Annotated in this window: 49 protein-coding genes, 2 tRNA genes and 3 pseudogenes (2 of these 54 cut by a window edge); 17 read left to right on the top strand and 37 right to left on the bottom strand. The window is 38.3% G+C overall.

Going from position 1 to position 57,671, the window contains the following annotated elements; all coding sequences use genetic code 11:
• From K4Z77_RS01860 to gyrA, 3 genes are all read right to left on the bottom strand, one after another.
• On the bottom strand, window positions 1-240 hold the 5' portion of the coding sequence (locus tag K4Z77_RS01860) for a formate/nitrite transporter family protein (protein ID WP_224218263.1). 558 nt of this gene lie to the left of the window's left edge; 240 of the gene's 798 nt are visible here — the first part of the coding sequence; the start codon lies at window positions 238-240; its stop codon lies beyond the left edge, outside the window.
• 139 nt (window positions 241-379) lie between these two features.
• On the bottom strand, window positions 380-1,123 hold the full coding sequence (gene srtA / locus K4Z77_RS01855) for a sortase SrtA (protein WP_101781991.1): 744 nt from the start codon (window positions 1,121-1,123) through the stop codon (window positions 380-382).
• The gene (gene gyrA / locus K4Z77_RS01850) at window positions 1,123-3,591 is read right to left on the bottom strand and encodes a DNA gyrase subunit A (RefSeq protein ID WP_224218262.1); all 2,469 of its coding nucleotides are present in this window, start codon (window positions 3,589-3,591) and stop codon (window positions 1,123-1,125) included. Before gyrA ends, srtA begins: the two co-directional genes overlap by 1 nt.
• 194 nt (window positions 3,592-3,785) lie before the next feature.
• Between gyrA and K4Z77_RS01845 the strand changes: the two genes are divergently transcribed.
• Window positions 3,786-4,772 carry an L-lactate dehydrogenase gene (locus K4Z77_RS01845; protein WP_000204726.1) on the top strand — a complete coding sequence of 329 codons (987 nt, stop codon included), beginning with the start codon at window positions 3,786-3,788 and terminating at the stop codon, window positions 4,770-4,772.
• 392 nt (window positions 4,773-5,164) lie between these two features.
• Here K4Z77_RS01845 and pyk read toward each other — a convergent pair whose 3' ends face one another.
• The 3 genes from pyk to K4Z77_RS01830 form a co-directional block, all read right to left on the bottom strand.
• The gene (pyk, locus tag K4Z77_RS01840; protein ID WP_224218261.1) at window positions 5,165-6,670 is read right to left on the bottom strand and encodes a pyruvate kinase; all 1,506 of its coding nucleotides are present in this window, start codon (window positions 6,668-6,670) and stop codon (window positions 5,165-5,167) included.
• A 58-nt stretch (window positions 6,671-6,728) separates the two neighbouring features.
• Window positions 6,729-7,736 (bottom strand): 6-phosphofructokinase, encoded by a 1,008-nt coding sequence (gene pfkA, locus K4Z77_RS01835; RefSeq protein ID WP_000820862.1) that lies wholly within the window; start codon window positions 7,734-7,736, stop codon window positions 6,729-6,731.
• A gap of 81 nt (window positions 7,737-7,817) precedes the next feature.
• On the bottom strand, window positions 7,818-10,919 hold the full coding sequence (locus K4Z77_RS01830) for a DNA polymerase III subunit alpha (protein WP_224218260.1): 3,102 nt from the start codon (window positions 10,917-10,919) through the stop codon (window positions 7,818-7,820).
• Window positions 10,920-11,298: 379 nt separating this feature from the next.
• Between K4Z77_RS01830 and K4Z77_RS01825 the strand changes: the two genes are divergently transcribed.
• Together K4Z77_RS01825 and K4Z77_RS01820 are read left to right on the top strand one after the other, a co-directional pair.
• The gene (locus K4Z77_RS01825; RefSeq protein ID WP_224218259.1) at window positions 11,299-13,572 is read left to right on the top strand and encodes a Xaa-Pro dipeptidyl-peptidase; all 2,274 of its coding nucleotides are present in this window, start codon (window positions 11,299-11,301) and stop codon (window positions 13,570-13,572) included.
• Between the two features lie 536 nt (window positions 13,573-14,108).
• The gene (locus K4Z77_RS01820) at window positions 14,109-14,579 is read left to right on the top strand and encodes an arginine repressor (RefSeq protein ID WP_001043030.1); all 471 of its coding nucleotides are present in this window, start codon (window positions 14,109-14,111) and stop codon (window positions 14,577-14,579) included.
• Between the two features lie 541 nt (window positions 14,580-15,120).
• Here K4Z77_RS01820 and K4Z77_RS01815 read toward each other — a convergent pair.
• The 4 genes from K4Z77_RS01815 to K4Z77_RS01800 form a co-directional block, all read right to left on the bottom strand.
• Window positions 15,121-17,424, bottom strand: a complete 2,304-nt coding sequence (locus tag K4Z77_RS01815) for a DNA translocase FtsK (protein ID WP_343236526.1) — start codon at window positions 17,422-17,424, stop codon at window positions 15,121-15,123.
• 85 nt (window positions 17,425-17,509) lie between these two features.
• Complete coding sequence (locus K4Z77_RS01810) at window positions 17,510-19,462, bottom strand: PTS fructose transporter subunit IIABC (protein ID WP_224218257.1); 1,953 nt, start codon at window positions 19,460-19,462, stop codon at window positions 17,510-17,512.
• Window positions 19,459-20,370, bottom strand: coding sequence for a 1-phosphofructokinase (gene pfkB / locus K4Z77_RS01805; protein WP_224218256.1), 912 nt, complete (start codon window positions 20,368-20,370; stop codon window positions 19,459-19,461). Before pfkB ends, K4Z77_RS01810 begins: the two co-directional genes overlap by 4 nt.
• Complete coding sequence (locus K4Z77_RS01800; protein ID WP_224218255.1) at window positions 20,367-21,107, bottom strand: DeoR/GlpR family DNA-binding transcription regulator; 741 nt, start codon at window positions 21,105-21,107, stop codon at window positions 20,367-20,369. Before K4Z77_RS01800 ends, pfkB begins: the two co-directional genes overlap by 4 nt.
• 161 nt (window positions 21,108-21,268) lie before the next feature.
• Here K4Z77_RS01800 and K4Z77_RS01795 point away from each other — a divergent pair.
• A tRNA-Ser gene (locus K4Z77_RS01795) sits at window positions 21,269-21,356 on the top strand.
• A gap of 607 nt (window positions 21,357-21,963) precedes the next feature.
• On the opposite strand, the gene pdxT is transcribed toward K4Z77_RS01795, so the two are convergent.
• From pdxT to nox, 3 genes are all read right to left on the bottom strand, one after another.
• Window positions 21,964-22,551, bottom strand: a complete 588-nt coding sequence (pdxT, locus tag K4Z77_RS01790; protein ID WP_224218254.1) for a pyridoxal 5'-phosphate synthase glutaminase subunit PdxT — start codon at window positions 22,549-22,551, stop codon at window positions 21,964-21,966.
• Window positions 22,552-23,427, bottom strand: coding sequence for a pyridoxal 5'-phosphate synthase lyase subunit PdxS (gene pdxS, locus K4Z77_RS01785; RefSeq protein ID WP_000138517.1), 876 nt, complete (start codon window positions 23,425-23,427; stop codon window positions 22,552-22,554).
• A 151-nt stretch (window positions 23,428-23,578) separates the two neighbouring features.
• On the bottom strand, window positions 23,579-24,958 hold the full coding sequence (nox, locus tag K4Z77_RS01780; protein ID WP_224218253.1) for a H2O-forming NADH oxidase: 1,380 nt from the start codon (window positions 24,956-24,958) through the stop codon (window positions 23,579-23,581).
• A 307-nt stretch (window positions 24,959-25,265) separates the two neighbouring features.
• Here nox and K4Z77_RS01775 point away from each other — a divergent pair, with 307 nt between their 5' ends.
• The 4 genes and pseudogenes from K4Z77_RS01775 to K4Z77_RS01760 form a co-directional block, all read left to right on the top strand.
• Entirely contained in the window at window positions 25,266-26,189 is a 924-nt protein-coding gene (locus K4Z77_RS01775) for an FAD:protein FMN transferase (protein ID WP_224218252.1), read from the top strand.
• 59 nt (window positions 26,190-26,248) lie between these two features.
• Window positions 26,249-26,854 (top strand): NADPH-dependent FMN reductase, encoded by a 606-nt coding sequence (locus K4Z77_RS01770; RefSeq protein ID WP_033677008.1) that lies wholly within the window; start codon window positions 26,249-26,251, stop codon window positions 26,852-26,854.
• Between the two features lie 18 nt (window positions 26,855-26,872).
• Complete coding sequence (locus K4Z77_RS01765) at window positions 26,873-28,111, top strand: NAD(P)H-dependent oxidoreductase (protein WP_224218251.1); 1,239 nt, start codon at window positions 26,873-26,875, stop codon at window positions 28,109-28,111.
• A gap of 49 nt (window positions 28,112-28,160) precedes the next feature.
• Window positions 28,161-28,403, top strand: a pseudogene (locus K4Z77_RS01760) (uracil permease); the annotation flags it as partial.
• 96 nt (window positions 28,404-28,499) lie between these two features.
• Here the strand turns inward: K4Z77_RS01760 and ffh are convergent.
• The 7 genes from ffh to K4Z77_RS01725 all read right to left on the bottom strand — a co-directional run bounded on the left by ffh (window position 28,500) and on the right by K4Z77_RS01725 (window position 37,981).
• A complete protein-coding gene (gene ffh, locus K4Z77_RS01755) occupies window positions 28,500-30,071 on the bottom strand; it encodes a signal recognition particle protein (RefSeq protein WP_224218250.1) in 1,572 nt (523 codons plus the stop codon).
• A gap of 11 nt (window positions 30,072-30,082) precedes the next feature.
• On the bottom strand, window positions 30,083-30,415 hold the full coding sequence (locus K4Z77_RS01750; RefSeq protein ID WP_000402066.1) for a putative DNA-binding protein: 333 nt from the start codon (window positions 30,413-30,415) through the stop codon (window positions 30,083-30,085).
• A 151-nt stretch (window positions 30,416-30,566) separates the two neighbouring features.
• Window positions 30,567-32,147: an AAA family ATPase gene (locus K4Z77_RS01745; protein WP_224218249.1), complete on the bottom strand. Its 1,581-nt coding sequence runs from the start codon at window positions 32,145-32,147 to the stop codon at window positions 30,567-30,569.
• Window positions 32,148-32,197: 50 nt separating this feature from the next.
• A complete protein-coding gene (locus tag K4Z77_RS01740; RefSeq protein WP_224218248.1) occupies window positions 32,198-33,154 on the bottom strand; it encodes a hypothetical protein in 957 nt (318 codons plus the stop codon).
• Window positions 33,155-33,222: 68 nt separating this feature from the next.
• Window positions 33,223-35,235, bottom strand: coding sequence for an AlwI family type II restriction endonuclease (locus K4Z77_RS01735; protein WP_224218247.1), 2,013 nt, complete (start codon window positions 35,233-35,235; stop codon window positions 33,223-33,225).
• Window positions 35,232-37,382, bottom strand: coding sequence for a Dam family site-specific DNA-(adenine-N6)-methyltransferase (locus K4Z77_RS01730; protein WP_224218246.1), 2,151 nt, complete (start codon window positions 37,380-37,382; stop codon window positions 35,232-35,234). Before K4Z77_RS01730 ends, K4Z77_RS01735 begins: the two co-directional genes overlap by 4 nt.
• 221 nt (window positions 37,383-37,603) lie before the next feature.
• Window positions 37,604-37,981, bottom strand: coding sequence for a YwiB family protein (locus K4Z77_RS01725; protein WP_224218245.1), 378 nt, complete (start codon window positions 37,979-37,981; stop codon window positions 37,604-37,606).
• Between the two features lie 128 nt (window positions 37,982-38,109).
• Here K4Z77_RS01725 and K4Z77_RS01720 point away from each other — a divergent pair, with 128 nt between their 5' ends.
• Both K4Z77_RS01720 and yidA read left to right on the top strand, forming a co-directional pair.
• A complete protein-coding gene (locus K4Z77_RS01720; RefSeq protein ID WP_224218266.1) occupies window positions 38,110-39,357 on the top strand; it encodes an HD domain-containing protein in 1,248 nt (415 codons plus the stop codon).
• Between the two features lie 12 nt (window positions 39,358-39,369).
• Window positions 39,370-40,176, top strand: a complete 807-nt coding sequence (gene yidA, locus K4Z77_RS01715) for a sugar-phosphatase (protein ID WP_224218244.1) — start codon at window positions 39,370-39,372, stop codon at window positions 40,174-40,176.
• Between the two features lie 125 nt (window positions 40,177-40,301).
• Here the strand turns inward: yidA and K4Z77_RS01710 are convergent, their stop codons facing one another.
• The 8 genes from K4Z77_RS01710 to K4Z77_RS01675 all read right to left on the bottom strand — a co-directional run bounded on the left by K4Z77_RS01710 (window position 40,302) and on the right by K4Z77_RS01675 (window position 44,665).
• Window positions 40,302-40,628 carry a hypothetical protein gene (locus tag K4Z77_RS01710; RefSeq protein WP_060805728.1) on the bottom strand — a complete coding sequence of 109 codons (327 nt, stop codon included), beginning with the start codon at window positions 40,626-40,628 and terminating at the stop codon, window positions 40,302-40,304.
• A gap of 530 nt (window positions 40,629-41,158) precedes the next feature.
• Entirely contained in the window at window positions 41,159-42,391 is a 1,233-nt protein-coding gene (locus K4Z77_RS01705; RefSeq protein ID WP_060805727.1) for a hypothetical protein, read from the bottom strand.
• A 174-nt stretch (window positions 42,392-42,565) separates the two neighbouring features.
• Window positions 42,566-42,637, bottom strand: a tRNA-Arg gene (locus K4Z77_RS01700).
• A 42-nt stretch (window positions 42,638-42,679) separates the two neighbouring features.
• Window positions 42,680-43,027, bottom strand: a complete 348-nt coding sequence (rplS, locus tag K4Z77_RS01695; protein ID WP_001068669.1) for a 50S ribosomal protein L19 — start codon at window positions 43,025-43,027, stop codon at window positions 42,680-42,682.
• Between the two features lie 118 nt (window positions 43,028-43,145).
• Window positions 43,146-43,475: a fluoride efflux transporter CrcB gene (gene crcB / locus K4Z77_RS01690; RefSeq protein ID WP_224218242.1), complete on the bottom strand. Its 330-nt coding sequence runs from the start codon at window positions 43,473-43,475 to the stop codon at window positions 43,146-43,148.
• Complete coding sequence (gene crcB, locus K4Z77_RS01685) at window positions 43,469-43,843, bottom strand: fluoride efflux transporter CrcB (RefSeq protein WP_224218241.1); 375 nt, start codon at window positions 43,841-43,843, stop codon at window positions 43,469-43,471. The genes crcB (K4Z77_RS01690) and crcB (K4Z77_RS01685) overlap by 7 nt, the downstream gene beginning before the upstream one ends.
• Window positions 43,840-44,106 carry a chorismate mutase gene (locus K4Z77_RS01680; RefSeq protein ID WP_224218240.1) on the bottom strand — a complete coding sequence of 89 codons (267 nt, stop codon included), beginning with the start codon at window positions 44,104-44,106 and terminating at the stop codon, window positions 43,840-43,842. Before K4Z77_RS01680 ends, crcB (K4Z77_RS01685) begins: the two co-directional genes overlap by 4 nt.
• A 115-nt stretch (window positions 44,107-44,221) precedes the next feature.
• On the bottom strand, window positions 44,222-44,665 hold the full coding sequence (locus K4Z77_RS01675; RefSeq protein ID WP_001162128.1) for a flavodoxin: 444 nt from the start codon (window positions 44,663-44,665) through the stop codon (window positions 44,222-44,224).
• Window positions 44,666-44,768: 103 nt separating this feature from the next.
• On the opposite strand from K4Z77_RS01675, the gene K4Z77_RS01670 reads away from it, so the two are divergent.
• The 4 genes from K4Z77_RS01670 (at window position 44,769) to K4Z77_RS01655 (ending at window position 46,866) form a co-directional block, all read left to right on the top strand.
• Window positions 44,769-45,704: a DHH family phosphoesterase gene (locus K4Z77_RS01670; RefSeq protein WP_224218239.1), complete on the top strand. Its 936-nt coding sequence runs from the start codon at window positions 44,769-44,771 to the stop codon at window positions 45,702-45,704.
• A gap of 95 nt (window positions 45,705-45,799) precedes the next feature.
• A complete protein-coding gene (locus K4Z77_RS01665) occupies window positions 45,800-46,042 on the top strand; it encodes a type B 50S ribosomal protein L31 (RefSeq protein ID WP_000710764.1) in 243 nt (80 codons plus the stop codon).
• Window positions 46,043-46,232: 190 nt separating this feature from the next.
• Window positions 46,233-46,517: a type II toxin-antitoxin system RelB/ParD family antitoxin gene (gene relB, locus K4Z77_RS01660; RefSeq protein WP_000213594.1), complete on the top strand. Its 285-nt coding sequence runs from the start codon at window positions 46,233-46,235 to the stop codon at window positions 46,515-46,517.
• Window positions 46,507-46,866 (top strand): type II toxin-antitoxin system RelE/ParE family toxin, encoded by a 360-nt coding sequence (locus tag K4Z77_RS01655; protein WP_224218238.1) that lies wholly within the window; start codon window positions 46,507-46,509, stop codon window positions 46,864-46,866. The genes relB and K4Z77_RS01655 overlap by 11 nt, the downstream gene beginning before the upstream one ends.
• A 140-nt stretch (window positions 46,867-47,006) precedes the next feature.
• Here the strand turns inward: K4Z77_RS01655 and K4Z77_RS09720 are convergent.
• A pseudogene (locus K4Z77_RS09720) lies at window positions 47,007-47,210 on the bottom strand (iron uptake system protein EfeO); the annotation flags it as partial.
• A 185-nt stretch (window positions 47,211-47,395) separates the two neighbouring features.
• Here K4Z77_RS09720 and K4Z77_RS01645 point away from each other — a divergent pair.
• Both K4Z77_RS01645 and K4Z77_RS09770 read left to right on the top strand, forming a co-directional pair.
• A complete protein-coding gene (locus K4Z77_RS01645) occupies window positions 47,396-47,695 on the top strand; it encodes a YbaB/EbfC family nucleoid-associated protein (protein WP_000981526.1) in 300 nt (99 codons plus the stop codon).
• Between the two features lie 504 nt (window positions 47,696-48,199).
• Window positions 48,200-48,449 (top strand): annotated as a pseudogene (locus K4Z77_RS09770) (ISL3 family transposase); the annotation flags it as partial.
• Window positions 48,450-48,513: 64 nt separating this feature from the next.
• Here the strand turns inward: K4Z77_RS09770 and K4Z77_RS01635 are convergent.
• From K4Z77_RS01635 to K4Z77_RS01610, 6 genes are all read right to left on the bottom strand, one after another.
• Window positions 48,514-49,323, bottom strand: coding sequence for an MBL fold metallo-hydrolase (locus K4Z77_RS01635; protein ID WP_224218237.1), 810 nt, complete (start codon window positions 49,321-49,323; stop codon window positions 48,514-48,516).
• 1 nt (window position 49,324) lies between these two features.
• On the bottom strand, window positions 49,325-50,674 hold the full coding sequence (gene vicK, locus K4Z77_RS01630; protein ID WP_224218236.1) for a cell wall metabolism sensor histidine kinase VicK: 1,350 nt from the start codon (window positions 50,672-50,674) through the stop codon (window positions 49,325-49,327).
• Entirely contained in the window at window positions 50,667-51,374 is a 708-nt protein-coding gene (gene yycF / locus K4Z77_RS01625) for a response regulator YycF (protein ID WP_224218235.1), read from the bottom strand. The genes vicK and yycF overlap by 8 nt, the downstream gene beginning before the upstream one ends.
• A 55-nt stretch (window positions 51,375-51,429) precedes the next feature.
• Window positions 51,430-52,605: an A/G-specific adenine glycosylase gene (gene mutY / locus K4Z77_RS01620; RefSeq protein ID WP_224218234.1), complete on the bottom strand. Its 1,176-nt coding sequence runs from the start codon at window positions 52,603-52,605 to the stop codon at window positions 51,430-51,432.
• A 539-nt stretch (window positions 52,606-53,144) separates the two neighbouring features.
• A complete protein-coding gene (locus K4Z77_RS01615; RefSeq protein ID WP_001284642.1) occupies window positions 53,145-53,420 on the bottom strand; it encodes an HU family DNA-binding protein in 276 nt (91 codons plus the stop codon).
• 107 nt (window positions 53,421-53,527) lie between these two features.
• Window positions 53,528-54,367, bottom strand: coding sequence for a DegV family protein (locus K4Z77_RS01610; protein WP_061088054.1), 840 nt, complete (start codon window positions 54,365-54,367; stop codon window positions 53,528-53,530).
• 141 nt (window positions 54,368-54,508) lie between these two features.
• On the opposite strand from K4Z77_RS01610, the gene K4Z77_RS01605 reads away from it, so the two are divergent.
• Entirely contained in the window at window positions 54,509-55,357 is an 849-nt protein-coding gene (locus K4Z77_RS01605; RefSeq protein ID WP_224218233.1) for a YitT family protein, read from the top strand.
• Window positions 55,358-55,444: 87 nt separating this feature from the next.
• On the opposite strand, the gene K4Z77_RS01600 is transcribed toward K4Z77_RS01605, so the two are convergent.
• Window positions 55,445-56,362, bottom strand: a complete 918-nt coding sequence (locus K4Z77_RS01600) for a bifunctional riboflavin kinase/FAD synthetase (RefSeq protein WP_000587439.1) — start codon at window positions 56,360-56,362, stop codon at window positions 55,445-55,447.
• Window positions 56,363-56,664: 302 nt separating this feature from the next.
• Window positions 56,665-57,671: the final stretch of a carbamoyl-phosphate synthase large subunit gene (gene carB, locus K4Z77_RS01595; RefSeq protein WP_224218232.1), read on the bottom strand. 2,170 nt of this gene lie beyond the right edge of the window; the window shows 1,007 of its 3,177 coding nt (coding positions 2,171-3,177); its start codon lies beyond the right edge, outside the window; the stop codon is at window positions 56,665-56,667.

The raw sequence follows: 57,671 nt of genomic DNA, 5'->3' as shown, positions 1-57,671 counted from the left end.
ATTCAAGAAAACAATGTAGGCCAAGCCCCAAGCGAAAACGAATGGGAAGAGGAATCGTCCACTACCTGGCGCAATTTTATTAATCAAATTAGCCCCAACTGCACCAGCAGCTGTACTGAAGGTTAAAAATGCACCTGCGAACATAGAACGAATCGCATACTTAAATTTGCTTTGACTATAAAGACTTTCTTTCTTCTTGCAAGCAAATTCAATCTTTGAGATAAATTCTGAAGAAACCATAATAAACTCCTAAAAATTTTTTACATGATAATTATATCACAAACGTTAAAATTAAGGAAGCGTTTTCTGTATTTCATAAAAGTTTATTCTTATGAAAAGCTTAAAAAATCAGTGAAATCCAGGATTTCACTGATTTGTATTAATAAAATTGTTTATATGGTTGATTGAAAGCTGTTAGGATTTCATCAGATGTTTGTGAATATTCTTTTGTTTCTTTCAAATCGCCTTTTACAATAATACGTTCTGTAGCAGCAAGGTCTTCACAGGTTACTAATGTAATCTCATTTACCCCATCTCTATCATCAACTTCATCAACACGATCCGGTGTAACACGTTTGATTTCACGTATTTCATAAGTATAAACTTTATTTTTATCGGTTAGATAAATCTTCATACCATTTTTAGCGTTATCTAAAGGAGAAAATAACATTTTATTAGCATTATTGACACCAAAAATATGATGACTAGCTAGACTATAATTTCCTTCCCCCATCACTTGATCGCGTTTCATTGTGCCAGCACCATAGAAGAGATTGACATTATCAAGACCTTTAAAAATTGGCAGATTCATTTCTAATTCAGGGACTGCAATTCCGCCGATAACTGGTAATTTTTGAGCATCCCATTGAGAAGCTAGAACCGCTTCAGAAGAGATAGCTTTGACAGAATCAAAATCAAAATTTCCTTCTGTATCCTGATTTTCTTCTATTTTTTCTTTTGATACCTGACTAACTTGGTACTTATTGGTATTCCAAACTATAAAAATATCACGAATTTTAGCATTAAAAATCAAAGCAATTGATAGTAGTATCAGAAATCCTGCCAGGATATTTGTCAGCAGATTTTTTCGTTTGTTTTTCTTTTTATTATTTTTTTGAGACATTATGCTTCACCTTCTGTTTCGTTTTCTGTCCCAACTTCTTCTTTTTCTGCCGCTGCAACCGTTGTAAAGGTCACAATTTTAGCATCTTGATCCAGACGCATTACTTTAACTCCCATAGTTGAGCGTCCTGTTTGTGAAATATTGGCAACATTGGTTCGAATCATGACACCAGTATCAGTGATAATCATCAAGTCTTCATCACCTTTCACAGTCAAGAGACCTGATAGAGGACCATTTTTCTCAGCCACATTAGCCGTCTTCATTCCTTTACCACCACGACCTTTTGTTGGATATTCAGTCGCGACTGTACGCTTACCATATCCTTTTTCTGTGATGATAAGAACCTCGTCCTGGTCTGTAATCACACTAGCACCAACAACTGTGTCTCCCTCACGGAGATTCACACCTTTCACACCTGTGGCGATACGACTCATGCCGCGAACGGCTGATTGATTAAAGCGAACTGCATAACCAAACTTGGTACCAATGATAATATCCGTATCTTCTTCTGTTAGTAATACATTAATTAGCTCATCTTCATCTTTGAGGGTCAAAGCCTTGAGACCATTCTGACGAATGTTAGCAAATTCCTTAACGCTTGTTCTCTTCACAATACCATGACGGGTTGTAAAGAAGAGATAAGCATCATCACTGCGTTCAGACTCAACATTGATAATCGTCTGAATACTTTCGCCTTCATCCAATTTCAAGAGATTAACTACTGGTAGTCCTTTGGCCGTCCGACCATACTCAGGAATTTCATATCCTTTCAGGCGATAGACGCGTCCTTTATTTGTGAAGAAGAGCAGGTGATCATGGGTGCTAGTCGACACTAACTCACGAACAAAATCGTCATCCTTAACACCTGTACCTTGAACACCGCGGCCACCACGTTTTTGAGCAGTAAATTCAGCTTGGTCCAGACGTTTGATGTATCCCTTATTAGAAAGCGTAATCAAGACATCCGATTCTTCAATCAAATCCTCATCTTCAAGACTCAATACTTCACCGACCATCAACTCTGTACGACGTTGGTCGCCAAACTTACGCTTAACTTCATCCAATTCTTCTTTGATGATTTGAGAAACACGTTCTGGTTTAGCAAGAATATCCGCCAAATCTGCAATCAAAGCCAAGAGATCATCATACTCAGACTGAATCTTATCGCGTTCCAAACCTGTCAAACGACGAAGACGCATGTCTAGGATAGCCTGACTTTGACGTTCAGAAAGCTTAAACTTGCTCATCAACTCAGCTTGCGCTTCCGCATCCGTTTCACTAGCACGGATAATACGAATCACTTCATCAATGTGATCCAGAGCGATTAAAAGACCTTCTAAGATGTGCGCACGCGCTTCTGCTTTTTCCTTGTCAAAACGAGTACGGCGAACAACCACTTCTTTTTGGTGCTCGATATAAGCATCCAAAATTTGACGAAGGGACAAAATTTTTGGCACACCATTTTGAATCGCCAACATGTTGAAACCAAAGTTGGTTTGCATCTGGGTCATCTTGAAGAGGTTGTTAAGGATAACGTTGGCAGACGCGTCGCGTTTAACCTCGATTACAAAGCGAACGCCTTCGCGGTTGGACTCATCACGTACGGCTGTAATGCCCTCAATTCGTTTTTCCTGAACCAAGCGAACAATATGCTCATGTACCTTGGTTTTATTAACCATATAAGGGAATTCCGTTACAACAATACGCTCACGACCCGTCTTAGTGGTTTCAATCTCTGTACGAGAACGAAGGACAATGGAACCTTTACCGGTCTCATAAGCTTTGTGGATCCCTGATTTCCCCATGACAAGAGCACCAGTTGGAAAATCTGGACCAGGCAAGACTTCCATCAAGTCCTTAGTCGTCACTTCAGGATTGTCCATAACCAACTTCACTGCATCAATGGTTTCACCCAAGTTGTGAGGGGGAATATTGGTTGCCATCCCAACGGCGATACCCGTTGCTCCATTGACCAAAAGGTTTGGAAAACGAGCTGGCAAGACCAAGGGTTCACGCTCATTGGCATCGTAGTTGTCTACGAAATCAACCGTGTTTTTATTGATATCACGAAGCATTTCTAGAGCAATCTTGCTCATACGTGCCTCAGTGTAACGCTGCGCGGCAGCACCGTCCCCATCCATGGAACCAAAGTTTCCATGCCCATCAACGAGCATGTAACGGTAGCTCCACCACTGGGCCATACGAACCATAGCCTCATAAATAGACAAGTCTCCGTGAGGGTGGTATTTACCCATGACATCCCCTGTGATACGGGCTGATTTTTTATGAGGTTTGTCTGGAGTAACACCTAGTTCATTCATTCCGTAAAGAATACGGCGGTGAACAGGTTTTAAACCATCTCGAACATCAGGAAGAGCCCGCGCTACGATAACACTCATGGCGTAATCGATAAAGCTAGTCTTCATCTCCTTTGTCAGATTGACATTCACTAAATTTCTATCCTGCATTCATAAATGCCTCATTTCACTATTAGTAATTAGATATATTATACCATAATTTGTCCTTCATTTCAGCCTTTGAAAATCGCTAAAACGTTTACATTGATAACCGAATAGAATATTCGTGACAAAGCTTTTTAAAAGTGATAGAATTAAAATAACTGGGGAAATCCCTGAATAAAATTAAGGAGATGTTTAGAACAATGACTTCAACTAAACAACACAAAAAAGTTATCCTTGTCGGAGATGGTGCTGTAGGTTCATCTTACGCTTTTGCACTTGTTAACCAAGGAATTGCACAAGAGCTTGGAATTATCGAAATTCCACAATTGCATGAAAAAGCTGTTGGTGACGCGCTTGACCTTAGTCACGCCCTTGCCTTCACTTCACCTAAAAAAATCTATGCAGCTCAATACTCTGACTGTGCAGACGCTGACCTTGTTGTGATCACTGCAGGTGCGCCTCAAAAACCAGGTGAAACTCGTCTTGACCTTGTAGGTAAAAACCTTGCTATCAACAAATCAATCGTAACTCAAGTTGTTGAATCAGGTTTCAAAGGTATCTTCCTTGTTGCTGCTAACCCAGTTGACGTTTTGACTTACTCAACTTGGAAATTCTCTGGATTCCCTAAAGAACGCGTTATCGGTTCAGGTACTTCACTTGACTCAGCTCGTTTCCGTCAAGCACTTGCTGAAAAATTGGATGTAGATGCTCGTTCAGTTCACGCTTACATCATGGGTGAACACGGTGACTCTGAGTTCGCTGTTTGGTCACACGCAAACATCGCTGGTGTAAACCTTGAAGAATTCCTTAAAGACACTCAAAATGTTCAAGAAGCTGAATTGATTGAATTGTTCGAAGGTGTTCGTGATGCAGCCTACACAATCATCAACAAAAAAGGTGCAACATACTACGGTATTGCAGTAGCCCTTGCTCGTATCACTAAAGCAATCCTTGACGATGAAAACGCAGTACTTCCACTTTCAGTATTCCAAGAAGGTCAATACGGAGTTGAGAACGTCTTTATCGGTCAACCAGCTGTTGTTGGTGCACATGGTATCGTTCGTCCAGTAAATATCCCATTGAACGACGCAGAAACTCAAAAAATGCAAGCATCTGCTAAAGAATTGCAAGCTATCATTGACGAAGCATGGAAAAACCCAGAATTCCAAGCTGCTTCAAAAAACTAATTTAACTATAGACAACTCCTTGAATCATCAGGGAGTTGTTTTTTTCTGTATTATAGTAGGTTGAAATAAGATATGAACAAATTAATTTCTAGAAATGTTTTAGCAGCCACGGCGTACTATTCTAGCTTCAATACACTATAAAAGCTAAACATTTTATGAAATTTTCGTTCAAAAAACAACATCCTTTTAAAAGCTATCATGTCATAGCTTGGGCATGAAGACAAAAAGACTACCAATCAGATTTATACTCACATCACAAAAGGTATGGAACAAGCAACGATTTACTCTTTAGCTACAGTTGCATTAAATCAAAAGTAAAAACTTTGCCCACATACAAAAAGAGCCCATCATACAGGCTAGAAAGCTTGATATAATAGGCTTTTTTATTTTAATTAACGTACTGTACGGATACGCATTGTATTTGTACGAACAGCTTCTCCAAGTGGTACACCAGCTACGATAACGATATCGTCACCAGATTCTACGAGACCTGCTTCAACTGCTTTACGTTCAGCAATTTCGAACATATCGTCAGTTGAAGATGGAGCATCTGTCAACATTGGGATAACACCCCAGTTCAACATCAATCCACGTTCTGTCAATTCATCAAATGTCAATGCCAAGATATCAGCGTTTGGACGATATTTAGAGATTAAACGTGCAGTGTGACCTGTCTTAGTAAGAGTTACAACCAATTTAATATCCATTGAGTTAGTAGCATCTTTAACAGCTGAAGCCATTACTTCTGTCTTAGAATTACGTTCAAATGAATCTGAGTTCAAACGTCCGTATTCGCTAAGAAGAGTTTGAGCATTCTTATCAATTGTAGCCATTGTAGTTACTGACTCAAGAGGGTATTTACCATTTGCAGACTCACCTGAAAGCATTGTAGCGTCAGTACCATCGATAACAGCGTTGAATACGTCTGATACTTCTGAACGAGTTGCACGTGGTTTTTCAGTCATTGTTTCAAGCATGTTTGTTGCAGTGATAACAACTTTACCTGCAGCGTTCACTTTTGTAATGATCATTTTTTGGTAAACTGGAACCATTTCGAATGGTACTTCGATACCCATGTCACCACGAGCGATCATGATACCATCAGCAGCTTCGATGATTTCATCCAAGTTATCGATACCCTGTTGGTTTTCGATTTTAGCGAACAATTGAACGTGTCCGTTTCCAGTTTCTTCACAGATTGCACGAACTTCGTTCACATCTTTTGCAGTACGTACGAATGAAATCGCGATGAAGTTGATACCTTGTTCAAGACCGAAACGGATATCGTCGTTATCGCGTTCAGCAAGAGCTGGGAAAGGAATTTTAGTGTTAGGGATGTTCACACCTTTTTGTTTAGCGATGATACCATCGTTTTCAACTTCAACTTCAAATTCACGAGTTGCGTCATCTTTAGCAATAACACGAAGACCAAGTTTACCATCGTCAACCAACACTTGACGACCAACTTCAACATCATCATAGATATCAAGAGCACCAGCAACGTTCAACGCAATCACTTCACGAGTTGATTTGATTCCTTGTTTAGTTGCAACACGGATTTTTTCACCAGTTTTGTATGAATACTCTTTAGCTTCACCTTCGAACAATTCTGTACGGATTTCTGGTCCTTTTGTATCAAGAAGGAAACCAACTTTTTTACCTGCAAGTTTTTCAGCAAGTTTAACAGTTGCCATACGCTCACCTTGTTCTTGGTGGTCACCGTGTGAGAAGTTGAAACGGAATGTGTTAGCACCAGCTTCAATCAATTTAGCAATGTTTTTAGCTGAAGCTTCAACATCAAGTTTTTCACCCCAGTATCCGTCCTCACCGAATTTTTTACCACCACGGATTTCTACCGCAGGACCCAAAGTTGCAACGATTTTTACACGTTTGTTCATGATTTTTGTGACTCCTTTATATATATGACCTTTTTGGTCTTATTAACTAAATTGTAAATTATGACAAGCTCTTATTCAAGCTAGATAGCTCAATGTCGGCTTTGTGTGGGTTGTTAACCACAATCTTACCTTCTGCAGTAAGGCTAAACAATGCTCCTTCTTCTGCCGTACCAAGAATTGGATTTTCAACCATTTTTTCGTTACGGATACCAACCGCAACACCACCGATACCTTCTTTAAGAAGTTTAACAGCATGCGCACCCATACGTGACGCCAATACACGGTCACGCGCAGTTGGAGAACCACCACGTTGAATATGTCCAAGTTCTGTCACACGAAGGTCGCTTGTATCCCCAGCTTCTTTTAGTTTTTTACCAAATTCAGCTGCTGACATCACACCTTCTGCCAAGACGATGATATTGTGTTTTTTACCACACTCATAACCACATTTAATGCTTTCTACAATATCTTCAATCTTGAATCCTTCTTCAGGAATGATGATTTCATCAGCACCAGTTGCAATACCAGCCCAAAGAGCGATATCACCAGCGTTACGTCCCATAACTTCAATAACAAAAGTACGACGGTGACTTGATGATGTATCACGAATCTTATCGATAGCATCCATAGCAGTTGTAACCGCTGTGTCAAAACCGATTGTAAAGTCAGTACCAACGATATCGTTATCGATTGTACCTGGAAGACCGATAGCTGGGAAGCCATGTTCAGTCAAACGCATAGCGCCGTGGTAAGATCCGTCACCACCGATAACAACTACACCTTCAATCCCGTGTTTTTTCAATTGCTCAATCCCTTTAAGTTGCCCTTCAAGTTGAGCGAACTCTGGATAGCGAGCTGAGTGAAGGAAAGTACCACCACGAGAAATGATGTCTCCTACTGAAGCTGCATCTAGGGGATGAATTTCACCAGCAACCATACCAGCATATCCATCATAGATACCAAAAACTTCCATTCCTTCTGAAATTGCTTGACGAACAACTGCGCGGATAGCAGCGTTCATACCAGGGGCGTCTCCACCACTAGTCAAAACAGCAATACGTTTCATATTGGTTATGCTCCTTTTTCTTTTAACATTCTTATTGATTATACCACATTTGATTTTAAAATTCTTCTATTTTCCGTATTTTTAGCGATAAATCGTTTTCATAACCATTTCATTCAATTTCGCTTCTAATTCATTGGATTTAGCTACAAAATGATGGGGAGAAACGATTGTTTTCTGTTCCTCTTCATACCTGATGATGACTGGGATTGAACCTTTATATTGGTCTAAAATACGTGAAATTTCTTGATCCGATTCATGATTTTTTACCTGTATCCAAAAGCGTTCAGCAACTGCTTCTCTTATTTCTTGTGCAATCATTTGCAGACGGCCATCACGTGACTGGATTTTTCCTTTTATATAGTAGAAGGCTCCCTCTTTTATTTCCTGCCCAACCTGACGATATAAGTCTGAAAAGAGAGTGACATCCAATTTTTTCTTACTGTCATCTACCTGTAAAAATGCCATGTTTTCGCCCTTTTTGGTACGAATTACTTTTATCTTCTGAACTTCAACCAAAATAATAGCGTAGCTATTTTCTGACAAATCCCCAATTGGGGTAATCGGGTAAATAGCCTTACTTGCGATAGTTTGTAGAGGATGTTTGCTGACGCCTATCCCTAAAAGCTCTTGTTCCATATAGAATTTTTCTTGATCTGTCCAATCTTCCGATTCCTGCCAACTATAAATAGTATCTCCAAACAAACTTCCTAACTCTTTTACAAATTCAAATAGATTAACTAAATTATTAAATACTTTTTGACGATTTTTTTCAAATGAATCGAAAAGACCAACTTTTACCAAAGGTTCCAGCAAAGGAAGTTTCAAATAATTCTCAGGTAGTTTAGCTAAAAAATCTTCGATGTTAGAATAGGGTCGATGTTCGATAATCCAAAGCGCCAAATCTTTGCTGAGCCCCTTAATCGATTTCAAACCTAGATAGATAGACTTGTTGGCAATTTTATCGTGATAGGGAATAGTATTGATAGACAACGGTGCTACTTCAAAGCCTGCTTCAAGTGCATCTATTAAGTAATCACTGTTGGCAGAATTCAACATGACCTGATAAAAAATAGCTGGATAATGTGTTTTGAAATAAGCCAACTGGAAGGCCAAGGCTGAGTAGGCATAGGCGTGAGATCGGTTAAACCCATAACCTGCAAACTTCTCCATGACATCAAAGACCTGCTCTGCCTTTTCCGCAGTATGGTCAGCTTCTAATGCCCCTTGAATAAAAGAAGCCCTCATCTCATGCATGGCAGAGGCATCCTTTTTCCCCATAGCTCGGCGCAAAATATCGGCTTTCCCAAGACTAAATCCAGCAAAACGCTGAGCAACCTGCATAACCTGCTCCTGATAAAGCATAATGCCGTAGGTTGGAGCCAAAATATCCTCCAGTACTGGATCCAGAACCGTCACTTCTTCCTGGCCATGCTTTCTTGCCACAAAATTATTGATATAATCACTAGCTCCTGGTCGATTTAGTGAAGTAGTCGCTACGACATCTTCAAAGCAGACTGGTTGAACACGTTTAAGCAGGCGAATAGCACCAGGTTGTTCAAATTGAAAGATACCTTTTGTATTCCCAGAAGCAAATAAAGCTAACGTTTCTTTGTCTTCCAAATCGATTTCTTCTATTTTCAGATGAATCCCTTCTGTTTCAGCAAGCAATTCTTGCATCTTCTGGACAAAGGTCAAATTTCGTAGTCCCAGAAAGTCCATCTTTAAAAGTCCACTTGCTTCAACTCCATGAGCATCATACTGAGTCAGTGGAATTTCATCTCCATGCTTTAGAGGAATGTAGTCAGTCAAATCTTGGTCACTGATCACAACACCAGCCGCATGGACAGAGGTTTGTCTTGGATAGCCCTCTATCTTGCAAGCAATGTCAAAGGCTTTTTGGTATTCTAACTTACTATTGATTTGCTGACGAAACTGGAGGTTACCCTCATAAGCCGACTTGAGATTGTCACGAAAACTGATTTTCTTGGTAATTGCAGATAATTCATACTCTGGTACACCATAGCGTTTCAAAACATCTCGCAAGGCCTGCTTTGCTCCAAAGGTTGAAAAAGTAACGATTTGTGCAGCATGTTTACTACCATATTTATTGCCAACATATCTGATAAAATCTGGACGATAAATATCAGGAATATCGATATCAATATCAGGCATAGTATAGCGTTCACGATTGAGAAAGCGTTCAAAAATCAGATTTTTCTCTACTGGGTCAATCCCTGTGATATCTAAGGCATAGGAAACCAAGCTACCAACTGCAGAACCCCGTCCCATACCCATATAATAGCCATTCGAACGTCCAAAACGCAGCAAATCCCAGACAACCAAGAAATAATCGTCAAAGCCCATATCATGAATAACAGCCAATTCTTGGTCTAGACGGCCTTGATATTCTTTACCAGTTAACCCCTTCTGAGCAAGCCCCAATTCAGCACGTTCTCTCAATTCTTCCACTGCTGGTCTAGCTGGATTAAAACGAGGTAATTTTAAACTAGTATCCAAGTCATAATAAATACCTGAAATTAGCTTTTCTAAGTTTTCCAAGGCTTGAGGAAAACGTTCTTGGAATAGTTTCTCTAAAGAACTTGCTGATATAAGGACATCTTGTCGTGAGCGCAAGGGAACTTCTCTAAGTGGTAGATTTTCTTTAATCGCTGTTAAGACTTGCAGAACTTCTCTATCCCTGCTTTCAAAAGCATTGACCCGATAAAGTGGCAAAATAGGACGATAAAATTCGCTGGCCAGTGTTTCTGGGTAAACCCCTATATAGTAATCACAGCCTAGATTTAGTGATTCAAGCTCTTCAAAATAAGGCACAATTACCGCGATATCCTCCAGGTACTGAGATAAAACTGACCAATTTTTCTCCCCCTGCATCTTGGCTGTTGAAAGTTTCATCAACTGCTGATAGCCCACACTAGATAGAGCTAAAAAGCGCAGATTCACTTCCTGAGCATCCACAAATACAGTCATTTCAAGCCCTAGCAAAGGATGAATGCCATATTTTTTTGTAACCTCTAGAAAGTCAAAAGCACCATAAAGATTATCAATATCCATCATAGCCAGATGAGTGTAGCCGAATTCTTTAGCTGCTCTCACATACTTTTCAATCGAAATGACGCTCTCCATAAAACTATAGACTGTTTTTGTATCTAGTTGTGCGATCAATTTACACTTCTCCTCTATCCTTCTCACTATATTATACCATTTTCAAAAAGAGAAAGACAAAAGCAATGACTCCTATCTCTATTTTATCCTTAAAGTAAAATTTTTTGAATGAAAAAAGCAAAAATACATTTAAAGAATCAAATGATCCGGTAATTTTTTTACTTTTTTATCCCAAGAAGTGAATATATCTTTTAAAACAGAAAGATACATCCAGTTAATCTATTTACTATTATAACTTGTTTTGAACTATAGAGTTGTACCTGTTTTTCATATAAATAATATTCATTATTCTTTAATTAATTTCTTTCTCACTTAATGATTCCCTTTCTCCTATTTTTTTGATATAATAACCTTAATTATTATTTTACAAGGAGGTTTTATGCGCTTTAATCAATTCAGCTATTTATCACTTCCAAGAGATACTATTTTATATGAATTAAAAAAGTATGGATTTGATTTTCCATCTGAGTCAACAAATAAAAAGATGTTGGAATCTTTTCTAAGTCGTTTCTTTTTCACTTATCAAGACACCAACTACCCACTTTCCATCCTAGCAGCTGATAAAAAAACAGACCTGCTAACATTTTTTCAATCAGAAGATGAACTGACAGCAGATATTTTTTATACTGTTGCTTTTCAACTTTTAGGCTTTTCTTATTTGGTTGACTTCGAAGACAGTGAAGCTTTTCGTAAAGAGACTGGATTTCCTATTGTATACGGTGACTTGATTGAAAATCTCTATCAGTTACTCAATACTCGCACCAAAAAGGGAAATACTCTTATCGACCAACTTGTTAGTGATGGTCTTATTCCGGAGGATAACGACTACCACTACTTTAACGGCAAGAGTTTGGCAACTTTTTCTAGCCATGATGTCATTCGTGAAGTCGTTTACGTTGAGTCTCGTGTCGATACTGACCAAAAAGGGCTACCAGACCTAGTCAAGGTCAGCATTATTCGTCCACGTTATGAGGGGCAAATCCCTGCCATCATGACAGCCAGTCCTTATCATCAGGGAACCAATGACAAGGCTAGTGACAAGGCTCTCTACAAGATGGAGGGCGATCTTGAGGTTAAACCTGCTCATAAGATCGAATTAGAGGAACCTCAACTAAATCTCGTCCAACCTCAAGGCCAAGCTGAGCTTGTGTCAGAAGCTGAGGAAAAGCTAAGCCACATCAACTCTAGCTATACACTCAACGACTACTTCCTCCCACGAGGCTTTGCCAATCTCTATGTTTCAGGTGTTGGTACTAAAGACTCTACTGGTTTCATGACTAATGGCGACTACCAACAAATTGAGGCTTATAAAGATGTCATCAATTGGCTTAATGGCCGTTGCCGTGCCTTTACCGACCATACGCGCCAGCGTCAAGTCAAAGCTGACTGGTCAAATGGAAAAGTAGCCACAACTGGACTTTCTTATCTAGGTACCATGTCCAATGGTCTGGCGACTACAGGTGTCGATGGTTTAGAAGTCATCATTGCCGAGGCTGGCATTTCCTCATGGTACAACTACTACCGTGAAAACGGTCTGGTGACTAGCCCAGGTGGCTATCCAGGTGAGGACTTTGACTCCCTTGCTGAGTTAACCTATTCTCGTAATCTCTTGGCTGGCGACTATATCCGTGGCAATGAAGCTCACCAAGCTGACTTAGAAAAAGTAAAAGAGCAACTGGATCGCAAGACTGGCGACTACAATCAGTTTTGGCATGACCGCAACTATCTGCTCAATGCTGACAAAGTAAAGGCAGAGGTTGTCTTTACCCATGGTTCTCAGGATTGGAATGTCAAACCACTTCATGTTTACCAGATGTTCCATGCTCTACCTACTCATATAAACAAGCACCTCTTTTTCCATAATGGTGCCCATGTGTACATGAACAACTGGCAGTCCATTGACTTCCGTGAGTCCATGAATGCTTTGTTGACTAAGAAATTACTGGGACAGGAAACGGATTACCAACTTCCTACTGTTATCTGGCAGAACAATACCGCTCCTCAGACTTGGTTATCTCTTGGTAACTTTGGTGAGCAAGAAAACTTTGAAACCTTCTCACTCGGTCAAGAAGAACAGGTCATTCAAAACCAGTACTCAAATAAGGATTTTGAGCGTTATGGTAAGACATACCAAACCTTCAATACGGAACTCTATCAAGGGAAAGCCAATCAAATTACTATTGACCTTCCTGTGACCAAAGATCTCCACCTGAACGGTCGCGCTCAGCTCAATCTTCGTATCAAATCCAATACAAACAAGGGGCTCTTATCTGCCCAACTGCTAGAATTTGGGCAAAAGAAATACCTACAACCTTATCCAGCTGTTTTAAGTGCTAGAACCATTGACAACGGACGCTACCACATGTTGGAAAATCTCTGTGAATTACCATTTAGACCAGATGCACAACGAGTCGTGACAAAAGGTTACCTCAATTTACAAAATAGAAATGATTTACTGTTAGTAGAGGATATTACTGCAGATGAATGGATGGATGTTCAATTTGAACTACAACCTACTATTTACAAGTTAAAAGAAGGAGATACTCTTCGTTTGGTCCTCTATACGACTGACTTTGAAATCACAATCCGTGACAATACCGACTACCACTTGACTGTCGATCTTGAACAGTCTACTCTTATCATACCTTGTTAAAAGGTATAATATATCAGACTTTCGATATGGAAGAATTCCAAGAACAAGGTCACTCCAAGACCCATTGACCTTCCTATAATCCATGATTTCCATTTGAACAGTCAAACTAAATATAAACTTCGTATCAAATTCAATCCCAAGATGGACTTAGGATAAGTCTACAGATGGAGTTAGGAGAGAAGCTACTCCCCCCTAACCAACATGTGTAACCCTCTAAACTACACGATACCACACTACATGTTGGACAATCTCTGTGAATTGCCATTTAGTGTAAATTCACAACAAGCCGTGACAAAAGGATACCCTAATTTAATGATTTACTGTTAGTAGAGAACAACGATGTAGATGAACAAATAAATTTCTCATTCATCTGCATCCAACTAGTGACAAGTTAAACGCAGGAGATTCTCTCCGTATCGTTCTAAATTACTACTGACTTTCAAATCTTCATAAGTGACAATACCGCTTACCACCCGGCTGACGATTTTGATCAGTCCACACTTACAATACCTTACTAAAAAAGGAGTTAAATTATTATGAATAAATCTGAACACCGACACCAACTCATACGAGCTCTTGTAACGAAAAACAAGATTCATACTCAAGCTGAGCTACAAGCTCTTCTTGCTGATAATGATATTCAAGTTACACAAGCTACACTTTCGAGGGATATTAAAAGTATGAACCTCTCAAAAGTACGAGAAGAAGATAACTCTTACTATGTGCTCAATACAGGCTCTATCTCAAAATGGGAAAAACGTCTTGAGCTCTACATGGAAGATGCCCTTGTCTTGATGCGCCCAGTTCAACATCAAGTTCTACTAAAAACCCTTCCTGGACTGGCTCAATCATTTGGTTCTATCATTGATGCTTTGAGTTTCCCTGACGCTATCGCTACCCTCTGTGGTGATGATGTCTGCCTTGTCATCTGTGAAGATGTAGAGGCAGCCCAACATTGCTTTGAAGAGCTAAAACGGTTCGCCCCACCATTTTTCTTTGGTGAATAAACAGAAACTGAACTCAAAAACTGCAGAACTCTCAAAATTTTAAACAGTAGTGAATTGATGTCAGCTAACATCTATCGAATACAATAGCTGATTCCTGCTGAAAAGTAAGCTATGCAGTTTTATACTCTTCGAAAATCAAATTCAAACCACGTCAGCGTCACCTTACCGTACTCAAGTACAGCCTGCGGCTAGCTTCCTAGTTTGCTCTTTGATTTTCATTGAGTTTTAATAAAACAAAAAAGAGAAATCTATCTCATACATGAGTACAAAAGCTCCCCTTATAGTTTCTAGTGAAAAACAAATATTCACTAGAAACTATAGGGGGAGTCTGCATATATCTAAAAGAAATTCTAAACCTGTTTCAGCTTGATATAGTGTTTAAATAAAATGTGAACAAATTTATTAGGGAATTCAAATCAATTTCATGCTTTAAAAGTCGTTTCGTACTATTTTAGATTCAATTAATTATACATCATAGATAATCCGCTTCAAAAATCTCTTCAAATCACGTCAGGTTCACATTTCCATATAAGAGAGAAATTTATTGTTGTAAAACTTTTCTTGGCTTGGTACCTTCAGCTGGACCAATGACACCTGCCATCTCAAGCTCTTCCATGAGACGGGTCGCACGGTTAAATCCAACTGATAAACGTCGCTGAATCATAGATGCGCTAGCTTTCTGGGTCTCAATAACTAGAGCCTTGGCTTCTTCAAAAAGCGGATCTCCACCAGATTCACCATCTGAAAATTCTCCGTCATTTTCAGAAACTTCTCCCGGATCAAAACTCTCATCGTAGTCCGCATCAGCCTGAGCCTTGATGAAGTTTACGATGCGTTCAACATCATCATCCGAAATAAAGGAGCCTTGGAGACGAACTGGATGATTTTCATCGATTGGTTTAAAGAGCATATCTCCACGTCCAAGCAGTTTCTCAGCTCCATTTTCATCTAAAATAGTACGGGAGTCTGTCCCTGATGAAACCGCGAAAGCGACACGAGAAGGAACATTGGCCTTAATCAACCCAGAGATGACATCAACGGATGGACGCTGGGTTGCAAGAATCATGTGGATACCTGCAGCACGCGCCTTCTGTCCAAGGCGAATGATAGCATCTTCCACTTCCTTGCTGGCTACCATCATAAGATCCGCCAACTCATCCACAATCACGACAATAAGCGGTAGGGGAACCTGCTTGTACTCAGACTGGGCATTGAACTCTTCTACCTTGGCATTAAAGCCTGCAATATTACGGACTCCTACCTTGGCAAAGAGTTCATAACGATTTTCCATTTCATCCACAACCTTTTGCAAAGCCTTGCTGGCCTTGCGTGGATTGGTCACAACTGGAATCAAGAGATGAGGAATGTCATTGTAAACAGACAACTCAACCATCTTGGGATCGACCATCATAAACTTAACTTGGTCTGGTCTCGCTTTCATGAGAATGCTGGCGATAATGCCGTTAACGGCGACCGACTTCCCTGAACCCGTTGAACCTGCAACTAGCAAGTGGGGCATTTTGGAAAGATCAAAAGCCCTTGCGGTGCCATTAACCGCCTTTCCTAGAGGAATTTCCAAGAGATTTTCTGCTTTTGTTTGAGATTGTTCCCATAGTTCGCGGAAGGACACAGTCGCAATCTCAGAGTTAGGTACCTCAATTCCCACTAAAGATTTCCCTGGGATAGGTGCTTCGATTCGGACATCCTTAGCAGCCAAGGCTAGAGCGAGGTCATCTGCTAGATTGGAAATGCGGTTAACCCTTACACCTACTGCTGGCTTAACTTCATACTTGGTCACTGATGGCCCAATTTCGGCTCGTTCAACCGTTACCTTGATACCAAAGCTAGCAAAGGTTTCTTCTAGGATTTTGATATTTTCCCGAACGATTTTCTTCTCTTTAGACTGGTCTTTGGGTTTATCTGGGGCAAAGAGTTGTAAACTTGGAAGTTTATATTCAAGGGCTTCCTTGGCTGAAAAATCAACCTGTACATCTTCATCATCAGAGCCATCTTCTTGTTCAGGGAATTCAAGCTCTGGTTGAGGCAGGATGATTTCTGGTTCCACCCAGTCTTCTTCTGGAAAAGGTGGAGCGTCAAGTACAACATCTGCTGTCAGAATTTCACCCGTTTCCATATCAATAGGAGGCAAATCGAGTAAGGCTTTTTCAGCCTCTTCTTGTTCTAATCTAGCCTCTTCCTCAGCCTTTTGACGAGCTTTTTCTTCTTGTTTGACAAAGCGTTCTTCTTTTCGACGCTCATGACCTTCCCGCCATTTGGCAAATCCTCTACTGAAAAATTCAGCAATATCGTAAACAGACCAAGGACTGACTAGGAGGGCACCCACTAAAATCAAGATAGAACCAATAAAGTAAGTGCTGATATTTGAAAAGAGAAAGGCGGTTGGAATATAAAGAGCGACACCAATCAAGCCCCCTCCAGCAAAACTGGTCGTTCGAAAACCAGTCAGATCCGTCACAACCTGAGCCATGGTACCTTTTAATACCGACTTATCCAAACCATATTTCCAAACCAAGTAGGCCTCAAAAATCAAGAGCAAACCTGCAAATATGGTGAAAAATCCAGATAGGAGCCCTTCCTGTTTTCGTATCCACTTGAAAAAGAAGAGGTAGAGCAGGATACCAACTATTGCCAGATAAGCTAGGCTACCCACCAGCAAGCGAATTAAATTGTAAAGGGTTATACCTGCAGCCCCTAATTTAAAGGCTGCGAAAATCAATAAAAGTGCGATTCCCAACGAAATCAACATTCGTTGAATCGCTTCTTTTCTTTCGAGTTCTGCTTTAGACGGTCTCCGTCTTGTTTTACTTGTATTCTTGTTTGCCATTCTTCTATTATACCATATTTCACAGGCATTTCGGAAAGAGAAAAAGACTGCACCAAACGGTCCAATCTTTTCATTTTTCTATTTTTTATGCTTGTGGTTTGCGTAGGTAACCATAGACCACACCACTTACGATTGCTCCTACCAAGACAGAAACGAGGTAAAGGAGAGCATTTGAAGTAAGGGCGATAACGAAGATTCCTCCGTGTGGCGCCATGAGTTTGATACCAGTAAGACCAACGAGGCCACCTGCTACTGCTGAACCAAGGATGAAACTTGGGATCGCACGAGCTGGGTCAGCGGCACCAAATGGAATTGCTCCCTCAGTGATAAATGACAAGCCCATGATGATGTTTGTTAAACCAGAGTTGCGTTCTTCCTTAGTAAATTTATCTTTGAAAAGAAGAGTTGCGACAAAGATTGCAAGTGGTGGCACCATTCCTCCAGCCATAACTGCTGCCATGGCTACAGAACCACCTGAAGAAACAGTTGCTGCAAGCGTACCTGTACCAAATACATAGGCAGCTTTGTTAACTGGTCCACCCATGTCAACAGCCATCATTCCACCAAGGACGATACCAAGAAGGACAGCTGAACCTCCTCCAAGACCGCCTAGGAAGTCATTCATAGCAGTGTTGATTGCTGCCATTGGGATGTTAACAGCTAGCATAACAAATCCAGTCAAGATTGTTCCAAGAAATGGCAAGAGAAGAATTGATTTAGCACCTTCAAGTGAACGTGGAACTTTAACGTATTTCTTGATAGCAAGAACCAAAGCACCTGCGATAAATCCACCTACAAGGGCACCTAGGAAACCAGATGAGACACCTGCAAGAGTTGAAGTTGCTTCACCACCTGCGGCATAAGGGATTTTACCAAAGGCAAAACCTTCTTTGGCAATAGCACCAGCCACGAAACCTGCTACCAAACCTGGTTTTTCAGCGATAGAGTAGGCAACATAACCTGCAAAGACTGGAAGCATCAAGCCAAAGGCTGCACCACCAATTTTCATGAACATAGAAGCTAGCTCATGGTAAGAACCAAGACTTCCAAGGTTTTCATTTGGAACACCCAAAGCACCATCAATCAAGAAAGCAAGGGCAATCATGATACCACCACCAATAACGAATGGTAACATTTGAGATACACCACTCATCAAGTGTTTGTAGAAGGCACCACCAAGGCTTTGTTTTTCGTTAGAGGCTGTTGCATCTTTTGCTCCATTAGCAGCACGGTAGACTTCAGCATCTCCAGAAAGAGCCAAGTTAATCAATTCTTCTGTCTTACGGATACCGTCAGCAACTGGACGATTGATCAATGGTTTGCCATCGAAACGATCCATTTCAACAGCCTTGTCTGCTGCGATGATAACAGCTTTAGCCTTACGAATGTCTTCCGCAGTTAGTTGGTTACCAACACCACTAGCACCGTTGGTTTCGACCTTAATTCCAACACCCATTTCAGTAGCCACTTTTTGAAGAGCTTCTTGGGCCATGTAAGTGTGGGCAATACCTGTTGTACAAGCTGTAACAGCTACAACAAAGTCACCAGATTCATTGACAGGTGCTTGAACTGGCTCCTCAGCTTTTTCTGAAGCTTGGTCAAAAAGTTCGATTATTTGATCAGCTGATGTTGCTTGACGAAGTTTGTCAGCAAATCCGTCTTTCATCAAGTATTGAGACAATTCTGCCAAAGCTGCTAAGTGAGTGTCATTGGCACCTTCTGGAGCTGCAATCATGAAGAATAGATCAGTTGCTTGTCCACCCAAACTCTCATAGTCAACACCCTTATTTGACTTGGCAAATAGAACTGTCGCTTCTTTGACAGCAGCATTTTTGCTGTGAGGCATTGCGATTCCGTCACCCAAACCAGTAGAAGTGAGAGCTTCACGCGCCAAAATTCCTTCTTTAAATGTTTCAAAATCTGTTACATAACCGTGGTCTATCAAACTTTTAATCATCTCTTCAATGACAGCTGTTTTTTCAGTTGCCTGCAAATCCAGCAACATAACATCTTTTCTCAATAGGTCTTGAATTTTCATCGTTTTTCTACCTCAACTTTTTCATATGTTTCTTTAATAAATTCTGCTGTTGCCAAGTCATCTGAGAATGTCGTTGCTGTTCCACAAGCAACTCCCCATTTGAAGGCTTCTACTGCATCTTTTGATTTGACAAATTCACCGGTAAATCCAGCAACCATAGAGTCACCAGCACCAACTGAATTTTTGACTGTTCCCTTGATAGGTTTTGCGAAGTAAGCTCCCTCAGATGTGACAAGAAGGGCACCGTCACCAGCCATAGAGATAATGACGTTTTGAGCTCCTTTAGCCAGTAACTGACGAGCGTATTTCTCAATTTTCTCTAAACTTTCGAGTTTAACCCCAAAAATCGCTCCAAGCTCGTGATTATTTGGTTTGACCAAGAGTGGCTGATAGTCCAAACTATCAATCAAGGTCTGTCCTTCAAAGTCACAAACCACTTGCGCACCAGTCTGGCGTGTCAAGGCAATCAAATCCTTGTAGATGACGTTGCCTAGATTTTTAGCACTTGAACCAGCAAATACAACTGTATCTTCTGCAGTCAAACTAGATAAAATAGCTTTCAATTCTTCTAGCTGATCCGGTTCAACAGTTGGGCCCGTTCCGTTGATTTCTGTTTCTTGGTCCGCTTTAATCTTGACATTGATACGAGTATCTTCTGCCACTTGGACAAAACGCGTCTCGATTTCTTCCTCTGCCAAAGTATCTGTGATAAATTTACCAGTAAAACCTCCGATAAATCCAGTTGCTGTATTGGGAATATCCAAACGTTTCAAGACACGACTGACATTGATTCCTTTCCCACCAGCAAACTTATCATCACTGTCCATACGATTGACACTACCGACTTGAACTTGGTCCAAGCGCACGATATAGTCAATGGATGGATTGAGTGTGACTGTATAAATCATACTTCTATTACCTCCGTTTTCTCCTTAATAGCCTGCAAGAGCTCATGCCCTTGACTTGTGATAACAATAGCACGTTTGAGTGGTGCTACCTTGGCAAAGCAAGTTTGTCCAATCTTAGACGAATCCACCAAGACATAGGTCTGTTTGGCATTCTCTAAAATAGCACGCTTCACAGCTCCCTCCTCCATATCAGGAGTCGTATAATAGCCATCGTCCACACCATTCATCCCGATAAAGGCACGGTCAAAGTGCAATTGGTTAATCTGGTTAAGAGCAACGCCCCCGATGCTAGCATCTGTTGCCATCTTGACACTTCCTCCAACCATGACAGTTGGAATCTGATTTTCAACCAACTGAGCGGCATGGTGAATCGAATTGGTCACGACTGTGACATTTTTATTAACCAATTCATGAATCAAAAAGGCTGTCGTTGTTCCAGCATCGATAAAGATGACATCTTGTTCCTTGATGAGAGAGGCTGCTTTCTGAGCAAGTAACTTCTTCTCTTGAAGGTTTTTGACAGATTTTTCTTGAATGGTTTCTTCTTCCTGCAAGGAATGGGGCAATTCTGCTCCACCATGCACGCGACGAAGCTTGTTTTCTGCTTCCAATTCATCCAAGTCTCTTCGAACCGTTGATTCTGAGGTCTCTAACAAACTAACTAATTTTTCTAGAGAAACTACATGATGTTGATTTAACTCCTCTAAAATCAGTTGCTTCCGCTCTGTTTTTAACACTGAATCACCTCCTGTTATCGTTTACACTATTCATTCTATCATACTTTATTTCAAAGTCAAGCATTTTTTATCATTTTCTTTCAAATTCTATCATTTTTCTTATTTTCAGAATTTTTATTGCAAGATAAGTATCTTTATGGTAGACTATTTGAGTAAGTATTGGAAGATTACTCAAGAGGCTTAAGAGGCCGTGTTGGAAACGCGGTAGGCGTGTAATAGCGTGCGTGGGTTCGAATCCCATGTCTTCCGTAGAGAATTACCAGAAGCTGGGCAAAACTCAATTTCAGTAGAAAATGAAGTAAATCTTCCCACAAAAAAATGCATAGTATCAAGTTTTTTCAACACCTGATATTATGCGTTTTTTTGATTTTAAAGACTTTTCCCCAGCCTCGTTTTTTGCTATTTTCGAAGTGATCTTTTTGACCAGTCCTATACATCATTTTTATACTCAACGAAAATCAAAGAGCAAAATAGGAAGCTAACCGCAGGTTGCTCAAGGTACAGCTTTGAGGTTGTAGATGAAACTGACGAAGTCAGCTCAAAACACAGTTTTGAGGTTGTGGATAGAACTGACGAAGTCAGTAACCATACCTACGGCAAGGTGAAGCTGACGTGGTTTGAAGAGATTTTCGAAGAGTATTAAGGAGTATAGAATAGTATTTTAACTCCATCCTCTAAAGTGCTTTCAATAAAAGATACTTGAACACCATATTCAGCATATAAGCTGTATGCGCTAAGTCAAAACAATCATTCTTTTCTAATTTATCGTAAATAAATCTAACATCACAGAATACTGTCAGATGACTTAAAAAATGATTCTTTGGAAAAAGCGAATCGAAACTTGATTTATCACTTTTTATTCCACTATCTTTTTGTCACACATATTTATAAAGTACTTGTGCAAGCGCACATCATCAGTCAATTCTGGATGAAAAGAAGTTACCAACATATTTTTTTCTTGGGCTGCAACGATTTGATCGTCAACTCTTGCTAGAATTTCTACACCTTCTCCAACACTGCTGATAATTGGACCACGGATAAAGGTCATTGGAATACTACCAACTCCCTTACATTCTGCTTCCGTATAGAAACTTCCTAATTGGCGCCCATAGGCATTTCGCTCGACCACCATATTCATAGTTCCAAGATGACTCTCGTCCTGAGAAGTAATTTCCTTAGCCAGCAAAATTAAGCCTGCACAGGTTCCAAAGGCTGGTAAACCAGATAGAATGGCTTCTCGAATGGGAATCAGCATGTTCTGATCACGTAAGAGCTTGCCCATGGTTGTAGACTCACCACCAGGCAAAATCAAACCCGACAAGTCACTCTGAGATTTCTGAAAATCCTCTAAATTTCTGATTTCAACACTCTCGACACCTAATTGATCCAGCACTTTTGCATGTTCTGCAAAGGCACCTTGCAAGGCCAATATTCCGATTTTCATCTATTTTCCTCGCTCTGCCATGAGAATTTGGATTTCATTTTCATTGATACCAACCATGGCTTCTCCTAAATCTTCAGAGATTTGAGCTAGGATTTGAGGATTTCGGAAGTTAGTCACAGCCTTAACAATGGCGCTCGCTCGTTTAACAGGATCTCCTGACTTGAAAATACCTGAACCGACAAAGACCCCCTCTGCCCCTAATTGCATCATCAGCGCTGCATCTGCTGGCGTTGCAACTCCTCCAGCAGCGAAGTTTACAACTGGCAATTTCCCATGTTCATGAACGTATTGAACCAATTCTACAGGGACTTGCAAGTCCTTAGCAGCAACATAAAGTTCGTCCTCACGTAGATTTTGAATGCGGCGAATTTCCTGATTCATCATACGCATATGGCGAACAGCTTGGACAATATCTCCTGTACCTGGTTCTCCTTTTGTACGAATCATAGAAGCACCTTCAGCGATACGACGCAAGGCTTCACCCAAGTCCTTAGCTCCACAGACAAAAGGAACTTGGAATTCTTTCTTGTCCACATGGAAACGGTCATCAGCTGGAGATAGAACTTCACTCTCATCGATATAATCAATTTCAATAGCCTCTAAAATTTGAGCTTCAACAAAATGCCCGATTCTGACCTTGGCCATTACTGGAATACTAACTGCTTCTTGGATTTCCTTAATCATCTTTGGATCACTCATACGGGAAACTCCACCAGCTGCACGAATATCAGCTGGAATCCGCTCCAAGGCCATAACAGCTGCCGCACCAGCAGCCTCTGCAATACGAGCCTGTTCAGGGTTCTGAACGTCCATGATAACTCCGCCCTTAAGCATCTGTGCCAAGTTTTTATTTAGTTCATAACGATTTTCAGTCATTTCTTTTTCCTCATCATTTGTATTGGTAGCTACCATTTCATTTTAAGTTAGATTAGAATGAATCACAAGATAAAAAAAACGTAATTGTATGGGGACAGATTATCTAAAAAACTATCTGACCTCAACTTAAGGCCAGATAGCTCATTCATTTTTATTTTTCAGCTGTAAGTGCAGCCATTGTGATGTAGTTGTATGGTTTGTTGAAGTGTGGCAAGAAGAAGAGGTCTGTCAATGCCAATTTATCAATTGTTACATGTTCTTGGATAGCAAGTGAGAACATGTGAATTCCCATGCTGATTGCAGAATCGTGTGAAACCATTTGGGCACCAAGAATTTCACGGCTATCTTTGTCAAAGACAATCTTAATCGCAACTTCATGGTTATCATGTTTCATGAATTCTGGTTTTTGAAGATCGTTAAAGCCTGTTTCAGTTGCATTGTAACCAGCAGCTTTCGCTTTTTCAAGAGTCAAACCAGTTGAAACCATGTGAAGACCGTAGATAGAGATACCGTTTGAACCTTGAACACCGATTCCTTCCAATTCATGTCCACATGCGTTATATGCACCAACGATACCAGTACGAACAGCGTTTGAAGCAAGAGCGATGTAGCTAGTGTCTTTACGAGCGTTGTCATAAACAGTCGCACAGTCACCTACTGCGTAAACGCCTGGGATAGATGTTTCTTGTTTCTTGTCTACAAGGAAGGCACCGTTGCGGAAGAGTTCAATCTTACCATCAGCAAGGGCTGTGTTTGGACGGAAACCAACTGCAAGGATAACCATGTCCACATCGAAAGTTTCTTTATCCGTAATCAAGCGTTCAACTTTACCGTCACCTTCGATTGCTTTAACAGTTTGACCAAGAGCCAAGCGGATATTGTGGTCTTCCAAATTCTTCGCCATCATTTGTGTGAAGTCTTTGTCATAGTAACCATTCAAGACAGTATCAACGATGTCGACAAGGACAACTTCTTTTCCAAGACGTTCAAAGGCTTCAGCCAGTTCAACACCGATGTAACCACCACCAACAACAGCGATACGGTCGAGGTGTTGGCTCTTGTCAGCCAATTTGTGAATCACTTCTTCAGCGTTTTGGTACAATTTCACGAATTGTACGTTTTCAAGAGTTGCTTTAAATTCGCGGTTTCCTTTAACAATTTCAACACCTTCGATTGGTGGCAAGATTGGTGTAGAACCTGTAGCGAAAATCAATTTTTCGTATGATTCTTTGTGCTCTTTTCCTTCAACTTCTGCTGTAACTACTTTATTATCATAGTCGATTGAAAGAACAGGTGAGTTCATGTAAACTTTGGCACCTTTAGCTTCCAATTTTTCTTTATCAGAATAGAACAAGCCTTCAGCACCGTCAATTTGTTCCCCAATCCAGAGAGCCATTCCACATCCTAGGAAAGAGATGTTAGAGTTTTGGTCAAATACAACGATTTCGTTCTCATTCCCAAAATTATCCAACATAGTATTAATACATGCTGTACCAGCGTGGTTAGCACCAACTACAACGATTTTACTCATAGAAAAATTCCTACCTTCAATTTTAAATTTACTCTTCTAGTATAACATTTACTGTTAGCGTTTACAAGAGTTTAGCTAATTTTCCCGATTTTTTTGTAAAAAAATGTAAATAATCTGTATTTTATCAGCCTTTCTTACAATTACTCTTTATTTTCTGAGCATATTTCTTGACAAGTTTACAAATTTTATTTGTGAAAACGCTGACTTTATGGTATGCTAGTATCATGGAAAGAAAATGTAAGGGGTTCATTTTTCATAAATTTACTATATTTCAACCTTCTTTTCATAAGAGAAAGGAGTTGGTAACTTGCCTCTTAGTTCACATTCTGAACGCCTAATGGGAACCACTATCACTATTTCATTAGTGGATGAGCGAGCAGATAGCTTGCTCCAAAAATCCTTTGATTTACTCAGAGAGCTCGAATACCGCTTCAATGCCAATAGCCAAGAATCTGAGTTGATGGAAATCAATTATCAAGCTGGAATAGCTCCTGTCAAAGTTCATCCAGACCTGTTTGAACTGATTTCACTTGGTTTAGAGCATAGCCTAGCGCCCTCTAGCCATCTCAACATCAGTATTGGTCCCTTAATTCAAACCTGGCGCATCGGTTTTTCGGATGCCAAGGTCGCACAACCTCAAAAAATTGAATCGGTACTTCCTTTAATCAATCCTCATTATATCGAGTTAGATTCTTCTACTTCCACTGTATTCTTGAAACAGAAAGGAATGAAGATCGATCTTGGTTGTTTAGCCAAGGGTTATAGTGCAGATAAAGTTGCCCAATTTCTGAGAGAAGAGGGAGTGACATCTGCCTTGATTAATCTGGGAGGGAATATCCTGACCATTGGAAAAAATCAGGCAAGAGGAAATCAGCCTTGGCAAATCGGGATTCAAGACCCAGCCAATCCTCGGGGAAATCACTTAATGACCATCCCCGTTGTCAATCAATCTGTCGTAACTTCAGGCATTTATGAACGTCACCTGACAGTCGATGGAAAAGATTACCATCATATTTTTGACAGCCAAACAGGATATCCTGTTGAAACGGAACTAGCAAGTCTCACAATCATCTCTGATAAATCAGTCGATGGTGAAATCTGGACAACTCGTTTATTTGGAGAAAGACCTGCTTCTATCCTTTGGCAAGTCGAAAGTTTGGAGGGAATCGAAGCGATTCTGATTGATAAGGAAGGCCACCTAAGTTGTTCTTCAGGAATTCCTACTCTATAGAGACAACTGTTTCAATGGAGTTTTAAAATCGTATTATGTAAAAAGAGAAAGGAAATCTCATGTTAAAACTTATTGCTATTGTTGGAACAAATTCAAAACGTTCTACAAACCGTCAATTGCTTCAATACATGCAAAAACACTTTGCTGATAAAGCTGAAATTGAACTTGTTGAAATCAAAGACATTCCTGTCTTTAACAAACCAGCTGACAAGCAAGTACCTGCTGAAATTTTAGAAATTGCTGCTAAAATTGAAGAGGCAGATGGCGTTATTATCGGTACTCCTGAGTACGACCACTCTATCCCAGCTGTTTTGATGAGCGCTCTTGCTTGGTTGTCTTATGGTATTTACCCACTCTTGAATAAACCAATCATGATTACAGGTGCTTCTTACGGTACACTCGGTTCATCACGTGCTCAAATGCAACTTCGCCAAATCTTGAATGCTCCAGAAATCAAAGCAAGTGTCCTTCCTGATGAATTCTTGCTTTCACATTCTCTTCAAGCCTTTAACCCAAGTGGAGATCTAGTAGATCTTGATGTTATTAAAAAACTGGATGCCACTTTTGACGACTTCCGTATCTTTGTAAAAATTACAGAAAAATTGCGCAACGCACAAGCCCTACTTCGCAAAGATGCTGAAGACTTTGACTGGGAAAATTTGTAAGATAGGAGACCAAAAAGAATGAAATTTGTTGGACTTGTAGGATCAAACTACGATCAATCATATAACCGTAAACTCTTGGAATTCATCCGTCGTCACTTCAAACTCAAATTTGAATTAGAAGTCCTCGAAATTGATGAAGTTCCAATGTTTAACCAAGACGAAAAATGGGACGAAAGCTTCCAATTGCGTCTCTTGTATAACAGAATTACGCGTGCTGATGGTGTCATTATCGCTACTCCTGAGCACAACCACACAATCTCAGCTTCTCTAAAATCTGTTCTTGAATGGCTTTCATATGAGGTTCATCCATTTGAAAACAAACCAGTCATGATTGTTGGAGCTTCTTACTATGACCAAGGTACTTCTCGTGCCCAAGTTCACCTTCGTAAGATTCTTGACGCTCCAGGTGTTAATGCCTATACGCTTCCAGGTAACGAATTCCTTCTTGGTAAAGCCAAAGAAGCATTTGACGCAGAGGGCAATATCACAAATGAAGGAACTATTAATTTCCTTGAAACATGCTTGGACAACTTTGTAAAATATGTGGGAGTCGTTTCAAAATTGAAAAAACCAAAACCAATTGCACCAGAAGATTTATATTGTACAAATTCAATTGCAACTACCATTCAAGGTGTTGATCCAGACGATCCTGAATGGGTAGAAAAAGCAGCTGAACTTGTTGGAGCTGTTTCTGGAGATACTTACGTTAAATTAGACCATGGTATCTTGACAGTTAACCAAATTGACATGTTCTTGAAAGCAATGCCATTTGAGTTGACATATGCGGATGATAATAACCAATTCTTGTACTTTAATAACGCCCACCAAGATCCAAATACAATGTTTGGTAAACGTGTACGTGCTCAATCAGGAAACCGTTTAGGAACTGTACACGGTTCATTGCCAGATTCTAGAATGAAAAACGTTGAATGGGTTGTCGGCGTATTGCGTAACGGGGATCAAGAATATGTCCGTACAATTGTGCCAGGAACACCAGAAGGCGTTATTAATACCCATAATTACCAAGCAATGTACTATCCAGATGGTTCATATGCTGGAATCAATGAAATCATCTTTAATTTCCAACCATGGCTTGACTGGTACCTCAATACAACTGGTCAACGTCTAGTTGGTGGAAATGCTGCAGCTCCTGCTGGAGGACATGGTGGAGCAGATGCTACATCTGGAGCTTCAGATTCAGGTGATGCTGGAGGTCACGGTGGTGGCGCAGACGCTACATCTGGCGCAAGTAATTAATAATTTTAGGAACCGTTATGGTTCCTTTTTTAGTGACTCTTTATCAACTGTATTTGGTGGGATGCCAACCCTTCTCTATGGAGTTATCGCCAGCAACGGTTTGAAAGTCTTGATCAAAGAACGTGTTGATTTCGCTCAAATGCGTAACCTAATCATCGCAAGTGCTATGTTGGTACTTGGACTTGGAGGAGCTATCCTTAAACTTGGTCCAGTTACCCTTTCAGGTACTGCCCTATCAGCCATGACAGGAATCATCTTGAACTTGATCTTACCATACGAAAATAAAGACTAAAAGTCTAAATACATCAAAAAAACGAGCATTTCCAATTACGGAAGTGCTCATTTTTCTTCTTTCTAAAAAAGGAAAGCCCTGCGGCCTTCCTTTGTCTTACTTACGTTTCTTCTTCGCTTTTTTCATTTTATTCGCCATGCGTTTCATGGACTGTTTCATGGCAAATTCACCGATTTTACCTTTTAGTCCGCCACCAAACATCTGGCTCATATCTGGCATTCCTGCTCCTCCGAGAGCTGACAGGTCAGGCATGCCACCTTGTCCCATCATTCCTTCAAGGGCAGACAGATCCATTCCTCCCATATTTGGCATATTTTTTGGAAGGTTGTTTGGATTGATTCCCATCTGCTTCATCATCTTGTTCATATCCCCAGACATGACACCCTGCATGAGCTGTTTAGCCTGGTTAAAGTCCTTGATGAATTTATTAACTTCGACAAAGGTATTTCCAGAACCAGCAGCGATACGACGGCGACGGCTTGGATTTAACAAGTCTGGATTTTCACGTTCTTCAGGTGTCATGGAAGACACAATGGCACGTTTACGAGCAATCTGGCGCTCATCCACCTTCATGTTTTGAAGGGCTGGATTGTTGGCCATACCTGGAATCATCTTGAGCAAGTCTTCCATCGGCCCCATGTTTTGCACCTGATCCAACTGATCAATGAAATCATTGAAATCAAAGGTGTTTTCACGCATCTTCTCAGCCATTTCAAGGGCTTTTTGCTCATCGTATTCCTGAGAAGCTTTCTCAATCAACGTAAGCATATCTCCCATACCAAGAATACGGCTCGACATACGGTCTGGGTGGAAGGTCTCAATGTCCGTAATCTTTTCACCTGTACCAGTGAACTTGATTGGTTTTCCAGTGATGTGACGAACCGATAGAGCCGCACCACCACGAGTATCCCCATCAATCTTGGTAAGGATAACCCCAGTGACTTCTAACTGAGCATTGAACTCACGTGCAACATTGGCTGCTTCTTGACCAATCATGGCATCAACCACGAGCAGAATTTCGTTTGGTTGAGCCAATTCTTTTACGTCACGAAGTTCATTCATCAAAAGCTCATCAATCTGCAAACGACCTGCCGTATCAATCAAGACATAATCGTTGTGATTGGCTTGGGCTTGTTCCAAACCTTGACGAACAATCTCCACAGCTGGAACCTCTGTCCCAAGAGCGAAGACAGGCACATCAATCTGTTGTCCCAAGGTCTTAAGCTGATCAATAGCAGCAGGACGATAAATATCCGCCGCAATCATCAAAGGACGAGCATTTTCTTCTTTCTTGAGTTTGTTGGCCAATTTACCAGCAAAGGTTGTTTTACCAGCCCCCTGCAAACCGACCATCATGATAATCGTAGGAATCTTAGGTGACTTGATAATTTCTGCCGTATCAGAACCTAAAACAGCTGTCAGTTCCTCATCAACGATTTTAATAATTTGTTGCGCAGGATTAAGGGTATCAATGACCTCATGCCCGACTGCACGCTCACGAACTTTCTTGATAAAGTCCTTTACAACAGGCAAGGCAACGTCGGCCTCAAGCAAGGCCAAGCGAATTTCTTTGGTTGCCTCTTGGACATCAGATTCAGAGATTTTTCCTTTTTTACGTAGATTTTTAAAGACGTTTTGCAAACGTTCTGTTAAACTTTCAAATGCCATTTTTCTTCCTCTTATTCTCTATTATCAATGCTTGTTAAAATTTCTATCTGCTCCTGCAGAAAGTCATCCTTAGGATAGCGCTCCAAAATCTGATCAAAAATCTGACTGCGGACAATGTAGTCCGAATACATGTGCAATTTCATCTCATAATCTTCCAGAATCTTTTCTGTCCGCTTGATATTATCATAGACAGCCTGACGACTGACACCAAACTCCTCGGCAATCTCAGCAAGACTATAATCATCAGCGTAGTAAAGCTCTATGTAGTTCATTTGCTTGTCTGTCAAAAGCGCCGCATAAAATTCAAAGAGCGCATTCATACGATTGGTTTTTTCGATTTCCATAACTTTTATTATATCACACATTACTCGGCAGTCCAATGACCAACTCTAACTCCTTAAAAAGTCTGACCAAAAAACTAGAGTCTGATTGCTAGAGCTAAACATGTGTCTTTTATAAATTAATGTTCTCCATTTTTAACTAATACAATTATTGTTAGCCATTAATACTGTATTTATTTTCCCTCTTAATAAAGGCGTCTTCTCCACCTTCCAAAATATCACATACATGTTTTCTGATACTGTATTTTTGAAGTATAAATTCAGATGTAGAATCGTTATTATGGTTCTCTAAAGCACCATTTATATAATCAAATTTTTTACCATTCTGGTTTGGATGGCTATCAGATTGCTGATTAGCTACAATAATATTTTCCGCATCACCGGATACAACTATATTAGGATTGTGAGTAACTATGATTATTTGTCGATTCTTTTTAGTTTTTTTAATGTATTTCGTTAATTCATTATATATTGCCCTATTATCCAAGCTATCTTCGGGCTGGTCAATTAATACAGGAATTTTACTATCTGAGAATTCTAATATCAACTTTAATACGATAAACGATTTTTTACCAGGAGACATCTGCTCAAATTTATCACCTTGATATTCAATTTCGAAATTATATTCATAAAAATTAGTGGTAAAAAAATGTTCAATATGACTAAACTTATCCCTATTTCCATTGAATACAAGGCTATCATCATTGAATATAGAATCAATAACTTTATCAAAAGAATCTGTCATTTTTTCTATAAAATCTTGTTTTGAACGACCTCGAGCACTAACATAATCAAATTCAGCCTCTAAATTAATTAAAGAGAACTTAACTGCAATCTTTAAATTATCCCCATTATCATCTTCGATTTTGAAATTATTCAACAATTCAGCCCTAATATCAGAGTATTCCTTATATTTCGAAATAATTTCTTTTTGAATTTCTTCTTTTAACTTATCGAATTCATCCCTTTGTTTTTCAAACGCTTCAATTTTAGCTAAAATATCAACTTCATTCTTAATTAAAGAATTTAACCTCGCTATCTCTGAATTATTTTTCATTGCCTCAACACATTTCTTGTATATGTCATCATTTTCTATGTCCAAAATTTTATTTTCACTAGCTTTGATTAGACTTTCTTTTTCTAACTCAATTATCCGAATTTCATGTTCCTGTTGTGCTCTGACGGAATCACGCAACCGATCTCTAATCTGACCAATTTTAACCCTTAAATCTTGAGACGGAGAAATTGTTTTATTAAAACTTTGAAATTCAAATGTAATTGGAGGGATGCTAGATATATATTGTAAATCAGATTCATGAATCTCTTTTTGTGTTTTCAATAACTGCAATTCTTTGTTTTGATTTTCAAATAAATCTCTTTCTTGTTCTGTTATCTCACTAGCATTTAATAATTCTTTTTTCTTTGTTTCATATATGTCTATTCGATTTTTAGTAGCTTGTTTTTCTGCTTCTGGCTTAATTAGCTCATGAATGTTTTTTTGGTTCTCTTTATAACTATCAAGTAACCCTCTAATTTCAAAGTGTAAAGTAGTGCAATTTTGTTCATATTTCCTTAACTCAGAGTCCATTGCTTTGGATTGAATTATATTTCCTACCAAATCTTTAAGTTTCTTATTGTCTCTGGATAAAGTAAACATGTGTTCTTGAGGTATATACTCTATTTTTCTGGAATTATTTTCTTGCTGATCTTTCCAAATAATGTGAAAATCATCCATATTCTCAAAAGAATATGAACCATTATTCAGCTCTTGTCCTAGCTTTTTAGCTATAGAGTTGATTTACCAGTTGAGCGTCCACCGATAATTGTATTCAGATTTTCGGATAGATAAATATCTTGACCGTTATATAGAATCTTATCAATGACAAGTTCATCCTTTTTGAGAGTTGGTTTTTCTTTCTCAACACTAATGCGATATTCTGGTTCATACTTTATTTGTTCCAAACCATCAAAAGTTAAATCTGCTTTTACCCAAGAATATTTACTTCCTATTTGTTCCAAAGAGTGAGAATCTGAGGATTGAAGTAGCGGTCTTACATATGGTGATTTATCAAGCCAAAATTTCCTATCTACCAAAATATTATTGTGTTTACATTTTTTATCTTTACAGGTTGCTGGATTGTCACAACTTGAATGTATTAGAAAGTCTGAATTAACACAGATATTTTCATATACTGCACCATTTTTAGGGTCAGAATCGCTGGTAGCACTACCATGACCTCTTGAAAGAAACCCTGTCAAAAAACGCCCATTTAGCTCTTTATCATTATTTAATACTTTCAATAATTGACTTAAATCAATATTTGCGACATTTTCAATTTCGCTATTTGTTAAAGTATTAAAAGATTTATTAGTGCTACCAATATTAGCCTTTAATTGACCTAATAGATTTTTGATAATAATGTCAGGCAAGTTATTGTCAAAAATTATATGATAATCAAAAAGTTGGTCAGATTTATTTATATATGAAAGCCTAATTTCTAGATTTAAAAAAGTTGCAATTCCTTCTTTATTCAGCCTGTCCTTTAATCTGAAATCATCATCATTAAAGTTAAAATAATTAGTCAATCCAACCGCAGAGATGTCTTCATCCTTTATCTTTTGAATGAATTTTTCTATATCTGGACTTCCATCAGACAGTTTATCAAACTGATTATTTAACACTGTATAGGGAGAATGAATATGTAAATCCCATTTTCTAAACTCTGAACCTCTTTGAATCATTGAATATAAACCTTTCTATATCAAATTATCTTATGTAAAACCCTATAATTACTCACATTTCCTACAGGCTATGCTAAAATTTCAGACACTATCTTTTCACGCCAGCCGTTTTCTATCCTGTGAAGTTCTATATCTAAAAAATCATCTAAATTATCAAAAATTTTCTGCTCACTAACCTCTCTATCCAAAATATTTATAATTTCTGGAATTGTCAAAGCAAAGATATTTAACCCTTTTACACTACCTTTTGTTAATGTGCCATTCAACTCAATGAATGATGTAGCTCTAAAAATATTAACTACATTATCGTCCACTTCATTGGCTACAAATATTGTTTGTAGTGGTTTATTGGTAGATAGTGCTAAATTTACAGAATGGCGTATAACTGGCTCTAACTCACCACGCTTTTGAGTCGATTTATCCATTAATGTTGCTTCAAGTAAAAGCATTTTATCGCTATATTCAATCTCAATATCTCCTTTATTACCTCCAGCATGTGATAGCGGTAGGTTATCAGCGGAAAATGTCAACTGCATGGACTTTCTAAGTTGAAACTTCTTATCTGATATATAGTACCATGCAATAGCCAATATATATTCGAAAATAGTAGGAACTAAAGCATTATCCGTAACAAGCTCTTGAACCTTCTTATCATTTCTTTGAGAAATGAAACTCAAAATTTCAGATACTTTAGTGATATCAAATTCTTGTTCAACAAATTTCCTAAATTCTATTTCCTGCGTATCTTCTACGAATTGTTTGATATTTGAAATATCAGGAACGCCGAATTCTTCTGCAATCTGATTTTGTATTTCTGAAACTTGACTATGAGATAAATCTAAAATATCCGATATACAAGTATCTTGATAGAAAGGACTCTTTATATTATTTTCGTATTCTTCATAACTTTCTTCTCCTGATATATTAAAATTTTCATTTAGTAGAGAAAAAAGTTTAGGAAAAATCCACGGCTGACCAAGCGATACAACTCCTTGATTAAAACTGATTACTCCAGATAAAGAAAATATTCTTTTACACATATCACTGTATTCTTTAATCAAATCATTATGCTTAGACCATACAAATGCATAATATATATCCAAATATTGAGCTGATAGCAATGGATTATCACTGTTTTTGGTTATAAAATCTTGAATAGAATCTTTATTTTTATACTTGAAAACAGCCCTACCATCTCCAAAAGCTTTCTTAATAGCATCTTGTTTAGAAAGACTCATCATTTCTTCAAATGACCGCTCTGTCTTTTCTTCTGTAAATTTTATAATTGAAAGAACAAAACTTTTATATTCTAAACTTTTATTACTATTCTTTCGATTTGGAAAAAGTTTTTTAAAGTTTTCATCCGAAAAATTTTTAATACTAAACATTTTGCGAGCTTCATCCACTCTTTCAGGAATCAATATATGATTAGCGAACTCTTCATCTCTATACTGTTCAAAAGTTTTATTGTTATCATAAACATATTGGTAATTATCGATAATCACTTTGATTTTTTCTTCTGAAAAGTTTGGCTTAATGCTTTCCACTATCCATAGAAAATCTCTAACAGGAACTTTGCTATATCTGTTCAAAAAAGCAAGAGCAAAACGGAAATTATAGAAGTATTTATCAGAGTTACCATCATATATACGAAGCTTCAATAATTGCCTAAAATAAACAAGATTATCAATTGTTAAACCAAAAAGTTCTTCTAATTTATCAAAAGCTTGCTCTGTTTCAGAAATATAATTCAGCCCAACTTGAGATAATTTTCTATCATAGTTAATAAAACCAATCTTGACAAGAGCATTTGTTAGAGTTCTCCCTCTTTTGTCTAAACCAGTTATTTCATTTCTATTCAAATTCCCAAAAAGATTAATTCCATCCTCTATTTCAGCTTTTGCAAAATCGCTTAAAACTGATAAATAAAAACTTGATTGACTCTCATTGTTCCATTCCTGATTTGACTGATTATGCTTTTGAAGAGTTTTTAAAATCTGTTTGTAGATAGGGACAACTTCTTTAACACGAATACTCGTATCACCCATATTAAAAATGCTTGTTGACTCTTTTAGCCTCATATATCACCTTTCGAATTATAGTTTGTAATCAAGACTTCAACAGTATTACTCATTTTCGCCTTAGACTGATAATTACTATTATTGTAATGGTAATCTAATACATGTAAATTATACTTTGAAGCCCATTTCATCAATTCTTTATTTTCTTTATTGTTATGAATGACAACATTAGAAAGAGCAAAATAAGCTCCCTTATCGTTTATGCTATCTAAATACTTAAACAAATCCAAATCATCCTTTAATGTCCACGCACCATTTTCATTGTAAGCGGCAGTAGTAATGCGATAAGGAGGATCTGCATATACAAAATCTCCTTTATTTACTTGATTCATAGTTTTACGAAAATCACAAGATTGGATAACAAAATTGTAATTTTGTAAACCTTGAATGAACGTAATTAGTTTAGATTTCATATTAGCGTTAAAATCACGCTTACCTACAGGAAGATTGTACTCTCCTTTATTATTAAATCTTATTTGATTGTTAAAACCAAATACAATTAATAGATAAAATAACACTTCCTTATCAACTTTATTATAATTTTTCTTATTGTAATCTTGACGAAGTTTTAGAAAAGCCTCTTTATTATACGAACCCAATCCCGTAGAGCTGTTTACTCCGTAGTGAGCATAGCCATATTTCTGTGTATTCGAAAGTTTATATAACTCTATAGCTTCCTCTACTTTATCCAAAAATACCGTTACATCTTTTTGATTTTCTAAATATTTATAAAAATCGATTAATTCCTTACTTACATCATTGATAATATACTTTTTACTTTTTGATTTATCAATGTTAGCAAGATTAACTGCTACTGTTGCTCCACCGGAGAATAAATCAATAAATTTATTATAGCCTTCAGGGAAAAGAGGTAATAACTGAGGAAGCAACTTATACTTTCCTCCAGTATAGTTAAGAGCACTTTTTATTAACTTTTCCTCTTTTTTATTATCAGAGGAAACCGTGCATAAATAAAGTAATTCTTTATGATTTTCAATTTTAGACTTACCTGTCGTGAAAGGTGCGAAATTAGTTTCAAATACCTGAACCTTGCCTCTTTTCGATAAAATCTCGATTATTTCTTCATTTGAAATTTTAGCATTTGAGCGTGAATTACCCTTTTTATTCATATTATTATAGCTAACCAATATATATTTAGCGTTAATGTTTAGAATCAAATCTTCAAAAGCCTGAGGGGCTTTACTTTTTGTATAGTCAGAACCTTTTTCTGAACGATTAATTGCCTTCTTTGCTACACCTTCTACTTCTGGTTTTTTCCATTCAGCAATATTTTCTAAAACATGGTAGGCATTTTCATAACCACGTGAATTATATGGCGTATCAATATAGACAAGGTCTGCATAAATTTCTTTAACTAATTTATTAGCATCTTTATTATAAATTTCATTCTGCTTGTTTTCATTATACTCAGGGACTCTTAAATATATTTCCTTGCAAGAGTCCATTTTTTTCCTATAAGCGTCATAATGACCCACAGTATTAGCTACTTTATCCATAGCGTACAATAGACTGGTTAGTAACATGAAATACTCTCTCTGATTACCTGATTTATATTTTTCAATTTCTTCACGAATTGAGTCAATCTTTCCAGCATTTTCTTCAGAAAAGTAAGCACCACCAAAATTCTTAGAAACATAGCCTTTTTTAGGGGATAAATTATTTAATTCATCAATTATATGAGAAACTTTATAAATATCTACATCCTCATTCGAAAACCAAGTTTGAAAGGAAACAAAGTTGCTATAGAGTATATCATTCACTATAACTTTTTTATTCTGTTTTCTAAATAAGTCTGCAACAACACCTGTTCCACCAAATATATCCGCCACACTATCGATACTTCCAATATTTTCTGATACTGTCTTCAATATGAAATCAAGCATCTTTTGTTTACTTCCAAGATAGCGTCGATTCCCAATTTTTAATGTCTCTTTATTTGAAACATAATATTTTGCAGGAATTTCTTCTGAAATCACTCTCACAATCTCTTTTTCATTTTCTTCTTCCCATTCATAAGCAGAACGATTATTTTTTCGAGGTTGAGAAATTATTCCTTTTTGCATCCAATTATTCAATGTCTGTCTTGTTATACCATATTTATCGGCAATTTCTTGTGTTTTCAGCATTTAGGCATCCATCTCCTTTTACAGTAATGAGTATACCATATTTGAGAGGATTATCCAACCAATAGTCTTCGGTAAAATAAAGAAAAAGAGACTAGTACAAAACTAATCTCTGTGTACATAACAATATAACTGCTGTATGAAATTTGGATATTATCCCTAATCTACCACACTAGGGAGCCAATTCAAGAAGATAGCTAGCTAAATTTGAAAAAGACATGAGCCTAGCCCCAAGTAATTTCCAATTGATAGCTGGCAAAGAGATGTCCCTCTTGATTTTGTAGTTGATAATCTAGTTCAATCTTTTGCCCATCAACTTGATAATGGCTCGTTTGGATGATAAACTCCTGCATGCCCATAGGTGTAGGAATATAGGCTAAACTATCACTATCCTTTAAAAAGCGCATAATGGTCTTGGGATTGGAAAATCGGCTCATCACCAGTTCTTGACCATGAAATTTAATAACCACTTTTTCCTTTTCCTCATTATAGAAAAGCAGGTAGCTATAATCTCCTTTTTCATGCACTTCTACATCATAAAGCTGGTCAATCACTTCCAACTGCTCATCAAACTGAATCGTATTTCGCATCCGAATCTTCACATCAGGTCCTCTTTCTTGTCTCTTGTCCTACTATTTTACCAAAAAGAGCAGGATTTTGCTATAATGGTCATATGAACGAAAAAGTATTCCGTGACCCAGTTCACAACTACATCCATGTCAATAATTAAATCATCTATGACTTGATTAATACAAAAGAATTTCAGCGTTTGCGTCGTATCAAACAACTGGGAACTTCCAGTTATACCTTCCACGGTGGGGAGCACAGCCGCTTCTCCCACTGTCTAGGAGTCTATGAAATTGCACGACGCATCACAGAGATTTTTGAAGAAAAATATCCTGAAGAATGGAATCCTGCCGAGTCTCTCTTGACCATGACCTCTGCTCTCCTACATGACCTTGGGCATGGTGCTTACTCCCATACTTTTGAACATCTCTTTGATACAGATCATGAGGCCATTACTCAGGAAATTATCCAAAGTCCTGAGACAGAGATTCACCAAGTCCTGCTACAAGTGGCGCCAGATTTTCCAGAAAAGGTTGCCAGTGTCATAGACCATACCTACCCTAACAAGCAGGTTGTGCAACTCATTTCTAGTCAGATTGATGCAGACCGCATGGACTATCTCTTGCGCGACTCCTATTTTACAGGTGCTTCCTATGGAGAATTTGACCTGACTCGAATCCTCCGAGTCATTCGCCCTGTCGAAAATGGCATCGCCTTTCAGCGCAATGGCATGCACGCCATCGAAGACTACGTCCTCAGTCGTTACCAGATGTACATGCAGGTTTATTTCCACCCAGCAACACGCGCTATGGAAGTTCTCCTACAGAATCTCCTAAAGCGCGCCAAGGAACTTTATCCAGAAGAAAAAGACTTCTTTGCACGAACTTCTCCACATCTCCTGCCTTTCTTTGAAAAAAATGTGACCTTGTCTGACTATCTGGCTCTGGATGATGGTGTGATGAATACCTATTTCCAACTCTGGATGACCAGTCCTGACAAGATTCTCGCAGATTTGTCGCAACGCTTTGTCAACCGCAAGGTCTTTAAATCCATTACCTTTTCACAAGAGGATCAAGACCAACTCGCCAGCATGAGAAAATTGGTTGAGGATATCGGCTTTGATCCCGACTACTATACTGCTATTCATAAGAACTTTGACCTCCCTTATGATATCTATCGTCCCGAATCTGAAAATCCACGGACACAGATTGAGATTTTACAAAAAAATGGAAAACTGGCAGAACTCTCTAGCCTGTCTCCTATCGTCCAATCCCTTGCTGGTAGTCGCCACGGAGATAATCGTTTCTATTTTCCAAAAGAAATGTTGGACCAAAACAGCATCTTCGCAAGTATCACCCAGCAATTTTTACACTTGATTGAGAACGATCATTTTACCCCAAATAAAAACTAGAAGAGGAAATTTATGAGTATTAAACTAATCGCCGTCGATATCGACGGAACCCTAGTCAACAGCCAAAAGGAAATCACTCCTGAAGTCTTTTCTGCCATCCAAGATGCCAAAGAAGCTGGTGTCAAAGTCGTCATTGCAACTGGTCGCCCTATCGCAGGTGTTGCCAAACTTCTGGACGACTTGCAGTTGAGAGACGAGGGTGACTATGTTGTGACCTTCAATGGTGCCCTTGTCCAAGAAACTGCTACAGGACATGAGATTATCAGCGAATCCTTGACCTATGAGGATTATCTTGATATAGAATTTCTCAGTCGTAAGCTCGGTGTCCACATGCACGCTATTACCAAGGACGGCATCTACACAGCCAATCGCAATATCGGAAAATACACTGTGCACGAATCAACCCTCGTCAGCATGCCGATTTTCTACCGCACTCCTGAAGAAATGGCTGACAAAGAAATTGTCAAATGTATGTTCATCGATGAACCAGAAATCCTCGATGCTGCGATTGAAAAGATACCAGCCGAATTTTACGAGCGCTACTCCATCAACAAATCTGCTCCTTTCTACCTCGAACTCCTTAAAAAGAATGTAGACAAGGGTTCAGCTATTACCCACTTAGCTGAAAAACTAGGATTGACCAAAGAGGAAAACATGGCAATAGGAGACGAAGAAAATGACCGCGCCATGCTGGAAGTCGTTGGAAACCCCGTTGTCATGGAAAATGGAAATCCAGAAATCAAAAAAATCGCCAAATACATCACCAAAACAAATGACGAATCCGGCGTAGCTCACGCTATCCGTACATGGGTACTGTAAAATGCTTAAGCATAGAAAATAAATAACACCCCAAAAAGTAGAGATGACACTCTTACTTCTGGGGTGTTCTTTTTGAATATTGAATTCGTCACAAACGAGTTACCTTTAGAAACTTGCAAAACAAATCACTCTTCCTCCTCAAACATCAGAGCATCTAGTTCTTCTCTTTCAGCCGCAATCTCTTCGAAGGTAGAAATAATATTATTTAATAATTCTAAGGTGATAATACCAGTCGAATCCCTCATCGTAATCTTAGTTCCAATAGCACTTAACTCTCCAATTAATTCTCTAACCTTTTTCAATTCGTCCAAATCTAACATGTCTACTTCTATTACTGTGTCATGATCTTTTATTCTGGACTGGATCAAAGAAAAAGGCAAGGACGAATAATTTCTTAACAACTTATAGGTCCCTGACTTATCACCTATATAATCAATACAAGTAGCTAGCATGGTTTCAACTCCTTATACATAGCGGACTTGCTTACATACCATCGTACTTGAAAACATCATTATCCCGTATCTAAAAAGAAGAGATATAAGCTTGAATCTCCTCTATCATGATTAGATTAACAATCTTACTCTTCTAAACCCCTTTTTATTTTTGGAATTTTCTTATTATCAAGTTTAGGAATACCCTTGTTCTCAATCTTGGGAAGGTTCTTTAGTTCATCGGCAGTAGGTTACCTTAGCAGTCCTATAGAGTAAAGCAAACGATAAGAACAAGTCAACAATGCTCCCAACAGTTGCCATGTTCCGTTTACTTGCTTCTGTCGAAGGGATCTCAGCTCCACTAGTACTAAGGTCTTTCCATTCAGGATTCTATGCTTCAATCACTTTTTTCTCTTCCTAAAGTGGAACGAGTAAAAAATGGTTGAAAGGCACAACTGTAACCATGGCTATCGCACCTCGTGGGATAAATCTATTGAAATTTATGATAAGACCAATGCTTAGTATAGATAATGATACTGATTAAACTAAAATTAGCTAAATAATTTTTTTACAATATATTGAGCTATTTTTAAAAGTAAATAAAGAATAAGGAAGATGTAAAATAAATAATCTCCGATAACAAATAATCCTAACATAATTACAAAAAAAAGAAAAAGAATCATTGCTACGACTACAACCAAGAATTTTAAAAATTTGAATACTTTACTCCAAATAGTAGGATTTTCTTTATTTACCGTGAATTTATAAAGCATTTTTTCAACAAATGTAAATTTGGTAAATTCAATTTCAGCACCTAAAAATAGTATTTCAAATATTTTTTTTAACTTTTCTAATTCCACTGTTGTTACACTAGTACCATTTTGAAATCTAACATCATCTATACTTGGAATAGAATTTTCTGACTCTCTCTTAAAAATAAATGTATACTTCTGATTATTTAAAAGTATATTAGGAATCTCAAATCTACCTCTTACATTTTCTATATTCCATTCACGCTTGCTTCTTTTTTCTGTAAGTTTCTTAGGGAAAATGATTGTGTACATCTTTTCAATCTTTATGATTCTAATATTTAATAAAGAGATGTACTCATCTGTGAATACGAAATCGTTTGAGTTAAAATTTTCTATATTTTCATTGTTTTTATAGTAAGTTATCACATCTTCTATTATATGTTTGCCTTGCTTATTTAAACTATGTTTTCTAATAAAAGAGGTATTATCAAGTAATAAAATAGAGAATAGAAATAAAAGAGAAATAAGGATAATAACAATCGATGCTAAAGAAATTAATAACGTACTTCGAATTTCTGAATCACTTAAAAGAAAAGCTATGTCACTAAAGAAAATACCTATACTTTCGAAATTAAAATAAGCGCTAATACTATTAAAATTAGTAAGTAGAGTATTTAATTCTTTACCTCCAAAGAAAGCTATTACTAGAGCTAAAGAGTTTTTTATATAAGAAGATTTTTTAGCTTCAGTTTTAATATATGATTCTAATATTTCAGGATATATTCCTTCACTAAAAAAATCAAATAACATATTTCTATAAACAAACTTAAGTTTTGGATAGAATTGCAAGTCATGAAACTTGAAAAAATAACTTGAATAATACTTGCTCAAAATTTTATCGATACTTCTAAAATAAGGATTTCTCAATTTAATTCTATTTTTATTTTTAAAATGGTAATAAAAAACACTTAGAATTAAAGTATACTTAATTAGAAAAGTAAATGATTCTAAAACCTTTCCGTCAAAATTCATAATTATAACTCCTCCTAAAATTTAGGTAAACTTTAGGTAAACTATTGATTAAATCAACTGTTTGAATAGAAACATTGATGATTCTAAACAGCAAATTGAAGATGAACATTTCATCATCACAACAGTCATTTGGGACAAAACACCTCAAACACCCAGTAAAATCAATAGTTTATATGCCCCCTGCAGGAATCGAACCTGCAACTACTCCTTAGGAGGGAGTTGTTATATCCATTGAACTAAGGGAGCTAGATAAAAACTCTGCTGAAGAAGCAGAGTTTTTTAGTCGAATTAACGACGGATTTCTTTGATACGAGCTGCCTTACCTTGAAGAGCACGCAAGTAGTACAATTTCGCACGACGTACTTTACCGTAACGTACAACTTCGATTTTTTCAACACGTGGAGTGTGGATTGGGAAGATACGCTCAACACCTACACCGTTAGAGATTTTACGAACTGTGTAGTTTTCTGAGATACCAGCACCTTTACGTGCGATAACAACACCTTCAAAAATCTGGATACGTTCACGGTTACCTTCGACAACTTTCGCGTGTACACGAACAGTGTCACCAGGACGGAATGATGGGATATCTGTACGAAGTTGACCTTCAGTCAAGCTTTGGATTAATGGATTCATTTTATTCTCCTATCTTTGTCAATCTTGAGGAACCTTCCTCAGCGGATAAACTGTATTTTTGTGCGTCCATTACACACAAGATACAGTTTACCAAATTTCCACAAAAAAGTAAAGAAATTTATAGCAAAATTCCTAAAAAAATCGCAATCAAACCACCTAGGTAGGTCAAGGTCAGGTAAATGTAAAAAACCTTCTTATCTCTTAACAGTCTTTGAAGTTCATCATTCAAGGTCGAAAAAGTTGTCAAACCTCCGCAAAATCCTGTTGCTAGAATAGCATAGACTTCCTTAGACTCCACATGATTGTAGAATAAGCCAATCAAAAAACAACCTAAAAGATTGGCTATAAGCGTTCCGAGTGGCAATGTAGAAGCTTGATTATAGCGAGAAAAGAAATACCGTACGAGCGCTCCGCAGCCACAAGCAATTGCAAGATAGACCATTACCATTTTTTCCTCCCCAGACAATAAGCCAAGAGTAGACCTCCACCAATACTCAAAAGCAAATACATAACTAAACTAAGATAACGCCCTGTATCAAGCAGTTTCACAGCATCAAGCATTAGACTGGAAAAAGTTGTTAAACCGCCACAAAAGCCCGTCCCCAGTGCTAAAATAACGCCTTTACTGGTTCCTTTATAGACCAGATATCCCTTGACAAGATAAACCAGGCAGAAAATTCCCAGATAGTTGACAAAGAGAGTGCCCCAAGGAAAGTCTGGACTGGCTGGTAACCAAGTAGAAACAAGGTAGCGCACAAGTCCGCCCAACATAGCAGCTAGTAAAATCCCTAGCGGATAAAATTGTTCTTTTTTCATTTGATATTTTGATCCTGGTAATCACGCGAACGTTTGAGTATGTCCGAAAAAGTCGCGACAATAGTCTCCTGATAGCGCTTGTCCTCTACACGACTTCTAACCTTTTCAAAAATAACTTCTTCTCTCTTGGTATCTAAAATTGGTTTACCCGAAGCTTTCTTATAGGCAACTACATCCTCAACCAAATGCATTCGTTCTTCTAACAGTTTGACAATTTGATCGTCAATTTGATCAATTTCTTGACGAATACTATCTAAATCCATACAGTCTCCTCCTTTATTTGAATTATTGTATCAAAAAGCCACCAAATAGGCTAGTAAAATCCCAACTCTCGATAAGAAAAATGCACTGATTGATTGTATCAGCGCACTTTTATGCTTATCCTACTTTAGCTGCCAATTCTTCTGCGAATTGTTCTAAGCGTTCAATATCTTCTTCCTCGGCAGAAAGGTCAACTTTAACACATTCTGAACCTTTTTCTGCCCCTGTTGACACAAAAACGCGATCAAAGTCATCAACAGCCTTACAGAATTCATCGTAGAAGGTATCTCCTGAGCCGACCACTCCGTAGATTTTACCATTCAAGTTGAGATCTGCTAGGTCTTCGTAGAAGTCCATCATCTCATCTGGCAATTCACCATCACCATAAGTATAGGTCGCAACGATAGCGATGTCTGCTTCCAAGAAGTCTGAAGCGTCAACAGTTGTACATTCATCAACATCGACATCCAAGCCCAAGTCACGTAATTTGTCTGCTACAATATCTGCAATTTCTTCGGTATTACCGGTCATACTGGCAAATACAATTTTTGCTAATGCCATATCGTCCTCCTCAATTTATCTTTCTCCATTATATCACATCTTTTTCATTTTAAAAATAAAAATTCTTGTGCTACAATGAAATAAGAAAGAATTGAGGTTATTTATGGACATTTGCCATCAAATTTTAGAAAAAATTAAAGAATACGACACGATTATCATTCATCGTCATATGAAACCAGACCCAGATGCCTTGGGAAGTCAGGTGGGATTGAAAGCTCTTCTCAAACATCATTTCCCAGAAAAAACCATCAAAGCTGTTGGTTTTGATGAACCAACTCTAACTTGGATGGCTGAGATGGATCTTGTTGAAGATAGTGCCTACCAAGGGGCACTTGTTATCGTCTGTGATACGGCGAATACTGCTCGTATCGATGATAAGCGCTATAGTCAAGGTGATTTTCTCATTAAGATTGACCACCATCCAAATGATGATGTATACGGTGACCTATCATGGGTGGATACTAGTTCAAGCAGTGCTAGCGAGATGATTACCCTATTTGCCCAAACAACCCAACTGGCCTTGTCAGATCGCGCTGCTGAATTACTCTTTGCAGGAATTGTTGGTGATACAGGTCGCTTCCTCTACCCTTCTACCACTGCACGGACTCTTCGTCTGGCTGCTTATTTGAGAGAACATAACTTTGACTTTGCGGCTCTCACCCGCAAAATGGACACTATGAGCTACAAAATTGCTAAACTTCAAGGCTACATTTACGACCATCTGGAAGTGGATGAAAATGGCGCAGCTCGTGTTATCCTGAGTCAGGAAATCTTAAAACGATTCAATGTCACCGATGCTGAAACTGCCGCTATTGTAGGAGCTCCTGGTCGGATTGACAGCGTCAGTCTCTGGGGAATTTTTGTGGAGCAGGCTGATGGCCACTACCGTGTTCGCTTACGCAGTAAAATTCATCCTATCAATGAAATTGCCAAAGAACATGATGGTGGAGGCCACCCTCTAGCAAGCGGTGCTAATTCCTATAGCCTAGAGGAAAACGAAATCATCTACCAAAAGTTAAAAAACTTGCTTAAAAATTGATAAAATACTTGCCAAACTTTTCATAATCTGATAGACTAGTATGGTAACAATCTATGGCTCGCAAAGAGACCATGGCAGAAAGGAAATATTGCAAAATGAAAAAAGATATCCATCCAGAATATCGCCCAGTTGTCTTCATGGACACAACTACTGGTTACCAATTCCTTAGCGGTTCAACAAAACGCTCTAACGAAACAGTTGAGTTCGAAGGCGAAACTTACCCATTGATCCGTGTGGAAATTTCATCAGACTCACACCCATTCTACACTGGACGTCAAAAGTTCACTCAAGCAGATGGACGTGTGGATCGTTTCAACAAAAAATACGGTCTCAAATAATGATAAAAAGACAGCTTCGGCTGTTCTTTTTTTGTTTCTTGAAATTAACTGCTGTTTTCATGTTCCAAACTCAAAAAAACTTTGCACTCTCAATAGCCTCACAATGGTTTCTAGAGTACAAAGTTTTTTCTTGCCTAAAAAATAGAAAATATATATACTAGCTATATATAGTATAGATTGGAGATATACCATGACTACATCACTTACTAAGCAATACAATTTTAAAATCAATGAATCATCAATGGAACAAGCTAGAGCTATCATTAAGGAAAAAGGAATGACTATGACGGATGCTATTAGTCTTTTTATAGAGCAGATTGTTCTCGAACAGGATTTGCCAATAAAAACTGCAGAAGATTTACACCGTGAACGATTGATTCAAGAACTACAAGCCCAATCTGAACGCGCCTTAAGAGAATACGAATCCGGACAAGGAACTTCCCTAGATGATATGAGGCTACGATATGGCTTATAAAGTGATTCTATCTACTGAAGTGAGTCAAGCAATTGACAGTATCCATAACTACATCAGCACTGTTCTTTTATCACCCCAGTCAGCTAAAAATACTGTGGCCAAAATTTTAGACGGCTTAAAAAGTTTAAATACCTTTCCTGAAGCTGGCTTTGATGCAGATGAAAAAATAGGACTAAAAATCAACAGTAAGTACCCCACGCGAGGAAAAATTATCGGGCAATATATCTTGCTTTACTTTATCGATCAAACTCAAAAAACTGTTTTTCTTTCCCACTTATTCCACACAAAAAGCGACTATGTTACCTTGCTACAAAGCAAAAATAATAAAAACTCAAAATCATCATTTTGATGTCAACTGCTCCCTTAATAGCCTTGTGATTATAAAGAATACAGTCTTCATTTTAACTAGAAAATCAAAAAACTTTGCACTCTCGATAGCCACACAATGGTAACCAGAGTACAAAGTTTTTTATTAGACAAGATTTAGCCTTCCGTATCTGTCAATAGCTTATCGATTTGCTCTTGCACAAAAGTCTTATAGTCAGCAGTGGCCTTATCAAGCATTTTCTACTTGTCTTCAGACAAGGCTGTAACCTTAGATGAATCGGTTGTATCTGCTGATTTTTCAAACCTAACAGCACAAGCTGTCAATAGCAAGGCTGAAGATAAAAGGACAAAACCTAGTTTTTTCATTGTTTACTCCTATTGGTTCAGAAAACCTGAATTAATTTTACGTCTCATTATACCACGTTTCCACTCATTTTTTAATAAATTTTCAGAAAATTTAATGTTGGGGGATTTATACTAACAATAGACTTTTAACCTCAAAATTGATAAAATAAGAAAGAAAATAAGATAAAAGGAAACTGTAAATCAACATGATGAACATGCAAAACATGATGCGCCAAGCACAAAAACTTCAAAAACAAATGGAACAAAGCCAAGCTGAACTTGCAGCTATGCAATTTGTTGGCAAATCTGCTCAAGATCTTGTCCAAGCGACCTTAACTGGCGATAAGAAAGTTGTCAGCATTGACTTCAATCCAGCTGTCGTTGACCCAGAAGACCTCGAAACCCTTTCTGATATGACTGTTCAAGCCATCAACTCAGCTCTTGAACAAATCGATGAAACGACTAAGAAAAAATTAGGTGCTTTCGCAGGGAAATTGCCATTCTAATAAAAAAGGCTCTGTAATATTTATAGTGGGTAAATCCCATATAGATATTATGGAGCCTATTTTGATGTAGAAAAAGTCCTATAAAATCTATGATAAAAAGCGATCAAACAATGATTAGAAAGAATCCTATGAAACAATTACATTTTATCACAACTGCTTGATATTGAAAACTTTTTTCTCATACTAAGTCCTAAACACTAAAATCGTTCTTAATCTTTTTTACCATTTGTTATTATATTCCTAAATTCCGGCTAAAACAGTCCACCAGACTGTTCTACTTCAATACTTAAGGCAATTTGTAAGTCATGCCAAGCCATGAAGCAATTTAATCAAAGATTTCATGAGTACATGGTCATCAAACGCTACTAACAGCATAGTAGTAAACTATTGTATCGCCGACTTTTCGTATGTGCTTAAATACTAAAAAGATTATAGAGACACTCTTGAGTTGCTAAGAAGAATGAAAGCACCACTATAATCTATTACATTTTTACTTCTAGAGTAAGGTTTTGCGTACTCATTGAGAAGAATTTAGAGCTAGCTCATTCTTGCTTTCAGGCTTTTTTAGAATCTTTCTAAAGAAAGCATCACCGCCCTGCAATTACCTTATTCCAACATAAAATTAGGAGAGACTAATAATCTTATCCAATACAATACCTTTGATTTTCGGAACTTTGAAAACTTCAAAAAACAGATTTCCACGATTCACAATATCAAAAAAGAAAGGACAAAATTTGCCCTTTCTAGATTTTAGCTTTTCTTCAACCCACTACAGTTGACAAAGATCCTTTTATTTTAAAGATTTTTTCCAGCCTCTTTTATATATCTGTCAATGGTGTTGCGGTATCTGGTGAGGTATCATATACCTTAAAGTCTACTCCAACTCCCAGATCAGCTTGAGCCAGCTGATTGACCATGGTCATGTGAGCTAGCTCCTTGATATTGTTCTCCTTAGATAAATGTCCAAGGTAGATTTTCTTAGTGCGGTTTCCTAGCGTCCGAATCATGGCCTCAGCACCGTCCTCATTAGAAAGGTGACCTAGGTCAGATAGGATTCGTTGTTTGAGTCGCCAAGCGTAAGAACCTGCTCGCAAAATTTCTACATCATGGTTGGACTCGATAAGATAGCCATCTGCATTTTCGACAATCCCTGCCATACGGTCACTGACATAACCTGTATCTGTCAAAAGGACAAAACTCTTATCATCCTTCATAAAGCGATAGAACTGCGGTGCGACTGCATCATGGCTCACACCAAAACTCTCGATGTCGATATCTCCAAAGGTTTTGGTTTTGCCCATTTCAAAGATATGTTTTTGCGAAGAATCCACCTTGCCAAGATACTTACTATTCTCCATAGCCTGCCAGGTCTTTTCATTGGCATAAAGATCCATACCATACTTTCGAGCCAAAACACCCACTCCATGGATATGGTCTGAATGCTCATGCGTAATCAGGATGGCATCCAAATCTTCTGGCTTGCGATTAATTTCAGCAAGTAGGCTGGTAATTTTCTTGCCCGACAAGCCTGCATCCACTAAAAGCTTCTTTTTTGGAGTTTCCAGATAAAAGGAATTTCCACTGGAACCCGACGCTAAAATACTGTATTTAAAGCTTGTTTCACTCATTCTAGTCCTCTACTTCATCCTCCCATACTTCTTCTTTCACTGCATCCTTATCATAAGGGAGCACAATGGTGAAGGTTGATCCCTTACCGTATTCACTCTTGGCCCAAATAAAGCCCTTATGTTGTTTAATAATTTCTTTGGCAATAGCCAGCCCCAGACCCGTACCACCTTGGGCACGACTTCTAGCACGGTCAACGCGATAGAAACGGTCAAAGATACGAGGTAAATCCTGCTTAGGAATACCCAAGCCTTGGTCTGAGATCGATAAAATCATCTGATCATCAGTTGTCTTCATGGTCACTGTGATTTTCCCACCATCTGGAGAATACTTGATGGCATTGTTGAGAATATTATCAATCACCTGCGTCATCTTATCTGTATCAATCTCAATCCAGACTGAAGTAATGGGGTAATCTCTGACTAATTCATATTTTTTCTCTTCATCTGGTCCCCTCATCTTATCAAAACGGTTGAGAATAAAGGTAATAAATGCAGTAAAATTAATCAATTCCACATCCAGGTGGCTGGTTGCATTATCAATTCGTGAAAGATGAAGAAGGTCTGTCACCATCCTCATCATACGGTTGGTTTCGTCTAGAGACACCTTGATAAAGTCTGGTGCAACAGGTTCTGACAAGGCTCCCTCATCCAAGGCTTCAAGATAGGATTTTACACTAGTCAGAGGCGTCCTTAACTCATGACTAACGTTAGAAACAAAGAGTCTCCGTTCCCGTTCTTCCTTCTCCTGCTCTGTCGTATCGTGTAAAACAGCAACCAAACCAGAAATAAAGCCAGACTCTCTACGGATTAAGGCAAAGCGTACACGAAGGCTCAGATACTCACCATTATCATCCTGAGAATCAATGATGAGCTCAGGAATTTGGGTAATCAAATCACGAAGTTCATACTCACCTTCAATCTTAAGCAACTCTAGAATACTTTTGTTGAGAACATCTTCTTTCTGAACACCTAACTGTTTCTTAGCCGTGTCATTAATCATGGTAATCTTCCCACGACGATTGGTCGCAAGAACTCCATCCGTCATGTAAGAGAGGATACTGTGTAACCGTTTACTCTCTTGTTCCAGATTTTCTTTAGTCAAGCGAATTACTTCTGATAAATCATTGAGATTATTGGTAATATTAGTGATTTCAGAGCTTCCCTGCATATCCAATACCTGAGAATAATCTCCTGCAATCAGGTCTTTTACCTTTTGATTGATTTGCTTCAATCGAATATTATCCCGACGATTTTCTAGTAAAAGCAAGGTCACGACTAAAATAAAGCCAAGTAAAATAAGGATAAAGATAAAATCACTGGTTAAAACTGTGTCTTTAATTAGTTTAATCATTATTTCGCATATAATAACCAACACCGCGGCGTGTTAGGATATACTCAGGACGACTTGGTGTGTCTTCAATCTTTTCACGCAAACGTCTAATCGTTACATCAACAGTCCGAACATCTCCGAAATAATCATAACCCCAGACCGTTTCAAGCAAGTGTTCACGCGTAATTACTTGACCGATATGAGACGCCAAGTGATACAAAAGCTCAAATTCACGGTGAGTTAAGTCTAGTTCTTCACCATATTTTTTAGCCACGTAGGCATCTGGCACAATCTCCAAGTCCCCAATTTGCAAGGGTTGAGTTTTCTTTTCATCAGACTCTTGATTATCTACAGAAGTCAAATCTGTACGACGAAGAAGGGATTTGACACGTGCCTGCAACTCACGATTTGAGAACGGTTTGGTTACATAGTCATCCGCTCCAAGCTCTAAACCGATAACCTTATCAAATTCGCTATCCTTAGCTGAAAGCATGATAATAGGCACACTACTTGTCTTGCGAATAGTCTTCGCAACTTCTAAACCATCAATTTCTGGAAGCATCAAATCCAGAATAATAATATCTGGCTGCTCTGCTTCAAATTGTTCTAGTGCTTCACGACCATTAAAAGCAGTCACAACCTCGTAACCTTCCTTGGTCATATTAAACTTGATAATATCCGAGATTGGTTTTTCATCATCTACAATTAATATTTTTTTCATTTGTTCACCTTTTTCTCTACTATTATACCAAAAAAATAGCAAGAAGACACGATAGCTAGTCTTTGCTACTGTCTAAGTTGGTTTTTTCATAAGCCTGCCAGATTTTTTGTTGTGGTTTGGCAAGTGGAACATCCTTGAATTCTTCTGGTGAAAGCCAGCGAACTTCCCTATCTGAAAAATCATGGAAATCACTCACCTGACCTGCTACAATTTGAATATGCCACTTGCGATGGCTAAAGACATGCTTGACAGTTTCAAAATAAATATCAAGCCAATCAACATCTAGGTCATAGTCCTGCCGGAAACTCTCCTCTGGACTGGGACCAAAGTTTACACTTTCTTCTGCAACCTGATGGAAGAGGTCAAACTGCTCTTCTTGCGAAAACTCATCTACTTCTATCAAGGGAAAATGCCAAAATCCTGCCAACAACTTTTCACTCTCATTTTTTTCAAGTAGAAATTGCCCCTGAGCATTTTTCACAACTAGTGCTTTTAGATAAATGGGAACTGGCTTTTTCTTTGGAGCCTTAATTGGATAACGATCCATGCTTCCATTCTGATATGCCGCACTAAAGTCCTTCACTGGACTTTCTTCTGGCCTAGGATTTACAGGAGCCTCAATATCAGACCCTAAGTCCATCAAAGCTTGGTTAAAGTCGCCAGGACGATCCGGATCAATCAAGATTTCCATCATCGCCTGAAAAATTTTACGATTACTTGGAATGCCAATATCGTGATTGACTTCAAATAGACGCGCCAAAACACGCATGACATTGCCATCGACCGCTGGCTCAGGCAAGTTAAAAGCAATACTAGAAATGGCTCCTGCTGTGTAAGGGCCAATTCCTTTCAAACTGGAAATTCCTTCATAGGTATTTGGAAATTGACCCCCAAAGTCATCCATAATCTGCTGGGCCGCAGCCTGCATATTGCGTACTCGAGAATAATATCCCAGTCCCTCCCAAGCCTTCAACAAACGCTCTTCAGACGCATTCGCCAAACTTTCTACTGTTGGAAACCAGTCCAAGAATCGTTCGTAGTAAGGAATAACCGTATCCACTCTGGTCTGCTGGAGCATGATTTCAGATACCCAGATATGATAAGGATTTTTACTTCTACGCCAGGGTAAATCTCGTTTATTTTCATCATACCAAGCGAGAAGTTTCTCACGGAAAGAACTAATCTTCTCCTCCGGCCACATGACAATACCGTATTCTTTCAAATCTAACATATCTCTAGTATAACACAGAAGGTTTCACCTGTCTTTTTATCTGATTTATAATATTTTCAATAGACAGTATATGACTTTTCTTTCTACTTAAATATTTTTAATATGACTTCAACTGAAAATCAATAAAATATCATAGAATGCGATTATCCATCTTCATGGTTTGATTTTGAGACAAATAATACTCAATGAAAATCAAAGAGAAAACTAGGAAGCTAGCCGCAGGTTGCTCAAAGCACTGCTTTGAGGTTGTAGATAAGACTGACGAAGTCAGTCACATATATAATCCAAGGTGAAGCTGACGTGGTTTGAAGAGATTTTAGAAGAGTATAAGCTAGAAATACAGTATTATTTAAAATAGTCGATCATCCTACGGATAAACAATAAAAACTCATCACTCTTAGAAAATAACGAAAATGCTGGTTGACATCATCCTAAAACAAGTGAAAAATAGTATTTTGCCCCTTTTTTGCCCCCTATACACAAAAAAAGCCTACTGACCAAGCTAGAAAGCTTGATACAATAGGCTTTTTAAAGGCTGATTATTTAACAGCGTCTTTAAGAGCTTTGCCAGCTTTGAATGCTGGAACTTTAGAAGCTGCAATTGTGATTTCTTTACCAGTTTGTGGGTTGCGACCTTTACGTGCAGCACGCTCACGAACTTCAAAGTTACCAAAACCGATCAATTGAACTTTTTCACCAGCTGCAAGGTAGTCAGCTACTGCTGAAAATACAGCTTCAACTGCTGCTGCTGAGTCTTTCTTAGTCAATTCTGTAGCTTCTGCTACTTTAGCGATCAAATCTTGTTTGTTTGCCATGTTAATGATTCCTCCAAATTAATTTCTAATTAACAAATATAATCATATCCTAAAATCCCTTATAGGTCAAGTTAAAAACGCTGTTTATTCGCATTTTCTTTATTTTTTTAGGAATGGTAACGTACCAAAATAGCCCACGCATTCTCACCTGTATGAGTCTGAATAATAGAACCGGTTTCTAAAACAGAAATTGGTTTTTCAACATAGGCTTGTAGGCTTTCTTTCATCTCTTTTGCCCAGTCAGCATTACCAGAATATGAAATTCCAATCTCTGCTACAGAACGTTCAGAGAGAGATGTTGTCAACTCATCTAACCATTTTTTAAAGGTTTTAGCTCCACGACCTTTAACAATTGGCTGCAATTCATGGTCTTTCATTTGCATGACAACACGAATATTGAGAAGTGAGCTCAACAATCCAGTTACACGGCCAATTCGTCCACCTTTAACAAGATTTTCCAAAGTTGAAACACCAATATAGAGCTCTGTATGGTTTTTTACCTCTTCAACGTGAGATAAAATTTCCGCCATATCTTTGCCTTCTTGTGCTAATTTCGCAGCCTCAACAACTTGGAATTTCAAGGCTTGGTCAGTGAAGGAACTATCAATAACTGTCACGTCGGCAGTAGATAGGCTGGCACCTTGGCGTGCTGCTTCTACAGTCCCCGAAAGAGCATGGGACATATGAATAGCAAGAATCTGGCTACCATCTTTGCATAGGTCCTCAAAAACTTCAGCGAAGACACCTACAGGCGGTTGACTTGTTTTAGGAAGATTCTTACTTGCTTGCATCAACTGAAGAAATTTACCTTCTTCTTTCAAATCCGCATCAGAATAAACAACATTATCAATCATTACAGATAATGGAACGATTGTAATATCTAATTGTTTTACGAGTTCAGGTTCAATAGTAACAGATGAATCGGTTACAATCTTAATTTTTGTCATAGTATCAATCTTTCTATTTTAGGATTCAGATTGGTTTTCTTACTTCTAATTATATCAAAAAAAGATTAAAAATCCTAATGGAGTCAATCAAATTTTCCGTAAAAATTTGATATAATCAACTTATAAGAAAAGAGGTTTCCTATGATTAAAAAAATTTACCCCATTTTTACCATTTTACTAGGTGCTGCTATTTATGCTTTTGGGCTGACTTATTTTGTAGTTCCTCATCATCTCTTTGAAGGAGGGGCAACAGGTATTACCCTCATCACCTTTTATCTTTTTGAAATTCCTGTTTCCCTTATGAATCTGCTGATTAATATTCCTCTATTCATCCTAGCTTGGAAGATTTTTGGAGCAAAGTCCCTCTATTCTAGTTTGCTTGGAACCTTAGCTTTGTCAGCTTGGTTGGCTTTTTTTGAGCGTATTCCCCTTCATATTGACCTTCAAGGTGATTTACTGATTACTGCACTTATAGCGGGAATTCTATTGGGAATCGGTCTTGGAATTATCTTTAATGCTGGTGGTACAACTGGCGGAACTGATATTCTAGCTCGTATTCTCAATAAATACACTCATATATCAATGGGGAAACTGCTCTTTATCTTAGATTTTTGTATTCTCATGCTCATTCTCCTCATCTTCAAGGACTTGAGATTGGTTTCCTACACGCTCTTATTTGATTTTATCGTTTCTCGTGTCATTGATTTGATTGGCGAAGGAGGCTATGCTGGTAAAGGCTTTATGATTATCACAAAACGTCCTGACCAACTTGCTAAAGCGATTAATGATGACCTGGGAAGAGGCGTTACTTTTATTTCTGGTCAAGGCTACTATAGTCAAAAAGATTTGAAGATTATCTACTGTATTGTCGGTAGAAATGAGATTGTGAAAATGAAGGAAATGATTCATCGAATCGATCCTCAAGCCTTTATAACCATTACAGAAGCCCATGAAATCCTTGGAGAAGGATTCACCTTTGAAAAAGAATAAAAAGAGGTAGTGTCGTGACCTCAAAAGTTAGACTTATTCATCTATCTTTTGGGTTACAGACAACCTCTTTTTTGTTTACTCAATTTCTTAAGACCAATTCCGAGCAACTTCTTCATCTGCCTTTAACTGATCCACTAATTGGTCGACTGAGTCAAATTTGGTCATATCTCGAATGCGATCAAGCCAATAAACCATGACGGTTTCCCCATAAATATCTTGATTAAAATCAAAAATATTGACTTCAAAACGGGCTTCTTCTCCATCAAAGGTCACATTTTTCCCGACACTAGCCATGGCACGATACTTCTGTCTTTGAATCTCAACATCAACGACATAAACGCCATCTGCTGGCATATAAGTACGATCTAAAAGCACCAAATTCGCTGTCGGATAACCAATCGTACGACCACGAGCATTGCCATGAACCACCATACCTCTTGATGGAAGCGGTGCCCCCAAAAGTTCTCCTGCTTCTTTCACATTTCCATCTAAAATAGCTTGACGGATACGAGTTGAACTAATCTTTCCTTTCTCATCTTCTACAGGTGGAACGATAATGACTTCTCCATCAAAGTAATCCTTTAAGTCTTCTGCCGTTTTTTGGTCAGAACCAAATGTATAATCAAAACCTGCAACAATAATTTTGGCATTCATAGCCTTGATATAAGTTGCAAAAAATTCTTCTGCCGTGAGACTAGCGAATTGACTACTAAAATCAAGGAGATATAATTCTTCTACGCCTTCTCGTTTTAATTTTCTTTCACGTTCAGCAGGGTTCAAAATATGTAAAAACAGATCAGGATGATAAGGCTCTAAAGCGATCTTTGGAGATTCATTAAAGGTCATAACGACGATAGGCAATAAATCCTTTCTCGCAGCCTTATTGGCAACGCGAAATAATTCTTGATGCCCCTTGTGTATACCATCAAAATAGCCGAGAACAACGACTGAATCAGATGGTGTGCCAATATCTTTTTGGTTTTTTATAGGAATAGTAATAATCATAAAATAATTATATCATAGCGATAGCTATTTCTGGAACAGAAAATCTGAAATGTCGTTTTTTTAACCTGAAATAGCCATTTTTGCAAAAGGTAGTACCATACAAATATATATTGACTCTGATATACTAGAATTACAAAAAAGGGGAACGATTAACATCATAAACCATTCTCAATTTATTCTTATCGTATCACAATTCATAATTATCATTGAGTGAAGAACTGATAGTTGAATAGCATGAACTAATATCGCAAAAGCCAGCGTTTTCTGACGCTGGCTTTTAAACTGTGAAAAACTTTTCTAAACTAGATTGCTTCTGTAACAAAACTACGGCTTTCCAATACTTTGAGCATGGCGTTAGCTGTATCTAGGGCTGTGAAGAGGGGCACTCCGTGTTCAATAGCTGAACGGCGAATCTGCTCACCATCTTCGTCTGCAGTTCGTTTGGTTCCTACTGTATTAATGATAGCTTGAATTCTTCCTTTACGAACAAAGCTTGGAATATCCTTATCGTCATCACCAATCTTACCAACAGGTTGGGCTTGCAAGCCATGACTGGCAAAGAAGGTTGCTGTCCCTTCTGTCGCGAGGATTCCATAGCCAATATTTTGGAAACGACGAGCTAAGTCCAAGGCTTCTTCTTTTGCATCATCAGCGATGGTAAATACAACGTTACCAAAGGTTGGCAAGTGTAAGTAAGAAGCTTCAAAGGCTTTATAGAGAGCTTTTTCCAAAGTCGTATCAGAACCCATAACTTCACCTGTTGACTTCATTTCAGGCCCGAGTAAGCTATCTACCTTAGCTAGTTTCGTGAAGGAGAAGACAGGTGCCTTGATATGAACGCGAGTGCTTTCAGGGTAAAGACCATCTTGGTAGCCAAGTTCTGATAAACTTTGACCAAGAATGAGCTTGGTCGCTACCTGAGCCATAGGAATATTGGTAACCTTAGAAAGGAATGGAACGGTACGGCTGGCACGTGGATTGACCTCAATAACGTAGACTTTTTCATCCTTAATAACAAACTGGATGTTCATCATTCCAAGACAGTTAAGACCAATTGCTAGGCGTTTAGTATAGTCTGCGATTGTTTCTTGCACCTTTTGCGACAAGGTTTGTGGAGGATAAACGGCCATTGAGTCACCTGAGTGGACACCGGCACGTTCGATATGCTCCATGATACCAGGGATAAGAACATTTTCTCCGTCTGAAATGGCATCAACTTCACACTCTTGCCCAACGATGTATGAGTCAACAAGCACTGGGTGGTCTGGACTAGCCTTAACAGCGGTACGCATGTAAGAACGGAGGTCCT

The sequence above is a fragment of the Streptococcus mitis subsp. hohhotensis genome (assembly GCF_020089495.2).
Classification (GTDB): domain Bacteria; phylum Bacillota; class Bacilli; order Lactobacillales; family Streptococcaceae; genus Streptococcus; species Streptococcus hohhotensis.
This window is presented reverse-complemented; position numbering and strand designations above follow the sequence as displayed.

Bases quoted from the DNA above. Each gene is read 5' to 3' on its own strand.
- srtA (WP_101781991.1), bottom strand. From the start codon at position 1,123: ATGTCTCAAAAAAATAATAAAAAGAAAAACAAACGAAAAAATCTGCTG.
- gyrA (WP_224218262.1), bottom strand. From the start codon at position 3,591: ATGCAGGATAGAAATTTAGTGAATGTCAATCTGACAAAGGAGATGAAG.
- K4Z77_RS01845 (WP_000204726.1), top strand. From the start codon at position 3,786: ATGACTTCAACTAAACAACACAAAAAAGTTATCCTTGTCGGAGATGGT.
- pyk (WP_224218261.1), bottom strand. From the start codon at position 6,670: ATGAACAAACGTGTAAAAATCGTTGCAACTTTGGGTCCTGCGGTAGAA.
- pfkA (WP_000820862.1), bottom strand. From the start codon at position 7,736: ATGAAACGTATTGCTGTTTTGACTAGTGGTGGAGACGCCCCTGGTATG.
- K4Z77_RS01825 (WP_224218259.1), top strand. From the start codon at position 11,299: ATGCGCTTTAATCAATTCAGCTATTTATCACTTCCAAGAGATACTATT.
- K4Z77_RS01820 (WP_001043030.1), top strand. From the start codon at position 14,109: ATGAATAAATCTGAACACCGACACCAACTCATACGAGCTCTTGTAACG.
- K4Z77_RS01815 (WP_343236526.1), bottom strand. From the start codon at position 17,424: ATGGCAAACAAGAATACAAGTAAAACAAGACGGAGACCGTCTAAAGCA.
- K4Z77_RS01810 (WP_224218257.1), bottom strand. From the start codon at position 19,462: ATGAAAATTCAAGACCTATTGAGAAAAGATGTTATGTTGCTGGATTTG.
- pfkB (WP_224218256.1), bottom strand. From the start codon at position 20,370: ATGATTTATACAGTCACACTCAATCCATCCATTGACTATATCGTGCGC.
- pdxT (WP_224218254.1), bottom strand. From the start codon at position 22,551: ATGAAAATCGGAATATTGGCCTTGCAAGGTGCCTTTGCAGAACATGCA.
- pdxS (WP_000138517.1), bottom strand. From the start codon at position 23,427: ATGACTGAAAATCGTTATGAACTAAATAAAAACTTGGCACAGATGCTT.
- nox (WP_224218253.1), bottom strand. From the start codon at position 24,958: ATGAGTAAAATCGTTGTAGTTGGTGCTAACCACGCTGGTACAGCATGT.
- K4Z77_RS01770 (WP_033677008.1), top strand. From the start codon at position 26,249: ATGTTAAAACTTATTGCTATTGTTGGAACAAATTCAAAACGTTCTACA.
- K4Z77_RS01765 (WP_224218251.1), top strand. From the start codon at position 26,873: ATGAAATTTGTTGGACTTGTAGGATCAAACTACGATCAATCATATAAC.
- ffh (WP_224218250.1), bottom strand. From the start codon at position 30,071: ATGGCATTTGAAAGTTTAACAGAACGTTTGCAAAACGTCTTTAAAAAT.
- K4Z77_RS01750 (WP_000402066.1), bottom strand. From the start codon at position 30,415: ATGGAAATCGAAAAAACCAATCGTATGAATGCGCTCTTTGAATTTTAT.
- K4Z77_RS01745 (WP_224218249.1), bottom strand. From the start codon at position 32,147: ATGGATGATTTTCACATTATTTGGAAAGATCAGCAAGAAAATAATTCC.
- K4Z77_RS01740 (WP_224218248.1), bottom strand. From the start codon at position 33,154: ATGATTCAAAGAGGTTCAGAGTTTAGAAAATGGGATTTACATATTCAT.
- K4Z77_RS01735 (WP_224218247.1), bottom strand. From the start codon at position 35,235: ATGAGGCTAAAAGAGTCAACAAGCATTTTTAATATGGGTGATACGAGT.
- K4Z77_RS01730 (WP_224218246.1), bottom strand. From the start codon at position 37,382: ATGCTGAAAACACAAGAAATTGCCGATAAATATGGTATAACAAGACAG.
- yidA (WP_224218244.1), top strand. From the start codon at position 39,370: ATGAGTATTAAACTAATCGCCGTCGATATCGACGGAACCCTAGTCAAC.
- K4Z77_RS01710 (WP_060805728.1), bottom strand. From the start codon at position 40,628: ATGCTAGCTACTTGTATTGATTATATAGGTGATAAGTCAGGGACCTAT.
- K4Z77_RS01705 (WP_060805727.1), bottom strand. From the start codon at position 42,391: ATGAATTTTGACGGAAAGGTTTTAGAATCATTTACTTTTCTAATTAAG.
- rplS (WP_001068669.1), bottom strand. From the start codon at position 43,027: ATGAATCCATTAATCCAAAGCTTGACTGAAGGTCAACTTCGTACAGAT.
- crcB (WP_224218242.1), bottom strand. From the start codon at position 43,475: ATGGTAATGGTCTATCTTGCAATTGCTTGTGGCTGCGGAGCGCTCGTA.
- crcB (WP_224218241.1), bottom strand. From the start codon at position 43,843: ATGAAAAAAGAACAATTTTATCCGCTAGGGATTTTACTAGCTGCTATG.
- K4Z77_RS01680 (WP_224218240.1), bottom strand. From the start codon at position 44,106: ATGGATTTAGATAGTATTCGTCAAGAAATTGATCAAATTGACGATCAA.
- K4Z77_RS01675 (WP_001162128.1), bottom strand. From the start codon at position 44,665: ATGGCATTAGCAAAAATTGTATTTGCCAGTATGACCGGTAATACCGAA.
- K4Z77_RS01670 (WP_224218239.1), top strand. From the start codon at position 44,769: ATGGACATTTGCCATCAAATTTTAGAAAAAATTAAAGAATACGACACG.
- K4Z77_RS01665 (WP_000710764.1), top strand. From the start codon at position 45,800: ATGAAAAAAGATATCCATCCAGAATATCGCCCAGTTGTCTTCATGGAC.
- relB (WP_000213594.1), top strand. From the start codon at position 46,233: ATGACTACATCACTTACTAAGCAATACAATTTTAAAATCAATGAATCA.
- K4Z77_RS01655 (WP_224218238.1), top strand. From the start codon at position 46,507: ATGGCTTATAAAGTGATTCTATCTACTGAAGTGAGTCAAGCAATTGAC.
- K4Z77_RS01645 (WP_000981526.1), top strand. From the start codon at position 47,396: ATGATGAACATGCAAAACATGATGCGCCAAGCACAAAAACTTCAAAAA.
- K4Z77_RS01635 (WP_224218237.1), bottom strand. From the start codon at position 49,323: ATGAGTGAAACAAGCTTTAAATACAGTATTTTAGCGTCGGGTTCCAGT.
- vicK (WP_224218236.1), bottom strand. From the start codon at position 50,674: ATGATTAAACTAATTAAAGACACAGTTTTAACCAGTGATTTTATCTTT.
- yycF (WP_224218235.1), bottom strand. From the start codon at position 51,374: ATGAAAAAAATATTAATTGTAGATGATGAAAAACCAATCTCGGATATT.
- mutY (WP_224218234.1), bottom strand. From the start codon at position 52,605: ATGTTAGATTTGAAAGAATACGGTATTGTCATGTGGCCGGAGGAGAAG.
- K4Z77_RS01615 (WP_001284642.1), bottom strand. From the start codon at position 53,420: ATGGCAAACAAACAAGATTTGATCGCTAAAGTAGCAGAAGCTACAGAA.
- K4Z77_RS01610 (WP_061088054.1), bottom strand. From the start codon at position 54,367: ATGACAAAAATTAAGATTGTAACCGATTCATCTGTTACTATTGAACCT.
- K4Z77_RS01605 (WP_224218233.1), top strand. From the start codon at position 54,509: ATGATTAAAAAAATTTACCCCATTTTTACCATTTTACTAGGTGCTGCT.
- K4Z77_RS01600 (WP_000587439.1), bottom strand. From the start codon at position 56,362: ATGATTATTACTATTCCTATAAAAAACCAAAAAGATATTGGCACACCA.